General features: G+C 52.1%; 53 protein-coding genes (2 of these 53 cut by a window edge). 18 read left to right on the top strand and 35 right to left on the bottom strand.

Annotated elements, in window-relative coordinates:
- Both N7E60_RS01380 and fkpA read right to left on the bottom strand, forming a co-directional pair.
- Positions 1 to 438: the 5' portion of a helix-turn-helix transcriptional regulator gene (locus N7E60_RS01380; protein ID WP_077455137.1), read on the bottom strand. It extends 285 nt beyond the left edge of the window; the window shows 438 of its 723 coding nt (coding positions 1–438); its start codon is at positions 436 to 438; its stop codon lies beyond the left edge, outside the window.
- A gap of 125 nt (positions 439 to 563) precedes the next feature.
- Positions 564 to 1352, bottom strand: a complete 789-nt coding sequence (fkpA, locus tag N7E60_RS01375) for an FKBP-type peptidyl-prolyl cis-trans isomerase (protein ID WP_069589552.1) — start codon at positions 1350 to 1352, stop codon at positions 564 to 566.
- Between the two features lie 126 nt (positions 1353 to 1478).
- Between fkpA and N7E60_RS01370 the strand changes: the two genes are divergently transcribed.
- On the top strand, positions 1479 to 2462 hold the full coding sequence (locus tag N7E60_RS01370) for a WD40 repeat domain-containing protein (protein WP_096630660.1): 984 nt from the start codon (positions 1479 to 1481) through the stop codon (positions 2460 to 2462).
- A 17-nt stretch (positions 2463 to 2479) separates the two neighbouring features.
- Complete coding sequence (locus tag N7E60_RS01365) at positions 2480 to 2701, top strand: SlyX family protein (protein ID WP_069589556.1); 222 nt, start codon at positions 2480 to 2482, stop codon at positions 2699 to 2701.
- Between the two features lie 95 nt (positions 2702 to 2796).
- On the opposite strand, the gene slyD is transcribed toward N7E60_RS01365, so the two are convergent.
- The 4 genes from slyD to kefG are packed head-to-tail and all read right to left on the bottom strand — an operon-like array spanning position 2797 to position 5922.
- Positions 2797 to 3285 carry a peptidylprolyl isomerase gene (gene slyD / locus N7E60_RS01360; RefSeq protein ID WP_077455135.1) on the bottom strand — a complete coding sequence of 163 codons (489 nt, stop codon included), beginning with the start codon at positions 3283 to 3285 and terminating at the stop codon, positions 2797 to 2799.
- A 50-nt stretch (positions 3286 to 3335) separates the two neighbouring features.
- The gene (locus N7E60_RS01355; RefSeq protein ID WP_077455134.1) at positions 3336 to 3539 is read right to left on the bottom strand and encodes a YheV family putative zinc ribbon protein; all 204 of its coding nucleotides are present in this window, start codon (positions 3537 to 3539) and stop codon (positions 3336 to 3338) included.
- A gap of 9 nt (positions 3540 to 3548) precedes the next feature.
- Positions 3549 to 5348, bottom strand: coding sequence for a glutathione-regulated potassium-efflux system protein KefB (kefB, locus tag N7E60_RS01350; protein WP_269597940.1), 1800 nt, complete (start codon positions 5346 to 5348; stop codon positions 3549 to 3551).
- Complete coding sequence (gene kefG / locus N7E60_RS01345; RefSeq protein WP_269597939.1) at positions 5338 to 5922, bottom strand: glutathione-regulated potassium-efflux system ancillary protein KefG; 585 nt, start codon at positions 5920 to 5922, stop codon at positions 5338 to 5340. Before kefG ends, kefB begins: the two co-directional genes overlap by 11 nt.
- A 176-nt stretch (positions 5923 to 6098) precedes the next feature.
- On the opposite strand from kefG, the gene N7E60_RS01340 reads away from it, so the two are divergent.
- The 7 genes from N7E60_RS01340 (at position 6099) to N7E60_RS01310 (ending at position 12639) form a co-directional block, all read left to right on the top strand.
- A complete protein-coding gene (locus tag N7E60_RS01340) occupies positions 6099 to 8027 on the top strand; it encodes an ABC transporter ATP-binding protein (protein WP_269597938.1) in 1929 nt (642 codons plus the stop codon).
- Positions 7970 to 8515, top strand: a complete 546-nt coding sequence (locus tag N7E60_RS01335) for a TIGR02444 family protein (RefSeq protein WP_096630649.1) — start codon at positions 7970 to 7972, stop codon at positions 8513 to 8515. The genes N7E60_RS01340 and N7E60_RS01335 overlap by 58 nt, the downstream gene beginning before the upstream one ends.
- Entirely contained in the window at positions 8502 to 9464 is a 963-nt protein-coding gene (locus N7E60_RS01330) for a hydrolase (protein ID WP_269597935.1), read from the top strand. The genes N7E60_RS01335 and N7E60_RS01330 overlap by 14 nt, the downstream gene beginning before the upstream one ends.
- A gap of 147 nt (positions 9465 to 9611) precedes the next feature.
- On the top strand, positions 9612 to 9830 hold the full coding sequence (locus tag N7E60_RS01325; RefSeq protein ID WP_069589565.1) for a YheU family protein: 219 nt from the start codon (positions 9612 to 9614) through the stop codon (positions 9828 to 9830).
- A 59-nt stretch (positions 9831 to 9889) separates the two neighbouring features.
- The gene (locus tag N7E60_RS01320) at positions 9890 to 10759 is read left to right on the top strand and encodes a phosphoribulokinase (protein ID WP_069589567.1); all 870 of its coding nucleotides are present in this window, start codon (positions 9890 to 9892) and stop codon (positions 10757 to 10759) included.
- Positions 10760 to 11010: 251 nt separating this feature from the next.
- Positions 11011 to 11643 carry a cAMP-activated global transcriptional regulator CRP gene (gene crp / locus N7E60_RS01315; RefSeq protein ID WP_002535199.1) on the top strand — a complete coding sequence of 211 codons (633 nt, stop codon included), beginning with the start codon at positions 11011 to 11013 and terminating at the stop codon, positions 11641 to 11643.
- A gap of 129 nt (positions 11644 to 11772) precedes the next feature.
- The gene (locus N7E60_RS01310; protein WP_269597934.1) at positions 11773 to 12639 is read left to right on the top strand and encodes a type 2 periplasmic-binding domain-containing protein; all 867 of its coding nucleotides are present in this window, start codon (positions 11773 to 11775) and stop codon (positions 12637 to 12639) included.
- Between the two features lie 51 nt (positions 12640 to 12690).
- Here the strand turns inward: N7E60_RS01310 and N7E60_RS01305 are convergent, their stop codons facing one another.
- From N7E60_RS01305 to rpe, 9 genes are all read right to left on the bottom strand, one after another.
- A complete protein-coding gene (locus tag N7E60_RS01305) occupies positions 12691 to 13485 on the bottom strand; it encodes a DUF1338 domain-containing protein (protein ID WP_069590940.1) in 795 nt (264 codons plus the stop codon).
- Between the two features lie 10 nt (positions 13486 to 13495).
- Entirely contained in the window at positions 13496 to 14974 is a 1479-nt protein-coding gene (gene astD / locus N7E60_RS01300) for a succinylglutamate-semialdehyde dehydrogenase (RefSeq protein WP_077640977.1), read from the bottom strand.
- Between the two features lie 2 nt (positions 14975 to 14976).
- Complete coding sequence (gene astA, locus N7E60_RS01295; protein WP_069590937.1) at positions 14977 to 15999, bottom strand: arginine N-succinyltransferase; 1023 nt, start codon at positions 15997 to 15999, stop codon at positions 14977 to 14979.
- 29 nt (positions 16000 to 16028) lie between these two features.
- Positions 16029 to 17246 (bottom strand): aspartate aminotransferase family protein, encoded by a 1218-nt coding sequence (locus N7E60_RS01290; protein WP_069590935.1) that lies wholly within the window; start codon positions 17244 to 17246, stop codon positions 16029 to 16031.
- A gap of 292 nt (positions 17247 to 17538) precedes the next feature.
- Complete coding sequence (locus tag N7E60_RS01285; protein WP_077640976.1) at positions 17539 to 18114, bottom strand: anthranilate synthase component II; 576 nt, start codon at positions 18112 to 18114, stop codon at positions 17539 to 17541.
- 97 nt (positions 18115 to 18211) lie between these two features.
- A complete protein-coding gene (locus N7E60_RS01280; protein WP_269597933.1) occupies positions 18212 to 20551 on the bottom strand; it encodes an ExeM/NucH family extracellular endonuclease in 2340 nt (779 codons plus the stop codon).
- Between the two features lie 199 nt (positions 20552 to 20750).
- Complete coding sequence (gene trpS / locus N7E60_RS01275) at positions 20751 to 21764, bottom strand: tryptophan--tRNA ligase (protein WP_269597932.1); 1014 nt, start codon at positions 21762 to 21764, stop codon at positions 20751 to 20753.
- A gap of 60 nt (positions 21765 to 21824) precedes the next feature.
- The gene (locus N7E60_RS01270; RefSeq protein WP_269597931.1) at positions 21825 to 22505 is read right to left on the bottom strand and encodes a phosphoglycolate phosphatase; all 681 of its coding nucleotides are present in this window, start codon (positions 22503 to 22505) and stop codon (positions 21825 to 21827) included.
- Positions 22506 to 22510: 5 nt separating this feature from the next.
- The gene (rpe, locus tag N7E60_RS01265) at positions 22511 to 23185 is read right to left on the bottom strand and encodes a ribulose-phosphate 3-epimerase (RefSeq protein ID WP_269597930.1); all 675 of its coding nucleotides are present in this window, start codon (positions 23183 to 23185) and stop codon (positions 22511 to 22513) included.
- A 148-nt stretch (positions 23186 to 23333) separates the two neighbouring features.
- Here rpe and N7E60_RS01260 point away from each other — a divergent pair, with 148 nt between their 5' ends.
- Positions 23334 to 23522 (top strand): DUF2970 domain-containing protein, encoded by a 189-nt coding sequence (locus tag N7E60_RS01260; RefSeq protein WP_069589884.1) that lies wholly within the window; start codon positions 23334 to 23336, stop codon positions 23520 to 23522.
- A 13-nt stretch (positions 23523 to 23535) separates the two neighbouring features.
- Here N7E60_RS01260 and dam read toward each other — a convergent pair whose 3' ends face one another.
- The 9 genes from dam to pilM form a co-directional block, all read right to left on the bottom strand.
- Positions 23536 to 24357, bottom strand: coding sequence for an adenine-specific DNA-methyltransferase (dam, locus tag N7E60_RS01255; RefSeq protein ID WP_069589882.1), 822 nt, complete (start codon positions 24355 to 24357; stop codon positions 23536 to 23538).
- 72 nt (positions 24358 to 24429) lie between these two features.
- Positions 24430 to 25995: an AAA family ATPase gene (locus tag N7E60_RS01250; protein ID WP_269597928.1), complete on the bottom strand. Its 1566-nt coding sequence runs from the start codon at positions 25993 to 25995 to the stop codon at positions 24430 to 24432.
- An 11-nt stretch (positions 25996 to 26006) separates the two neighbouring features.
- On the bottom strand, positions 26007 to 27086 hold the full coding sequence (gene aroB, locus N7E60_RS01245; RefSeq protein ID WP_269597927.1) for a 3-dehydroquinate synthase: 1080 nt from the start codon (positions 27084 to 27086) through the stop codon (positions 26007 to 26009).
- A 21-nt stretch (positions 27087 to 27107) separates the two neighbouring features.
- Positions 27108 to 27626: a shikimate kinase AroK gene (gene aroK / locus N7E60_RS01240; RefSeq protein ID WP_069589875.1), complete on the bottom strand. Its 519-nt coding sequence runs from the start codon at positions 27624 to 27626 to the stop codon at positions 27108 to 27110.
- A 145-nt stretch (positions 27627 to 27771) separates the two neighbouring features.
- A complete protein-coding gene (locus tag N7E60_RS01235) occupies positions 27772 to 29517 on the bottom strand; it encodes a type IV pilus secretin PilQ (RefSeq protein WP_108743819.1) in 1746 nt (581 codons plus the stop codon).
- A gap of 16 nt (positions 29518 to 29533) precedes the next feature.
- On the bottom strand, positions 29534 to 30046 hold the full coding sequence (locus N7E60_RS01230) for a pilus assembly protein PilP (protein ID WP_077455115.1): 513 nt from the start codon (positions 30044 to 30046) through the stop codon (positions 29534 to 29536).
- Positions 30043 to 30654 (bottom strand): type IV pilus inner membrane component PilO, encoded by a 612-nt coding sequence (locus N7E60_RS01225; protein ID WP_269597926.1) that lies wholly within the window; start codon positions 30652 to 30654, stop codon positions 30043 to 30045. Before N7E60_RS01225 ends, N7E60_RS01230 begins: the two co-directional genes overlap by 4 nt.
- The gene (locus N7E60_RS01220) at positions 30651 to 31229 is read right to left on the bottom strand and encodes a PilN domain-containing protein (RefSeq protein ID WP_269597925.1); all 579 of its coding nucleotides are present in this window, start codon (positions 31227 to 31229) and stop codon (positions 30651 to 30653) included. The genes N7E60_RS01225 and N7E60_RS01220 overlap by 4 nt, the downstream gene beginning before the upstream one ends.
- Positions 31220 to 32134, bottom strand: coding sequence for a pilus assembly protein PilM (gene pilM, locus N7E60_RS01215; RefSeq protein ID WP_269597924.1), 915 nt, complete (start codon positions 32132 to 32134; stop codon positions 31220 to 31222). The genes N7E60_RS01220 and pilM overlap by 10 nt, the downstream gene beginning before the upstream one ends.
- A 143-nt stretch (positions 32135 to 32277) precedes the next feature.
- Between pilM and N7E60_RS01210 the strand changes: the two genes are divergently transcribed.
- Complete coding sequence (locus N7E60_RS01210; RefSeq protein WP_269597923.1) at positions 32278 to 34770, top strand: penicillin-binding protein 1A; 2493 nt, start codon at positions 32278 to 32280, stop codon at positions 34768 to 34770.
- Positions 34771 to 34834: 64 nt separating this feature from the next.
- Here the strand turns inward: N7E60_RS01210 and oxyR are convergent, their stop codons facing one another.
- Entirely contained in the window at positions 34835 to 35767 is a 933-nt protein-coding gene (gene oxyR / locus N7E60_RS01205; RefSeq protein WP_269597922.1) for a DNA-binding transcriptional regulator OxyR, read from the bottom strand.
- 149 nt (positions 35768 to 35916) lie between these two features.
- Between oxyR and N7E60_RS01200 the strand changes: the two genes are divergently transcribed.
- The 3 genes from N7E60_RS01200 (at position 35917) to N7E60_RS01190 (ending at position 38586) form a co-directional block, all read left to right on the top strand.
- On the top strand, positions 35917 to 36648 hold the full coding sequence (locus tag N7E60_RS01200) for a glutathione peroxidase (protein WP_077455110.1): 732 nt from the start codon (positions 35917 to 35919) through the stop codon (positions 36646 to 36648).
- A 52-nt stretch (positions 36649 to 36700) separates the two neighbouring features.
- On the top strand, positions 36701 to 38152 hold the full coding sequence (locus tag N7E60_RS01195) for a dihydrolipoyl dehydrogenase (protein ID WP_269597921.1): 1452 nt from the start codon (positions 36701 to 36703) through the stop codon (positions 38150 to 38152).
- Positions 38153 to 38313: 161 nt separating this feature from the next.
- Positions 38314 to 38586 carry a DUF3624 domain-containing protein gene (locus N7E60_RS01190; protein WP_077640964.1) on the top strand — a complete coding sequence of 91 codons (273 nt, stop codon included), beginning with the start codon at positions 38314 to 38316 and terminating at the stop codon, positions 38584 to 38586.
- Here the strand turns inward: N7E60_RS01190 and N7E60_RS01185 are convergent.
- The 5 genes from N7E60_RS01185 to argC all read right to left on the bottom strand — a co-directional run bounded on the left by N7E60_RS01185 (position 38583) and on the right by argC (position 45255).
- A complete protein-coding gene (locus N7E60_RS01185; protein WP_269597920.1) occupies positions 38583 to 40052 on the bottom strand; it encodes an alkaline phosphatase in 1470 nt (489 codons plus the stop codon). The two genes, N7E60_RS01190 and N7E60_RS01185, sit on opposite strands and share 4 nt — an antisense overlap.
- Positions 40053 to 40265: 213 nt before the next feature.
- Positions 40266 to 42146, bottom strand: coding sequence for an argininosuccinate lyase (gene argH / locus N7E60_RS01180; protein WP_269597919.1), 1881 nt, complete (start codon positions 42144 to 42146; stop codon positions 40266 to 40268).
- A 35-nt stretch (positions 42147 to 42181) separates the two neighbouring features.
- The gene (locus tag N7E60_RS01175; RefSeq protein ID WP_069589858.1) at positions 42182 to 43393 is read right to left on the bottom strand and encodes an argininosuccinate synthase; all 1212 of its coding nucleotides are present in this window, start codon (positions 43391 to 43393) and stop codon (positions 42182 to 42184) included.
- A 62-nt stretch (positions 43394 to 43455) separates the two neighbouring features.
- Positions 43456 to 44235 carry an acetylglutamate kinase gene (argB, locus tag N7E60_RS01170; RefSeq protein WP_269597918.1) on the bottom strand — a complete coding sequence of 260 codons (780 nt, stop codon included), beginning with the start codon at positions 44233 to 44235 and terminating at the stop codon, positions 43456 to 43458.
- A 9-nt stretch (positions 44236 to 44244) separates the two neighbouring features.
- Positions 44245 to 45255 (bottom strand): N-acetyl-gamma-glutamyl-phosphate reductase, encoded by a 1011-nt coding sequence (argC, locus tag N7E60_RS01165; protein ID WP_269597917.1) that lies wholly within the window; start codon positions 45253 to 45255, stop codon positions 44245 to 44247.
- Between the two features lie 530 nt (positions 45256 to 45785).
- On the opposite strand from argC, the gene ppc reads away from it, so the two are divergent.
- The 3 genes from ppc to N7E60_RS01150 all read left to right on the top strand — a co-directional run bounded on the left by ppc (position 45786) and on the right by N7E60_RS01150 (position 50505).
- Entirely contained in the window at positions 45786 to 48419 is a 2634-nt protein-coding gene (ppc, locus tag N7E60_RS01160) for a phosphoenolpyruvate carboxylase (protein WP_269597916.1), read from the top strand.
- 183 nt (positions 48420 to 48602) lie between these two features.
- Positions 48603 to 49880, top strand: coding sequence for an O-acetylhomoserine aminocarboxypropyltransferase/cysteine synthase family protein (locus N7E60_RS01155; protein WP_269597915.1), 1278 nt, complete (start codon positions 48603 to 48605; stop codon positions 49878 to 49880).
- A 64-nt stretch (positions 49881 to 49944) separates the two neighbouring features.
- Positions 49945 to 50505: a PadR family transcriptional regulator gene (locus tag N7E60_RS01150; RefSeq protein WP_269597913.1), complete on the top strand. Its 561-nt coding sequence runs from the start codon at positions 49945 to 49947 to the stop codon at positions 50503 to 50505.
- 52 nt (positions 50506 to 50557) lie between these two features.
- On the opposite strand, the gene metF is transcribed toward N7E60_RS01150, so the two are convergent.
- The 3 genes from metF to metB all read right to left on the bottom strand — a co-directional run bounded on the left by metF (position 50558) and on the right by metB (position 55377).
- Positions 50558 to 51457 carry a methylenetetrahydrofolate reductase gene (gene metF, locus N7E60_RS01145; protein WP_069589847.1) on the bottom strand — a complete coding sequence of 300 codons (900 nt, stop codon included), beginning with the start codon at positions 51455 to 51457 and terminating at the stop codon, positions 50558 to 50560.
- 251 nt (positions 51458 to 51708) lie between these two features.
- Positions 51709 to 54150: a bifunctional aspartate kinase/homoserine dehydrogenase II gene (locus N7E60_RS01140; protein WP_269597911.1), complete on the bottom strand. Its 2442-nt coding sequence runs from the start codon at positions 54148 to 54150 to the stop codon at positions 51709 to 51711.
- Between the two features lie 69 nt (positions 54151 to 54219).
- On the bottom strand, positions 54220 to 55377 hold the full coding sequence (gene metB / locus N7E60_RS01135) for a cystathionine gamma-synthase (protein WP_269597910.1): 1158 nt from the start codon (positions 55375 to 55377) through the stop codon (positions 54220 to 54222).
- Between the two features lie 172 nt (positions 55378 to 55549).
- On the opposite strand from metB, the gene metJ reads away from it, so the two are divergent.
- A complete protein-coding gene (gene metJ, locus N7E60_RS01130; protein ID WP_069589843.1) occupies positions 55550 to 55867 on the top strand; it encodes a met regulon transcriptional regulator MetJ in 318 nt (105 codons plus the stop codon).
- 114 nt (positions 55868 to 55981) lie between these two features.
- Here the strand turns inward: metJ and N7E60_RS01125 are convergent, their stop codons facing one another.
- Both N7E60_RS01125 and rpmE read right to left on the bottom strand, forming a co-directional pair.
- Positions 55982 to 57235 carry a malic enzyme-like NAD(P)-binding protein gene (locus N7E60_RS01125; protein ID WP_069590824.1) on the bottom strand — a complete coding sequence of 418 codons (1254 nt, stop codon included), beginning with the start codon at positions 57233 to 57235 and terminating at the stop codon, positions 55982 to 55984.
- 252 nt (positions 57236 to 57487) lie between these two features.
- On the bottom strand, positions 57488 to 57671 hold the 3' portion of the coding sequence (gene rpmE, locus N7E60_RS01120) for a 50S ribosomal protein L31 (RefSeq protein ID WP_069590826.1). The gene runs 32 nt beyond the window's last position; 184 of the gene's 216 nt are visible here — the last part of the coding sequence; the start codon falls outside the window, past its right edge; its stop codon occupies positions 57488 to 57490.

Here is a 57671-nt window from a genome sequence, read left to right as displayed (position 1 = left end):
CGCTTGCAGCACCTGAGAGAAAGGGGCATCCAAGTTTATATTGATACATAACAGCCCGATAATGCGGCTTTCACCATTGCGGATGGCAACCGTGATCGATTTCATTAAGGTGCCGCTTTTCGCGCGCGTAAAGTAGGCGTGAGAAAAATTACGCTCAGACCCCTCAATGTCCCGCAACATCCGTAAGGCCAAATCCGTGATGGGAGACCCCACTTGGCGACCGGTGTTTTCACCATTGGCAATTTTGATTGCTGACTTGTTCAAGTCTTCTAGCGAGTGCAATACGATTTCACAATGCTCGCCAATCAGCGCAGCCAAGCCGTCTACGACCGCGGCATAAGAGTGTAAAATCACACTGTCTTGCGCAGTAAATGGATTCGGCTCAATGAGCTCGCTTTCTGTCATGATTTCTGCGCCAAAATGCTCTGTCGGTACCACGTACGCCTATCCTTATTCGACAGTGAATCTGTGTTTATCTCAGCCAAGTTTAACAGAATCCGGCCCTAAAAAAGCAAAAGCCCCGGCAAAGCCGAGGCATTTTGGCGCGAAAACAAGCGTCAGGTTTACCCTTCACTCGCCTTCTCTTTGTTGGCATCGTCTTTGATTTCCAGTAGCTCAACATCAAACACAAGCGTTGAGTTCGCAGGAATGGACGCCGTATCTTGGTCACCGTAAGCCAGCTCTGGCGGGATCACGAAGGTAAATTTAGATCCAACTGGCATCAGCTGCACCCCTTCGGTCCAACCTGGGATCACACGATTAAGCGGGAAGGTTGCTGGCTCGCCACGATCGTAAGAGCTATCAAATTGGGTACCATCTGTTAGCGTGCCTTTGTAGTGCACCACCACAGTGTCTTCCGCCGCGGGTTTTTTACCGTCACCTAAGCTATCCACTTTGTATAACAAGCCAGATTCGGTTTCTTTCACGCCCTCTTGGCTCGCAAATTCAGTGCGATACTTTTCACCGTCAGCCAGCGCAGCTTCTGCTTTCTCTTTGGCTTGTTGCTGGGCCAGCTCAGTCACGCGTTGATCGAGTGACTGCAGTGCCGCTTGCGCTTGCTCGTCGGTCAGCTTGGATTCGCCATTAAAGACGTCCTGCACCCCTTGCAATACCAACTCTTTATCTAAATCCAAACCGATGTCGGCTTGTTGCTCTAGGTTGGCGTTGAGGTATTGCGCTAAAGACGCACCAATCGCGTAGGCTGCCTTGTCGTCATCATTAGCAAACGACGCTTCCGCTTGCGCCTGCTCAGCGGCTTGGTTCGTCTGCTCGACGTTGGCGTCGTCTTGTTGACAGCCGACGGCAAGGGCAACGGTTGCCGCGAGTAGCGACATCTTCATTACTGATTTCATTGGGTACTCCGTTGATGGTAAGGATAAATCCTCGTATGGTTGTCACTGACGCATCAACAATGCGAAAGCCTGATTCTATCAATATACTCGTGGTTATATGGCTGCACGTTTCGGAACTCAAGCATCATGCCCAAAATTCGCCACATTGTTTGCATTTTTCTCATCGCCATCACGCTAACTGGCTGTTGGCAGTCTGGCAAAGAAGCCCAGCGTTGGTCAATCCATCCTGAAGGCGCCACCAGCTTTAGCCTGAGTAGAGACGGGCGATTTGCGCTGCTCGCCTCCGAAGAAACCGACATTGTGCTGTGGGATCTGGTCACCAACCAAAAGCTGGCGGATCTTGGGCCCCAAGATCCCAATGCGAACCCTGTGGTGGTCAGCCATATCTCCGACAATAAACGCTATGCCATCACCGCGACCGCGCAAAATTTTGCTGTCTGGGATCTTGCCTGGAGCCAAGCCGAGGGCTTGTGGTCGGTCTCTGAAGGCATTATCCGTGATGCGGCTATCAGCAACAACGGCCAAAAAGTGGTCCTCGCGATGTCGGACGGCAAAGCGCTATTCATCGACTTAGGCACAGGAAGACGCTTAGAGTTCCTTGCCCATCGCGATAAAGTCAATGCAGTCGCCATTTCCCCGAACGGCGCTTACGTCCTCTCAGGGGGCAATGACCATCATGCCTATTTTTGGGACACTAATTCCGGGCAAATTATCAACGACTTTCCTTATGACCAACGGGTGAAGCAAGTGGCGCTGCAACGGGAAGGAAAGTATGCCTTTGTCTCAGATGGCAGCAATCAAGCGATTATCTGGGCCTTACCCAGCGGTGAAAAAGTCAGTCAACTAGATATCTTTGCGCGCCAAGCGATTTATGCCAGTGCACGCTTTTCCGATGACGGCCGCCGACTCGCCACAGGCACCCCCTCACAGCGGGTCGAGCTTTGGAATGTTCAGACCGGTGAGAATCTAGGACGTTGGGAGGCATTGGCACAACCCAATACTCGCCCTCCCAGCGCGGTCGTGTATGATGTCGCCATCGACCCAACCGGCCGTGTGATATCCGGTACCTCGGCGGGTATCGCCCAGGCTTGGTTAACCGACACCCCTTAATGCAGTGAGAAACAAAAATGAGTGAGATTGGCAAATTACAGCAACAAATTGACGATCTGGAGTGCAAGGTCGCGTTTCAAGAAGACACAATAGAACAGCTCAATGACGCTCTCACCCAACAGCAAGGCGATATTGAGCGTATGACAGTGCAAATTCAGTATTTGGTCGGCAAACTGAAGGACGTTGCGCCGGCCAACATCGCCAGCCAATCGGAAGAAACCCCACCGCCGCATTATTAATGGCCAAGCGCTGGTGTCGATACACGCCTAAAGACGGCGGATATGAAATAAAAAAAGGCGCCAAACCGGCGCCTTTTCTCGTTGCTAATCACTGATTAGTGATCGTGACCGCAGCCACCTTCTTGGTGAATATGGCCATGAGCAATTTCGTCTTCGGTTGCTGCACGTAGATCAACCACTTCCACAGAGAATGACAGAGTTTGGCCTGCCAGCATGTGGTTGGCATCAACAACAACTTCGTCACCGTCAACTTCGGTGACTTCAACCGGGATCTGACCTTGGTCAGTTTCCGCCATAAAGCGCATGCCGACTTCCACTTGGTCTACGCCTTGGAATACGTTCGCCGGTACGCGTTGTACCATGGCTTCTTGATACTCACCGTATGCATCGTCAGGACCTACGGTCACTTCAAACGCGTCGCCTTTCTCACGACCTTCCAGTGCCTTTTCCAGACCAACGATCAGGTTACGGTGACCGTGTAGGTACTGGAGGGGTTCTTGCGCTGTTGATTCATCAACTAACGCACCGTCTTCATTTTTTACTTGGTAGGCCAGGCTGACCACCACATCATTTGCAATTTTCATGCTCGCTCCGAGACCGGAAGGTTAATGGACTGCCGATGATAACGGATTCCCTACTCCGGTTTAAAGATCCCAATGACATTCTCTGCCGGCGGGGTTTCAGACTGTGACTGCTGTGCCGAATCCGGAAGCCGACTCTCATGGTAATCGCAGCTGACACATTCCACTTTGTCAATATTGTTTTCGCGCCAGACTCGCAAGGTGTCTTGACGCTGACATTTGGGGCACGCCGCCCCGGCAATAAAGCGCTTTTTCACAATTCCATCCTATTCATCTCGGTTCCAACTCTGGTGGCGCTCAATATCACCACGCATTTCCCGATCAAAGATCTCTTCCAATTCTTTACGCGCCTCTTTCACGCGTGAAGCGGCAACCATATCTTCATTGTGCTGGGGTAAGAGGTCTTGCAATACCCGCATATCTAGCTTGCGGAACAACACCTCGGCACGTTTTGCTTTGTAAGGGTGCATTCCCAAAGACTCTAGCGTCTGTCGACCTAAATCAAGCGCGCCAAGAAATGTCTCCCGCGACAAGGTTTCGACGCCTAAGCCCATGAGCTGATAAGCCTCCACCCGACTTCGTGCTCGCGCTAATATCTTTAAGTTAGGGAAATGCCGCTGACAAAGATCAACAATCTCCATCACTTCATCCGGCGAGTCGGTGCAAATCACAATCGCCTCTGCGCTTTGCGCCCCTGCCGCCCGAAGTAAATCAAGCTGCGTCGCATCACCGTAATACACATCATACCCGAACTTGCGTAACAGTTTGATTTGGGTGGGATCACGTTCCAAGATGGTGACACCAATTTTGTTGGCAAACATCAACCGACCGACCACCTGACCAAACCGACCAAAGCCCGCGATGATGACGCGCGCGTCATGTTGATCAAATTGCGTCTGTGGCGGTAACTCTTCCGGTTCATTAAAGGTGCGTTCAAACCAGCGTTGCTGCAAGGTAAGCATCAAGGGGGTGGTCATCATCGACAGACTCACCACCACCAGCAAGAAGGCATTCAATTCTTGGCTGAGTAACCCTTCTGCGCGTGCCGCCGTAAAGATCACGAAAGCAAATTCACCGCCTTGGCTAAGCAACACCGCCATTTGACTGCGCGCTTTAGGTGCCACACCAAATAGACGCGCAAGCAGATAGATAAGTAACGCCTTACCGCACACCAGTGCAAGTACCGCACCGAGCAAAGTCAGCGGATATTCAAGCAGTAGACCTAAATCCACCGCCATCCCGACCGCAATAAAAAACAGCCCTAACAGCAACCCTTTAAAGGGGTCGATGGCGGTTTCGAGTTCGTGGCGATACTCACTCTCCGCAAGCAGCACACCTGCTAGGAACGAACCTAACGCCATCGAAAGACCCAACTGCTGCATCGCAAGCGCAATGCCAATCACCAAGGCCAGTGCTGCCACGTTAAACAGCTCGCTGACCCCGCTCATGACCACCAAACGGAATAGAGGCCGAAGCAAGAAATGCCCGCCAACCAACAGCGCGCCAATGCCCATAAACATCCATAGCACATCTAACCAGCTGCCGAGGCTGCCTCCTGCCAGTGCGGGCATCACCGCTAACATGGGGATGACCGCGATATCTTGAAACAACAGAATCGCAAACCCTGCTTGACCGGATTCACTGCGCATAAGGCGCTGATCTTCCATAATTTTCATCGCAATGGCGGTGGAGGAAAGCGCCATGGCCATACCCACAATAAAGCCCTGCCGTTCCGTCAGTCCAAACATCACCCCGACGGCACCTATCACCAAGGTAGTCACCACCACTTGGCTGCCGCCCAGGCCCAGTATCGGCCGACGCATCTGCAGCAGTTTTTTAGGATTCAGCTCCAAGCCAATCAGAAACAGCAGCAATACCACCCCGAATTCAGAAAAATGGAGAATAGACTCCACATCGCTGATAAGCCCGAGCCCCCATGGTCCAATCACGATGCCGGCCATCAGATAGCCTAATACCGAGCCCATCCCTAACCGCTGCGCGAGTGGGACGGCAATCACCGCCGCTAACAGAAAAATAAAGGCCGCGGACAGCAAGTTATGCTCCATGCTCACCTCCCGCATGGGCGAGCGGATCACGAATCCAATCGGCATACAGTTCCGCAAACGCATCCCGGTCGGCATCACTCACACGGCGTGCCCAGTGCAAGACCAGCGGCGGGAGCCACGTCATGCGGCACAGGGCGGCGGTCAGCTCAAACGGTTGGAGAAGCTCTTGCATCGAATACTTGTTGTATCCGCTTTTGGTGAACGCCTCAGCCGCCCCTCCGGTGGTGACGACAAAACGGCAGGTTTTTCCTGCTAGCGCATCGCCTCCCTCGCCATGCGCAAAGCCTTTGCCTAGCACCACATCAATCCATTCTTTCAATAACGCCGGACAGGAATACATTTGTAGCGGGTGTTGAAAAACGATCACATCAGCTTGTTGCACCCGTCGGCGCTCATCGTGCACATCAACCACAAAGTCGGGATAAGTTGCGTAAATATCGTGAACAGTCACATGCGAAAACGAAGAGATAGCGGCAAGCAGACGTCGGTTCGCCACCGACTGATCGGGGTCGGGATGGGCAAAGATCACCAACACCGACGCGGGGTCTTGATGTGCATCCTTGTCATTGGGCATAGGCATCCTTGTTATCACGGCAAGAGTCAGTTTTCATGCTTGTTTTTAACCTTAACACACAAAACACACAACACAGATCGCGCCAGTTAGGCCGACTGGCGGGGAAATTTGGCAATCCCCGCACCAAGCTGGTATAACGACGACGCACCCAAACCACACTAGCGCACTGAATAATCATGATTAGCTTTTCTGACATCCAATTACTGCGCGGTGGCAAGCCACTGCTCGATCATACTTCTGCCACCATCCATCCCGGCGACAAAGTCGGATTGGTCGGCAAAAACGGCTGTGGCAAATCCAGCTTGTTTGCACTGCTTCGCCACCAGCTGACGTTAGATGCAGGCAGCTATCATTATCCTAGCCAATGGCAAGTAGCATGGGTGGCGCAAGAAACGCCCGCACTGGAAAAAAGTGCGCTCGAGTATGTCATTGATGGCGATGCTGAATACCGTGAACTGCAGATGGCCTTAGCGGATGCGGAACAACGCGATGACGGTCATGCCGTGGCGACCTTACACGATAAACTGGATGCCATTGGTGGCTATAGTATTGAGGCGCGCGCTGCCAGTTTGCTCGATGGTTTGGGCTTTAGTCAGGCGCAGATGCAATGGTCCCTCACGCAATTTTCGGGCGGCTGGCGGATGCGCTTAAACCTTGCCCAAGCACTGCTGTGCCGTTCCGACCTCTTGCTGCTTGATGAGCCAACCAACCACCTCGATTTAGATGCCGTGATGTGGCTAGAAAAATGGCTGCAGCAATACCCCGGTACCTTGGTACTGATTTCTCACGACCGTGACTTTCTTGACCCTGTGGTCAACCGCATTATTCACATTGAGCATCAACAGCTAAATGAATACACGGGCAATTATTCCCACTTCGAGCAGATGCGGGCGCAGAAGCTGGCGCAACAACAAGCGCAGTTTGAAAAGCAAAAAAAGCAGATTGCCCACATGCAATCTTACATCGACCGCTTTCGGTATAAAGCCTCAAAGGCGCGCCAAGCGCAAAGCCGGATTAAGGCACTGGAGCGGATGGAAAAGGTGTTACCGGCGCAATACGATAATCCATTTAGCTTTACCTTTTTCACCCCAGATGCGCTCCCAAATCCTATCTTGATGATGGATAAGGTCGCTGCGGGGTACGACAAGACCCCGATTGTGGAAAATATCCGCCTCAACCTGGTCCCTGGCGCGCGTATTGGTTTGTTGGGCCGCAATGGTGCGGGTAAGTCTACGCTGATCAAACTCCTTGCTGGCACCTTGCCAGCCATGGCCGGTGAGCTCAGTTACTCCCAAGGGGTAAAAATTGGCTATTTTGCGCAGCATCAACTCGACACGTTGCGCATTGACGAAACCCCACTGCAACATATGAATCGCCTTGCGCCCACCACAGCCGAGCAAACGCTACGTGACTTCTTAGGGCGCTTTGGCTTTCAGGGTGATAAAGCGCTTGAGACCATTGGTCCCTTTTCGGGAGGCGAGAAGGCTCGCTTGGTATTAGCGTTATTGGTGTGGCAAAAGCCAAACCTGCTGCTGCTTGACGAACCGACTAACCACCTTGATTTAGATATGCGCCAAGCCTTGACGCTTGCCCTACAATCGTTTGAAGGGGCGATGGTGATCGTAAGCCATGATCGCTTTTTGCTGCGCGCGACCACCGACGATCTTTATCTTGTCGACAACGGCGCGGTGCAACCCTTTGACGGTGACTTACACGACTACCATCGCTGGCTTGGCGAGCAACAGCGTGCCGACCGCGCGGAAAGTAAAAAACAAAACGCCGATGACAAAGCCGCCCCCCAGCAACGTCAGGTCGATCGTAAGGCACAAAAGCGTCGCGAGGCCGAACTTCGCCAAAAAACCGCGCCACTTCGTAAAAAAATTGACAGCCTAGACACAAAAATCGAACAGCTCTCTGCCATTATTGCCGATGCAGAGACCAAACTGGCCGACCCAACAATTTATGGCGCAGACCAAAAAGCCCAACTCGCGGAACAATTACAACGCCAGGCTGATGCCAAATCAGCGCTGGAAGAGGTAGAGCAAGAATGGATGGAGCGACAGGAAGAACTGGAAGCCATGGAGGCGGCATTCAATCAAGCCTAATTCCCGGCCAAGCGAATGCAGCCGACCTGTGGCAGTTTTGTTTGCAACACTATGGCAAGCAAGACGTCAAACAGGCGTGTCTTAAATTGCAAGATCAGCATCAGGGCAACGTCAACCTTGCCCTGTTGCTGGCTTGGCTGGAAAGCCATGGCTATGGCCTTGCCCCAGAGAGCCTCAGCCAACTTAAACAATCGCTCAGCCGCTCTGAGCATTTGCTGATTGCCTACCGCAACCTACGTCGCGATATCAAACCGCGCGTTGGCGCGGGACAATATAAAAAAATGCTGAATTTCGAGCTCAGCCTCGAGAAGTTCCAACAACAAGACCTCATCCACGCCTTGAATCAACAAACATGGCTGACCGAGTCGCCCTCGCCGTTGGCGTATTATTGCCGTCAGCTCTCGCCCTCGGCCAAATCGCTCTATCCCGCTCTGCGCGCCAGTGTGATCAAAGACGATGAGCAAGGAGACGCTGATGACGCCCTTTGAACCGATTCCCAGCGCCCGTAATCCTCATCTACAAACCATCATGCCACGGCTGATGCGGCGGCAACCCGTGATCTCTCCTTTATGGCAGCAGCTGGATTTACCGGATGGTGATTTCGTCGATCTCGCTTGGACGCAGACGCCTCAGCCCGGCCAACCGATAGTGACCCTTTTTCATGGCCTCGCTGGCAGTTTTCATAACCCGTACGCGAATGGATTACTGGCTGCTTTTCAGCGCCAAGGCTGGTGCGGTGTGGTGATGCACTTTCGTAGTTGCAGTGGCCGCTTAAACCGCGTCCCGCGCACTTATCACTCAGGCGAGACACAGGATGCGCGCTATTTTTTGACCACATTACGCATGCGTTATCCTCAGCATCCCATTCATGCCGTGGGCGTATCGCTAGGCGGCAACATGCTGGTGCGCTATTTGGCAGAGTATGCGGATGATCCGATTGTCTCCAGCGGCTGCGCAGTGTCACCCCCCTTAGACCTTGCCGCCTGCTCGTTACGCATTCAGCAAGGATTCTCACGTGTCTACCAAGCGTACCTGCTTCGCTCAATGCGACAAACCCTGTCAGATAAGCTTACGCGACACGCCCAAGTGGGTCGTTGGCAAGCTGGCGAGCAGCCCCGTATTTCGACCTTATTCGAGTTTGATCAAACCGTCACCGCACCACTGCATGGGTTTGAGGACGCACATCATTACTACCAGCAATGCAGTGGCTTATCCGTATTGCCTGCGATCCGCGCCCCTTTGACCATCATTCATGCCAAAGACGATCCTTTTATGACTGATGCGGTGATCCCAACCACGCCATTACCGGCCAATATACGCTATCAACTCACTGACCATGGCGGACATGTTGGGTTTGTCACTGGCCATTGGCGTGCACCGCGTTTATGGTTGGAAGAGGCAGTGCCCGCGTGGATAGCTGAGCAACTCGACACCTGATGCCCCAATCGTCACGATAAATTGTGACTAAATCGACATAGACACACTGCACCTACACGCATAATTCGGTAAAATGGGAGCTAATTCACAACCTAAGCATGGAGATGGCGTCCGTGCCATCCCGATGTCAGCAAAAGGTGATGTAGTATGATGGTTCCATGGCAATCTGTGCCAGCCGAGACCTTGACCAATTTAATTGAACACTTTGTGTTGCGGGAAGGGACAGATTACGGTGAGCAGGAAGTCAGCTTTGCTGAGAAAGTTGAACAAGTGCGTGAACAATTAAAATCCGGCGACGCCGTGATTGTATACTCTGAGCTGCATGAGACAGTGGATATTCGTCGTCAGCGCGATCTCAGACCGTAACACCGCCTCCCCTTGTGGGCTGCGGTGTAAATTCAGACTGATCAATGACAGGGCTCGTCATGTCGGCTAAACACCCAATCATCGCTGTGACCGGTTCATCCGGCGCAGGCACAACCACGACCTCCGAAGCGTTTCGTAAGATGTTCAATATGATGAACATCAAAGCCTCTTGGTTAGAGGGCGATAGCTTTCACCGCTTCACGCGGCCAGAAATGGATGTTGAGATCCGTAAAGCCCGTGAACAAGGTCGTCATATTAGCTACTTTGGTCCCACGGCCAACGATTTCCCACGCCTTGAGCAATTTTTTAAAGAATATGGCGAACAAGGCACAGGTAAATACCGTCGTTATCTACACACCTTTGATGAAGCCGTGCCTTATAACCAAATGCCGGGCACTTTCACCCCCTGGCAAGATCTGCCTGAAAATACCGACGTATTATTTTATGAAGGCTTGCATGGCGGGGTGGTGGATGGTGACGTCAATGTCGCCCAACATGTTGATTTACTGATCGGCATGGTGCCTATCGTTAACTTGGAGTGGATTCAAAAGTTTGTCCGCGATACGCGCGACCGAGGCCATTCCCGCGAGGCTGTCACGGACTCGATCGTGCGCTCCATGGATGATTATTTACACTACATTACGCCGCAGTTTTCTCGCACACATATTAACTTCCAACGTGTCCCGACCGTAGACACATCCAACCCGCTGAATGCAAAAGGGATCCCTTCACTCGACGAAAGCTTTGTTGTGATCCGCTTTCGTGGCATGAAGAACGTCGATTTTCCTTATTTACTGCAAATGATCAGTGGCGCCTTTATGTCTCGGCACAACACGCTGGTCGTGCCCGGCGGTAAAATGGGATTTGCGATGGAGCTGATTATTCGCCCCTTGATCCAACAGTTGATTGAGAAAGGCAAGATAGGTTAACCGCCGTAGCGCACTTAACGTGTATTACTTCTCAGGTCGTGATCTTAGCCACATTTTTGCCGATTTTTTAGGCGGTTGGCTTAGATCAAAATCAAGAAATCCAGATAGAAAAAAGATACACTCTTGTTAACATACAGTGAGCTTGTAGCCTGCGCCAAGACCTCGTATTCTGTGCATTGGACTGATGGGTTTCCATTCAGACAAAGACAGGACGTCGTTGCCGGGCAACACATGCAGAGGAAATAAGTTATATGGTTCCAGGAAAACCTCAAACAGACCCTACACTCGAGTGGTTCCTTTCACATTGTCATATTCACAAGTACCCGTCCAAAAGTACTCTGATCCATGCAGGGGAAAAGGCGGAGACCTTGTACTACATCGTGAAAGGTTCTGTGGCCGTACTAATCAAAGATGAAGAAGGCAAGGAGATGATCCTGTCTTACCTTAACCAAGGTGACTTCATCGGCGAACTTGGTCTGTTCGAAGAGGACCAAGAGCGCACCGCATGGGTACGTGCGAAATCACCTTGCGAAGTGGCAGAAATTTCATTCAAGAAATTCCGCCAGCTGATCCAAGTTAACCCAGACATTTTGATGCGTCTATCCTCTCAGATGGCGCGTCGCCTGCAAGTGACCAGCCAGAAAGTGGGAGACCTTGCCTTCCTGGACGTGACCGGCCGCATTGCGCAAACCCTACTGAACTTGGCGAAGCAACCTGACGCCATGACTCACCCTGACGGCATGCAAATCAAGATCACGCGTCAAGAGATTGGTCAGATTGTTGGCTGTTCGCGTGAGACGGTTGGGCGTATCCTTAAAATGCTGGAAGAGCAGAACCTTATCTCAGCTCACGGTAAAACCATTGTGGTTTACGGCACACGCTAATCCTCGCGTGTTGCGACAAAACCGGCGCTTTTGCGTCGGTTTTTTTATTTTTATTGACTGGAAACTCATTACCTAAGTTCTACACTTCAGAAACGACCCATCTAACAACTGATTAACAGGATGTCGTTTATGAGAAGCTTACGTCAAACCCTTGCTGCATTGCTACTCGCGGCGGTTTCTTCAACTGCTGCGGCGAATATCACCATTGTCCATCCAGAACCACGGGCTGGCTCTGCCCTCGATTTATACGCTATCGACTTGATTGAGTTTTTAGCGGAAAAATCGGGTGAGTCTGTCACTTTACAGGCCTTTCAAGGCCAAATTGGCTCTCAGTCTCGTAAAGTGGAAATGCTAAAACAAGGACGACTGACGGTAGATTGGCTCGGGGCCGACCGTACCCTTGAGTCAGAGTTACTTCCCATCCGTTATCCAGTCTTTCGGGGTCTATTAGGCCATCGCTTGTTCATTACCAATCAAGCCACCGAACCCAAGCTTGCACAAATCAGTGACCAAGCAGGGCTCAATAGTCTGACCATGATCCAAGGGCAAGGCTGGGCGGATGTGAAGGTCTTGCAGTCGGCGGGATTTCGGGTTCGAGAAATCTCAAGCTTTGAGAATATCTTTAAAGGCGTCGATACCGGACGGGCCGACCTCTTCCCGCGTGCGCTTATCGAACCTTTTAGCGAGCTGGCAGAGCGACCTCAATATACAAATCTGTTGGTTGATCCGCACTTAATGCTGATCTATCGCTTCCCAATGTTCTTGTTTGTATCGCCCCAAAACCCAGAGGTAGCGACCATGCTCAACGATGCCTTTGCGGCCGCCTATCAAGACGGATCCTTCATCGAATTTTTTGAGAATGCCCCTCTGGTAAAAGAGACCTTTGAGAAAGCCAATATTGGTGAGCGCACCTTTATTCGGGTCGACAACCCACATCTGAGTAATGAGACTCAGGCAATTGACGATACATTCTGGCTCGATATTGAAAGTCGCTAAACACCGCCAACTAAAAAAGGAGAGCATCGCTCTCCTTTTCGTCTCTCGCCACTATTGATGCGTACTTTCAAAGATTTTATCAGCCGAGGCGGCGACAAAACCTTGATAAAGTTCACCGTCCGGAAGCGGATACCGTTTCGCAAACTCGTAGAAACCACCCGGAATATCATGGCGTGCATCGCTAAATTGCACCGGCACGCGATCAGCCATCGTCGAGGATTGCTCCAAAAAGACTGACGCATCCCCTTTGACCTCCCCGCCAGATTCGTTAATGGTAAACCCATTTTGGCGCAAGGTATCGTTGACCGCTTGACAGCTATCATGGTTATTCAGCTGATTCACGCTGACGGTAAAGTGGTTCGCCCCATAGCCATGCGCTGCCACCCAAGCTGCATATTCACTTTCATCCGCTAACGTCTTGTAGGTTTGCCAATCCAACTCCCACAAACGTCCTTGATGAAGAAAATCGCTCCCTTTCAGCGCATCATCATCCACATTCGCCACTAAGTCGCGCACGATAGATTGCAATGTTGTCGAGCATTGGCCCACCATCAATTCACTAATAAACACTTTCGGCATCAAGGGATCGGGATGCTCGTAGTGACGTGCGTTGAGCTTCTTCGCTTCAAAGGTATACTCACCTTTCGGCTCATAGCCCAACGCAATAAAAGGACGGGCAAGCTTGTCCAGCCCCACATTAGGCAGTGCAAAGGTGCGCAGTGCAATATGATCATTGATCAGGGGTTGGCCTTCTTCGAGCAACCCATGCACTTTCTGCGCAGAAGGGCAAAGACGCTGGGTGTAGTCTTGCCACAATCTGTCAAATAACGCTTGGCAACTATCCATGTTGTTCTCCTTAATCAAGAGGCGTGATCCCCGGCGCAAAGCTCTCGGGCAAGGTGACCTGCTCGCCTTCCATCGATGCCATGGGGTAGGCACAATAATCGGCGGCATAATAAGCACTTGGACGCAGGTTACCCGACGCGCCCGGACCACCAAATGGTGCATCCCCACTAGCACCGGTCAATTGACGGTTACGGTTTACAATACCGGCGCGAATATGGTCAAGGAAGTATTGCCATTCACCATCGTCGTCACTGATAAGGCCTGCCGATAAGCCATAGCGGGTATCATTCGCTTTCGTCAATGCATCAGCCATATCGGTGTAACGCTGCACCTGCAATAAAGGACCGAAGTATTCTTCATCGGGTAACTCGGCGATCCCGCTAACATCAATGATCCCCGGCGAGATCACGGCATCATGGCGATGTTCACACGCCACGACTGGCTTGCCACCGAGATCGATCAGTTTTTGCTGAGTGGCTAAGATCCCTTCAGCCGCCGCCACAGAGATCTGTGCGCCCATAAAGGGCGCCGGATCATCGAACTGGCCGCCTACACGGATCGTTTTAGTCCACGCCGCTAAGCGCGCCAAGATCTTGTCACCCACCTCCCCTTCAGGAAGAAGTAGACGACGTGCACAGGTACAACGCTGACCGGCACTGAGGTAAGCCGATTGAATAATGGTATAAACCGTGGCATCCACACCACTGTGTTTATCACTGATAACCAGTGGGTTATTGCCCCCCATTTCCAATGCCAGCATTTTGTCCGGTTGGCCGGCAAACTGGCGATGGAGGATGTGTCCGGTGTTGGCGCTCCCGGTAAATAGAAGGCCATCAATACCTCGAGCTTGTGCTAGCGCTTCGCCGGTATCACGGCCCCCTTGCACCAAGTTAATCAGCCCAGCAGGTAGACCGGCTTCTAACCAGTAGCCAAGGGTTTGTTCAGCCACTTTAGGCGTCAGTTCAGACGGCTTGAAAACCACACTGTTTCCGGCCAATAGTGCCGGGACAATATGGCCATTAGGCAAGTGACCGGGGAAATTATACGGCCCAAACACTGCCATCACACCAAGGGGGCGATGACGCAGTACAGCTTGCGTGCCATTGACGTCTTTTTCCCGCGATCCTGTACGTTCATGGTAAGCGCGCAGCGAAATGGCAATTTTACCCACCATGGCGCCCACTTCGGTTTTGGTTTCCCAAAACGGCTTACCGGTTTCTTCAGCGATGGTACGCGCCAGATCGTCGGTATTGGCTTTCACAATTTCAGCGAAGCGTTCTACCAAGGCTTGGCGCTCGGCAAAATCGGTATTCCGCCAAGTAAGAAAGGCTTGTCGTGCCGCGCTTACCGCTTGTTCAACCTGCGGTTTCGTGGCTTCATTGCCTTGCCAAATACAACGGCTATCAAAAGGGTTTAGCGAAGTCATGACGTCGCCTTCACCCGGCGTCCATTCACCATTGATCAAATGGCCTGCGGTTTGATGTGTCATCCTTACTCCTCCATCGCGATCAAACGGAGTCGATCGCCGTCTTTAACTTGCAGCGCTTCGGCAACCTCTGGCGCAATCACAACGTGATTGGTTTCCGGATCAAGTGCCGCTTTCGCCGCAGTCGCGCGGAAGCCCGCAAAATCGGTATTCGAAATTAAGTAGTGCTGAGCACTGCTATGCTCACGCACGCTAGCAGTCGCATTAAATGAATGGCGGACCGATTCGATATTGTGGCGCAAACACTCGACCGTTGGACCGGCATCAAAGATGTCGACATATCCTCGACACGAAAAGCCTTCTTTCTCCAACAGACGCAGTGCCGGCCGTGTTTTCGGGTGCACTTGTCCAATCACGGCACGCGCTTCTTCACTCAACAGACTGACGTAAATCGGCAACTTAGGCATTAAATCGGCAATAAACCCTTTCGCACCGATACCGGTTAGGTAGTCGGCCAAAGTAAAGTCAATCGAAAAGAAGTTGTCCTTAAGCCACTGCCAGAACGGCGAGTTGCCATCATCATCAGACACGCCACGCATTTCGGCAAACACCACATCCGCAAAGCGCTCAGGAAACTCGGCGAGCATCAAGAAGCGACACTTGGAAAGCAGTTTACCGTTGAGGCCACCCCGAAACTCAGGACGCAAAAACAGGGTGCAAATTTCCGTTGCTCCGGTGTAGTTATTGCCAAACGTCAGCACTTCAACAATGTTATGGACATTGAGCTTGCGCGATGAATGCACCACTTTGGTTAAGTGATAACTATAAAAGGGATTATCGAGGCCGATTGCCGCCTCGATCCCTGTGGTGCCTGCAACCTCGCCCGTTTCGGTATCTTCGGCCACCATCAGGTAGCCTTCCATGCCCGGGCTAGTGACATGTTTGGCAAAGCTTTCTAGCGAATTGTTGATACGTCCTTGTAGCAAATCGGCATCAACCGGCAATGAGGTAAATCCATGACCGGACTCTTCCGCACACAACATCAGTGCATCAAAATCTGACGCACGGATAGGCCGAATAACTAACATCTCAAATCCCTCCGAGTGTAAAGGCCGCCTTATGCAGCAACGACCTTCGCAATAGCACGATCAAGGCGCGCCATGCCTTCTTCAATATCCGCTTTGGTAATCACCAATGATGGGGTGAAACGCACCACATTCGGGCCCGCGACCAGCACCAGCAAGCCTTCCTCACCTGCCGCCACTAAGATGTCACGCGCACGCCCTTCCCATGCTTTGTTGAGTGCCGCGCCAAGCAACAAACCTTTACCGCGCACTTCACTGAAGATGCCGTATTTATCGTTGATCGCTTCTAGGCCATCGCGGAACCACTGTTCGCGCTCAATAACACCGTCAAGGACCTCGGGTTTGGTCACTTCTTCCACCACCGCTTCTGCGACCGCACATGCCAAGGGGTTACCGCCATAGGTTGAGCCATGCGTCCCCGGTTTCATGTGTGCCGCCAGGGCTTCGGTGGTCAACATGGCACCGATCGGGATCCCCCCACCCAGTGATTTAGCGGTGGCTAAGATATCGGGAGCGACGCCCGATTGTTGATACGCATAGAAGGTGCCCGTACGGCCGTTACCGGTTTGCACTTCATCGAAGATCAGCAAGGCATTGTGTTTGTCACACAGTTCACGTACACCTTCCAAGAAACCCGGCTCTGGAGGAATAATGCCGCCTTCACCTTGCAGTGGCTCCATCATCACCGCACAAGTGCGATCAGAGATATGATCAGCCAGCGCGGCTAAGTCATTGTATGGCAGGTGGGTAATATCTCCCGGCTTAGGACCAAAACCGTCAGAATAAGCCGGTTGACCGCCCACGGTGACCGTGAAGAAGGTGCGACCATGGAAACCTTTGCTAAACGCAATGATTTCGCTTTTATGCTCTCCGTGTTCTTCTTTTGCCCAGCGGCGTGCCAACTTTAGTGCTGCTTCGTTCGCTTCGGCGCCAGAGTTTGCGTAGAAAACACGATCCGCAAATGACAACTCAGTGAGGCGCTTTGCGAGACGCAATGCAGGTGCATTCGTCATGACGTTGCTTAAGTGCCAAAGCTTTTGAGCTTGCTCAGTCAACGCATCCACCATGACGGGATGACAATGGCCCAAACAGCTCACCGCAATCCCACCCGCAAAGTCGACGTACTCTTGCCCTTCTTGGTCCCAAATGCGGGAGCCTTTGCCGTGATCTGGGATCATGGGCATCGGGTTGTAGCAAGGTACCATCACTTCATCAAAGAGTTTACGTTCTACTTTTTTGTCCATCGTCATCACTCAATCCTTCTGTGTTTTTTCCATGACGCATAGTATTTACATTCTTTTAACCGCGGCAATAGCAGATTATTTTTTCTTTTCAGCAGAATAACAAATACCATGCAGATTAGAGATATAGTTATGCACAAAGTGTGAGGCGAGAGAAGCGCCTAATCAGCAAGGCTGAGATGCCTGTAAGGCATGAGTGGTGCGGGATAACGGTGATGGCTGCATAAGGTTGCAGCCACTGATAATCAAATCAGAAAAAACGAAATGTGAAAATAGTGATAAAGATCGCTATTTTTTGTAACTATTGCTGTAAGAAATTCGCCAGTAAGTCATGGCCATGTTCAGTCAAAATGCTCTCCGGATGGAATTGTACCCCCTCAATTGGCAAGGTTCGGTGCTTCAATCCCATAATGATTTGGCGACCATCGGGCTCAGTGGTGGTCGCTGTCACGGTCAAACAATCAGGCAGGGTTTGCGGGTCAACCACCAACGAGTGATACCGAGTGACGGTAAACGGACTGGGTAAGCGGTTAAATACCCCTTGATGATCATGTTCGACCAAAGACGTCTTACCGTGCATCACCGCATTGGCGCGGATCACCGACGCACCAAAGACCTGTGCAATGGACTGATGGCCAAGACATACGCCTAAAATCGGTATCTGTCCGGCAAAATGGCGAATGACCTCGAGAGAAATCCCCGCCTCATTCGGCGTACAAGGACCAGGAGAGATCACTAAATGGGAGGGCTCCATCGCCTCAATGTCTGCGATAGCCAACTCGTCATTGCGTTTGACACACACGTCCACGCCCAGTTGGCAAAAGTACTGATAGAGGTTATAGGTAAAGGAGTCGTAATTATCGATGATAAGAAGCACTGTGCTGCGCCATCCGATTGAAAACCGGAATGATGCTAACACAGTGCCTGACAAGCGTCATCCGCGGGCGGTGTTGCCACTGCCCGCAGTGATTAGATTAACGTAGTTGGCAACGGAAGCCGGTGTAACGGACCGACATAGGCTGACTCGCCGGCGCACTGCCACAATGGACGGGGATCAAACCCAGCGCTTTCACAGTGACCTCGATACGATCATCTTTATCAAGCTTCAGCCCTTGTACCAATGGGCTTTGCGTATCAAAGGTGCGTTGTGAGCGCCATTTCATCCAAGCGTGATCAGGACTTTTTTGTCCATTCAGCATCGGAATAATCGGCAAAATACTGCGGTTATTGATGGTAACCGATACAGGCACAACCGGATCCGGATACGCCAAAGACACAATCACAGGGTCGTGATCTGACGAAGAGAACGGATTGGTCGATTTCACCAAATCCCCAGTGTACTGACGACTGTATTCAAACAAGGTACTTTCAACCGAGTTAATGTGCCAGTCTTCCACACCGACGACTTTTTCCGCCAAGCTAGCGCTGGCGATGGCATGGTCGAGACTCCCCAATTCACCCGAGTACGAGTAGGAATAGGCTTTATCACCCAATCGCGCCGTGGCGAGGTTGATATAGCCCAGGCCTTTCTCTACCGCTTGTGCGGTCGGATGCATAGGTACACCGCGAATTTCCGTTCCTGCGGCTGTCATGATATCGCGCTGGTTAGGCTGACGTTGGTAGTCGGTTAATACACGGACCGGATCTTCTTTCGCGTACGCATTGAGATCGCCAAGGATCAATACGTCTCCATCCAGCTGCTGCAGACGATCGCGTAATGTCACTGCCGCGGAGACACGGAAAGCATTACAATGTCCTTGTAAATCTGCTGTATCCGTCTCGAATTCACCCGCGATCCAATCTTCATAACAGCCTGATCCTTTCGACTTAAAGTGGTTAACCACAATGTGTAACGGCTCGCCATTAATGCTAAACGCTTGCAGCAAGCTGTCGCGTTGATACTTGTTAAGCTCACGCGTTTCGCCCTCAGGGTTTTCACCACTTATATGCTGCTCGGGCATAGCAACCGCTTGTGCGTCACCGGCTAACGAGACTTTTGCAGGGCGGTAAATCATGCCCACCATGATCGCATCAGAGCCAAAAAACGCGCCCTGATTTTTCACCGCATCGCTGGGTTCAACAAACTGATAATGGTCTGCAGGATCCGCAAACTCTGCGTTGAGGTGGGTCACCAAATCGGCAATGGCGCTTCCAGCTTCAAACCCATTGTTTTCAAGCTCCATCAAGCCAACGATATCAGCATCCATCGCGCGGAGGGCATTGACAATCTTGGTACGTTGGAGCTCAAACTCAGCGGCGGTTTTAGCACCTCGGTTGCAACCACGCTTGGCGTCCGCATGGTCGCGATCTTTACAGGTGACATTTAAGGGGCCACCAATGGCGCTGGCACTGGTGAAATAGTTGAGTACGTTAAAGCTAGCCACTTTAATGTCGGTATTCGGTACCGTCGCGGGTGCATCTTGACGATCGTGACGGTGCACAATGTCACCAGCGGTAATGGTGTTGGTCGCCACTAAACGGTACTGATCGTAGCTAAAGCCCATCACGCCAGACAAATGCTCAATACGATCGCCAATACGCAGATAGCCTTGCTCAGCGTCGAGTCCCGGGAAATAGGGAATTTGTCCATCTTTGGCTTTTTGATCACTTTCGATATAAAGCTGATTCGCGGCATTGTTCGCCGCAAGCGCTTTCGCTTCGTCGGTTAACGCTGGATAAAGTTGCGTGGGTTTAAATAAAGGAGTGCGGTGCGTTAACACCATATTGTTGCGAAACGCGTCGTAGTCAAAGCCAAAATTACGGGTGATCACCAGCTCACTGTCCGCGTCCATGGTCACATACATGCCTTCGTAACGCTCAAGTGCATCCTTTAACGACTCACCGTGATCCACACGAATGGCAGTCGGAGCCAACGGACCATAATACGGGCCCTTAGCGACTTGATTATCGGTCACACCCAATTGCGTATGACCATAATACTCTTTGACCTTACCACTGGCACATAAGGTGTCACCGGGCTGCAAATTGAGGGCATCAGCGTCCCGCAAGTACACAAACAAGCCATCGGACGTGGCGCGATTGCCATCCCCTTGAGGATCTTGAATCCAAACCCCTTTATAAAGGCCTTGGGTCACCGCAGTGACCACACCTTGTACCGCATAGGTTTTATCGGAGCTGTATTTGCCCGCTGGGACCAATGGGCTGCGATCACCGTCACCTTGGATCGCATAAATGGGCGTGGTGGGCGTCATGCCGCACTGGTAGGTTTGCTCGAGGGGGGCTTTGGCGGCCGCGGGCATGGCGAGTCCCGCCATCATCAATGCTAGCGGCGACCACATCAGTGGCTTTTTCATACCTGTTCCTTCACGTAGTTTGAGTGATTACTCGAATTTCGCGCGCATTATTAACGATGGATACACAGAATGGCGTGATTTGGCTCGCATCAGAAACAGTTACTATTGATGGACTTATAAGAAGTGAGAGTTGGGTTCCGGTCTGATCAAAAAAGCAGCGGTCTATGCCGCTGCTTTTTTATACCGTCATATTCGTGTGCTACGCGCGTGGAACAAAACCCACTGCGTCATACACTTTACGCAAGGTTTGCTGTGCGCGTGCCGATGCGTGCTCAGCACCTTTTTGCATCACACTGTCGAGCAGCGCGCGATCAGCGCGGTACTCATGATAACGCGCTTGGAGAGGTTCGAGCATCGCCACCACCGCTTCAGCAGTATCTTTTTTCAGATGGCCATACATTTTGCCTTCGTAGGCTTTTTCTAGTGCGGCAATTGACTCACCAGTCGCTCCGGATAGCAAACCAAGCAAGTTAGAGACACCCGGCTTTTGCTCGATATCAAAATGGACACGCGGTGGCTCTTCCGAGTCGGTAACCGCACGTTTGATTTTCTTGGCAATGGCTTTGGGATCTTCGAGCAAACCAATCACGTTATTACGGTTATCATCCGACTTCGACATTTTCTTGGTCGGATCTTGCAGGCTCATCACCCGTGCATTCACATCAGGAATGTAAGGCTCAGGCATGGTAAAGACATCGCCGTAACGATTGTTAAAGCGCGTGGCAATGTCACGGGCAAGCTCTAGGTGCTGCTTCTGATCATTACCTACAGGCACTTGATTGGTTTGATACAGCAAAATATCTGCCGCCATCAGCACTGGATACCCAAATAGACCGGCGTTGATATTCTCAGCATGACGCTGCGATTTGTCTTTAAACTGGGTCATGCGGTTCAGCTCACCCATTTGGGTGTAACAGTTCAATACCCAGCCCAATTGCGCATGCTCTGGCACGTGCGATTGTACAAACAAGTTACTTTTCTCAGGGCTCACGCCCACCGCCAAGCACAACGCCAACGCATCCAAGGTTGCTTCGCGTAACGCATCCGCATCTTGATGAACGGTAATCGCATGCAAATCCACCACACAGTATTGGCAGTCATAATCATCTTGCATCTGTTCCCACTGACGCAGCGCGCCTAGATAGTTACCGATACTTAGTTCACCCGAGGGCTGCACACCACTCAGTACAATGGGTTTTGAAGATTGACTCATGATGATTAGGTTCCTTTACGCGTTGCCCAACCGGGCGGTAGTTATGTTGCTATATAATCGTTATGCTTGGTGGCTGGCGACCACGGCTTGTAGCTCACTGAATGAATCCAGCACATAGTCAGGACGGCTATCGCTAATCGGTTCACCGTAGTTGTAGCCATAGGTTAACCCGACAGAAGCGATGCCCGCATTCTGGGCTGCCAAAATGTCATTTTTTGAATCACCGACCATCAACATTTGTGCATTGGTTAAGCCATGCTTGTCTCGCAAATGGTGCAACCCTTCTGGGTTTGGCTTATTGGTCGGTAGGCTATCGCCTCCCAACACATCGGTAAACAAGGTGGCTAATCCTAAATCTTCTAGGATGGCGGGCACAAATGCCACGGGTTTGTTTGTCACGACACCCAGTTGATAACCTTGCTGATGCAGCGCGGCCAAGGTGTCTTTCACGCCCGGATACAGCACGGTTTTTTCATGGCCGTTATTTTCGTAGTGGAAGTTAAAACGCTCACGGGCACGGGCGACCAAATCGGCATCCAAGTCAGTGGCAAAATCATGACGACGCGACAGCGCACGACGGATCATAATATCGGCACCGTTACCAATCCAACCTGTAACTTGTTCCACCGTCACGGTGGGCATGTCCAAGTCGGCCAGCATCATCTGTAACGCTTGAGTTAAGTCCGGTACGCTGTCGACCAAGGTACCATCGAGGTCGAAGGCAATATAACGAAGGCTCATACTACTTACCTATTTACAGTTGCAAGCGCGGTGCGCATCTCATCAATGGCCGCTTTATAGTCGGGTTGCCCAAAAATCGCAGAGCCGGCAACAAACATATCTGCCCCTGCTTGGGCAATCTCGGCGATATTGTCAGCTTTCACACCGCCATCAATTTCCAGTCGGATGTCTCGACCGCTGGCATCAATACGTGCGCGCACGTCGCGCAGTTTATCCAAGGTGCTTGGAATAAACGATTGGCCACCAAAACCGGGATTCACGGACATCAACAAAATCATGTCGAGTTTGTCCATCACGTAATCAAGATAATACAGTGGTGTGGCGGGATTAAATACCAGCCCGGCTTTCATGCCGTGATCTTTAATCAATTGTAAGGTGCGATCGATATGGTCACTGGCTTCGGCATGGAAGGTTATCATATCGGCGCCAGCTTTGGCGAAGTCGGGAATAATGCGGTCAACCGGCTTAACCATGAGGTGCACGTCAATCGGCGCGGTAATGCCGTAATCGCGCAGCGCCTGGCAAATCGGCGCGCCAAAGGTGAGATTAGGCACGTAATGGTTATCCATTACATCAAAGTGGATCACATCTGCACCCGCGGCGAGTACCTTTTCTACATCCTCGCCCAAGCGCGCAAAATCTGCTGATAAAATCGATGGCGCGATCAAAAAATCCGTCATAGTTGTCGCCTCACTTGCCAAAAAGTCGCCGCAATTCTACCCGATCTCGCTCGCGCTGTCTTATTCGATCCCGCTTTTCTACCTGAACAGCTGACAAAATACATACCGCCAACTAGGGTTGGATAAGAGCGACAAAAAAGGAGGCATCATGACAACAAAATTAGGCGTTTGGGACGTCATCAAAAGTGTGATTGCCGCGCTTTTTGGTGTGCAGTCCGAGCAAAACCGTCAACGCGATTTTGCTCAAGACTCGCCCGCTGCGTACATCGTGATAGGCGTGGTGATGATTGGTGTATTTGTCGCGACCTTGCTTGCCATTGTCGGCATGATTACCTAATGCCGCTTTCCAGTTAGGGTTGAGGCGCAAACAGTGCCAACAGCTCATCCACTTTATTACGCCCATTCCCATTACGGCTAATGGTACGTTTGACTCGTACCACGTTGAAGGTCGCACCACGATATAAACGGCGGGTATAAGGGGTGTCGTGGTTTGAAATAAGAACCGGGATCCCACCCGCCATCGCTGCCTGCTCTGCATGCTCTGCCAATAACGCTTGATCATCCAGCGTAAAGCCGTTGGTGGCATAAGTGGTAAAATTCGCTGTCGCGGTTAAAGGCGCATAAGGAGGATCGCAATACACCACGTCGCCCAGCTTCGCGCGGGCAAAACTTTCCGCATACCCTTCACACACAAACTCTGCCCGTTGTGCTTTTTCGGCAAAAAAGAACAGCTCTTTTTCAGGGAAGTACGGTTTCTTGTAAGACCCAAAGGGAACATTAAATCCACCTTTTTTGTTGTAACGGCACAGGCCATTGAAGCCGTGACGATTCATGTACAAGAAATAGAGCGAGCGAAGATACGGATCTTGCGTGGCATTAAAGTCTTCCCGCACTTGCAAATATTGCGCTTTTTGATTGTAGTCTTGACAGAAAAAGGCGCGTGCATCATCGACAAACCGTGCTGGGGTTTGTTTGATAATGTTATAGAGATTAATCAAGTCGGGATTAATATCAGCCAAGATATAGCGGTCGTAGTCGGTGTTTAAAAACACCGACCCTGCGCCGACAAAAGGCTCGATCAGCGTGTCCCCTTCGGGAAGATGACGGCGAATGTCATCGACCAGCGAATACTTCCCGCCAGCCCACTTTAGAAACGCGCGATGCTTTTTCATTGCCCCTTGTCATTCTCCGCGATATGAAAGGGGGCGGATTGTACCTTATTTTGTTTCATCAATCAGCGGATTTTACTGCCCATTTGCACGATTGATTTCACGGTGAATTTGGCTAAATGATTTCACGAATGGCTGCAGCGCACGGACATTGTCGGCCAGCGTGAGTTCTGCGCGACGCGCCGCGGTGACACTCTCATAATCGCCCAGTAATACCATGTACCAAGTTCCACCATTACGGCGAGTTTGATAAACCTGAACACGCCCCTCCAGTTGATAGTTCGCAATCAGATCAACCGCATCTTGGCGGGATTGTAAGGCGGCCAGCTGTAACGCATAGCGCTGTGCAGGCACCGCCAGTAGAGCTTGGGCATCTAACGGCAAGGTCTGGTTCGCGGACGCTGGCGGAGATGCAGCTTCCGGTTGCGCTGTTTGGCGAGGAGCAGCAGGCTCTGGACGGCTGTCTGGTGCCGCCGGTGTGGGCGGTGTTTGTGCCAGCTCAGGGATCAAGGGTTCGTCAACGGCCTCAGTACCATCACCACCTGCATCCTGCTCTTCAATCATGGCATCGACCACGTCATCAGGCACGACAACGCGTTTGCCTTCATCTCCGCGGCCAACCGTCAAGCCTTCGCCATTAACCTCTTCTGGCAATGAGACTGTATCTTCAGTCACCGAGCCTGACTGGCTGGTGCGGTTTGAAGTACTGGCTGGGTTTTGGTCCATGCCTTTCTCGGTGCTTTGGCCAGCAGTCACGGCGCTCTCTGGCTCGCCCTGCTGTTCGCGGAGTAAGTCATCAAGATTCTTTAACCCTTCTGGCAATACCATGCCCGAGGACTGATCATCACTTTGGCTCGGGAAGTACCACCAAATCACACCAGCACCCACGACCATGAGCACCACGGCCAATACCAGCATGGTAAAGGGTTTATTACGCGAGGGCTTTTTCTTCTCGTCACTCACTGTGCCTGTCTCCTGATTGTCCTTGCCCATGATCATGCCCGGATAGAGGGTTTGATTGGCCAACTTGGCCAGCCATTGTTTTTTCTTGGTCGCATCAATGCGTCGGGTCACCGCCAACACATCGATAAACATTTCTTCCTCCCCCTCATTTAAGGGCGAGACTTCTAACTCTAACGGCTTTTGGCCTTGGCCATATGACACCTGACGAAGCCACTTGTTCAACTTTCCGGGCAACGCAAAAAGCACCACATTGATGCGCCAATGATCTTGGTTTTGTGCCTGTAAAACCAGTGCCCAAAGTTCAGACAATAAATTCGGGCTAAGACGGTGGGCATCATCAATGACAATTAACGCATCACATCCACTGTCGCCTAGCATCATCGTCAGACTGTCGACTAGCGGATCGGCCTCATTAAATACGCCATCTTTGACAATTTGACGAAGCAAAATAGCACGGCGTTGTGCATCATTTTGTGCCGTGTGACACACCAGTAAGGAGTGGACCGACGCGTCGGCCCATTGCTCCATATAGCGCTCACTGAGCCAGGTTTTACCCGCGCCAGTCGGACCGGTGACCTGGATAAGGTTAGAGCTAAAGCGGGTAAGAAACTGCAGGCGTGATAAGAGCTGGGTTTGGCTTTCCAGCTCCAAGGCCAAGGTATCAAAGGTGTTTGTCATGCATTCAATGGTTAACCGGCATCAATCACATCTGCTAACAGCTGATGTGGAACATCTGCAACCACTTGCGCTTGGCCGATCGCTGTTGGCAGTACCAAACGCAACTGTCCTGAAAGCACTTTTTTATCACGCATCATGTGCTTAATAAAAGCATCGTAGTTCATCTGGACAGGGACGTGCACGGGAAGCTGCGCTTTTTCGAGCAAGGCAGTGATGCGGGACACACTTTGTTCGTCCAGCAAACCATGACGTTGTGCCGTGTGGGCAGCAAGCACGGTGCCCGTTGCAACCGCTTCACCATGTAACCAGTTGCCATAGCCCATCTCCGCTTCAATCGCATGACCAAAGGTGTGGCCCAGATTAAGCAGAGCACGTACACCGGCTTCGGTTTCATCTTGCGCGACCACATCAGCCTTGATTTGACAGCAGCGCCGAATCGCATAACTTAACGCGTCGGGTGACAAAGCGGTCAACGCCGCCATTTCGCTATCGAGCCAGTCAAAGAAAGGCGCGTCGGCGATAATGCCGTATTTGATTACCTCTGCCATTCCCGCCGCAAACTCTCGATCTGGGAGGGTGCTGAGTACTTGAGTGTCAATCACCACCGCTTTGGGCTGGTAAAACGCACCAATCATATTTTTACCCAAGGGATGATTGATGGCCGTTTTCCCGCCAACCGACGAGTCAACCTGCGCCAATAAGGTGGTAGGAACTTGAATAAAATCTACCCCGCGTTGATAACAAGCGCTGGCAAAGCCAACGATATCACCAATCACACCGCCACCCAGTGCCACCAGCACCACATCGCGATTGTAGTTATTCTCAAGTAGGAAGGTGTTGATAGTATTGAAGGTTTCTAGCGATTTGTACGCTTCACCGTCGGGTAAGCTAAGGCAGGCGACATCTTGTGCCCCTGCCTGCTTAAGCGTCGAGACCAGCTTCTCGCCATATAATGGCATCACTGTCTCGTTGCTTATCACAGCAACCCGACGCGAACGTACGTTTTCAAACAAGCTGGCATCTGCCAGCAGCCCTTCGCCGATAGAGATAGGGTAGCTACGCGCCCCTAACTGAACATCTATCCGTTCCATGGTCGGGTCCTGTGTCTGGGATTAGTGCTGCTCTAACAACTCGATGATTTGATTCGCGACCACTTTGGCGCTTTGATCATCAGTACGCACCACATAATCAGCAATTTCTTCATAAAGTGGGTTGCGCTCTTGCGCGAGTGATTCCAACACTTCACGGGGTTGATCGGTTTGAAGCAAAGGACGTTTTTTATCGCGTTGTGTACGCGCCAGCTGCTTCTCGATAGTGGTTTCTAAGTACACCACTACACCACGAGCAGAGAGACGGTTACGGCTTTCTTTACTCATGATAGAGCCGCCGCCGGTCGCTAGCACGATACCTTGCTTCTCAGTCAGGTCGTTAATCACGTTCTCTTCACGTTGACGAAAACCTTCTTCTCCCTCAACGTCGAACACCCATGCAATGTCTGCCCCAGTTCGATCTTCAATCACTGAGTCAGAATCATAAAATTCCATGTGAAGTTGTTGAGCGAGATGACGACCAATTGTGCTTTTACCAGCCCCCATAGGGCCTACCAAAAAGATATTTCGTTTTTCAGCCATTTTAAGCAATTTTACGCGCGGTTAAATAAAACAACACCGCCCGCAGGCTTGATGTAGAAAAGCCCGAGGCGCCAATTCCTCACAGATAATTCGTGATCAGACTAAAAATTATCTCAGGACAGTGGCCCCTTTGGCAACACCTAACCTACCCTGTGACGATTTTAGGGGTCACAAAGATCAGAAGCTCGCGTTTTGCATGATCTTTCAGACGGTGTTTGAACAGATTTCCAAACAGCGGAATATCCCCGAGTAATGGCACCTTGGTTTCTTTGTTAATCATGGTGTGTTGGAAGATCCCTCCCAGCACCACCGTTTCACCATTCCGCGCCAATACCTGCGTATTAATGCGCTTGGTACTGATCGACATGGCCTCCCCTTTACCTGCCACCACCGACTTCTCTGGCATATCTTGGGTGACTTTCAAATCCAGCACTAACTCATTCTCTGGGGTAATTTGGGGCGTCACGGTAAGGCTAAGTACTGCTTTTTTAAACGACACCGCCACAGCACCGCTGGAAGAGGCTTCGAGATAAGGTAACTCTGTCCCCTGCTCGATATATGCCGCTTTTTTATTGGTGGTGATTAAGCGCGGGCTCGATACAATTTCTGCTTTGTTTTCACTTTCCAGCGCCGATAACTCGAGATCCAGCAATAAATCACTGCCCAATTTAGCCACTTGTAGTGCCAGACTTGACGCGGCAGGGTTGGAGGCGGCCAAGTTCACATTCAAAAAATTGTCCACCGGCAGAGAATCATTGCCCGATCCGGTTAATGCCTCGTCATCGGAATTGTACATGTTACGGTCCCACATCAGGTTGCTTTCTATCGAAGAGCCGATACTGGTTGAACCGTTGCGATTTAAAATCCCCCAGCGCACTCCCAGCTCATCGACAGACCCCTCTTCAACCGTGACAATCCGCGCTTCAATTTCAACTTGCTTCACCGGCACATCCAAGTGGCGGACCAAGGTGCGAATACGGGCTAAATTCTTTTGATTATCTTTAATGATCAACGCATTGGTGCGCTCATCCAGCGACACCGCCCCGCGAGGAGACAGTAAGCTGACCCCTTCGCCTTGGCCTTTGATCAGGGCGGCGATATCACTGGCTTTGGCATAGTTCACCGTGAGTACTTCTGAGGTCAGAGGCAGTAAGGCATCGGCCTGCTGACGCATTTCGAGTGCTTGCTTTTCTTGTGCCATCAGCTCAGCGCTCGGAGCAACGAGCATCACTTGTCCCCGTTGGCGCTTATCCAGTCCCTTCACACGCAAAATCACATCCAATACATCTTGCCAAGGCACACCATCAATGCGCATGGTGATGTTGCCTTGTACCGAGTCCGAAGTCACAAGGTTAAAATCATTCTGTTCAGCAATCAGCTGCAACACGGTACGGACCGGAATGTCTTGGAAGTTAATCGAGATCGCCGCCCCTTTTTGCGCTAAGGCCGTCGCAGAAGGCGCTTTTTTTGCCGCAGAGACGCGGATGGTCAACACCTTTCCTTGCTGCTGATAATCAAAATCCACGGCCTGCTCAGCACGCAGTACAATGCGAGCACTCTCAGGGGCCTGAAAGGTCTCAATCTCAGTCACTGGGGTCTGACGGCTGCGAGTATCGAGAACCGCAAGTAATGCCTGTTTTAGCTGTACATTCGGCAAGCGTAGCGTAACTTGCTGAGGGATGGGTTGACGAAAGTCAGCCGTTACCGCGGCATCAGAAAACGTCAGCGAGACCTGAGCATCACCATTATCTAGACGCTTCACTGCGATATCAGTCAGCATACTCTTTGCGGCAACCTGCACTGAACCCAGGCTGAACATCAGTACCAGCAGTATGAGCCAGACTGGGCGAACGCTTTGCGAGAACGTGCGGGAAAGGTAAGGGCGTATCATCATATTGGTATCCTAACTACGGCAAAGTTGATTCCATCGACAAGGTAACAGTGCGAAGCTGCCAACACCCCAAGCCATCCGGCAGGGCTTCTTCAATGGCGACCTGGTGTGCATTCACGGCCACTACACGGCCACGGTTCTCGCCTAAATGCGCACCTTCACTGACTTGAGTGATGGTGCCATCAGGACGTGCAATTAAGGCTTGTTGCTGTGCGCCTTTGGTTAAGCTGCCTTTCATGGCAAGGCTTGCCAGTGGAAATTGCTCAAGCGGCTCTAAAGGCCGTTGTAAATTGGGCTGCCAACAGTCACCCGTTGAAGCCTGTCCACCTGTATTGATGGCTGGCAGCACAAAGGGATCCCGCTGATCAGCGACAAAGGCTATCGATTGGTAACTTGGCGGAGGGGGAATGCGGGTCGCCATGACTTGCGCACTGGCTTGGGTTTGTTGCATAAAACGTTCGATATCACTGTGGTATCTATCACAGCCGACCAAACTCAACCCAAATAACAACACCAAAAGACGCTTCACTGTAAGGCCTCCTTGTCGGTGGTAATGCGTTCACCGGTATAACGATATGTGGTCGCAGACACAGACAGCAGCAAGGGCGCATGAATGTCATCGGTTTCAGTACGGGTTAAAACAAAATCTTGCAGCGACACCAAGCGCGTCATGGCAGCAATATCCGCGCTGAATGCACCGATAGAGGCATAATCACCGCTCAGAACAACCGTCATCGGAATAGCATCGAGCCAGCTGCCATGCTTTCTTGGTTGCCATTTCAATGTTTTGAAGCGCAACTGATGACGGATCCCAACTTCATTGACCCCAGCGAGTAATCCCGAAAGCTCTTCTTCTTCCGGCAATTGGGCAATCAAAGTGGCATATTGCTGATTTAACGCGCGTATTTGTGCCTCCACATTGGGCAGAGCCGCCACGCGATTGGCCAACAATCGATACTCGGCTTTAAGTTGTACTTCGCGCTGTGTCGCTGCCTTCAACGCCTCTTGGTTGGGTAGCCAAATCAGCAAAGCTGCGAGAACGAGTAGCGCGAACGCGCCCACCGCCCAAACGATAGCGCGGGTGGCGAGTGGCGCACTGGGGAGTTTTTGCCAATCCCACTCAGAGGGTGCGATCATGACTGCACTCCTTTGGGCTTCGGTAGCTGCGGTGTGACGTAGTCGGTCAAGCGAAAGCTTAACGTGAAGCGTTTGTTGGCGCGTTGCGATCCGGATTCGGTGATCACAGTGTCAATATCAACCTCGGTGGCTAATGCACTTTGCTCTAACGCTGCCAACAAGCTTGCCATCTCCGCATTAGATGTTACCCAGCCTTCGACCGTGACACGTCCGTGTTGTTGCGCCAAACGACTCAAATACGCCCCTTCAGGCATCACGGTTGGAATGAAATTCAGTAATGCGGTGACATTATTGCGCTGTTGTTGTAATGCGTTGACCAGTTGTAAGCGCGATTGCAGCGCGGCACGCTTTTTATCTTCGCGCTCAAAAGCCTGTAAGGTGGCACGAAAATCGTTCACCCCGGCGGTTAAGCGTTGATTACGTGCCTGTTGCTCAGTCAGCCAGTGCTGCTGGACCGCGTTCACGGCACTAACCACCAGTACCACGCCCAGCACCACCAAACCAGTGTGAACCATAAAGGTGTAACGCTGAGCGCGGCGCGCTTTTTCCCGCCAAGGGAGTAGATTTATACGCATGAATACCCTCCACGCAGCGCTAATCCCAACGCAATACTGGCCTCGTCACTGATGGTGGGAGCAGTTTGATCCAACATCGCCACTGGATTTAAGCGTGTGATGGCCAGATGCTCAGACGTGAGTGTGGTAGGCCAGACGCCGCTTATCCAAACGGTGCTCAGGGGCAAGAGTCGATTGTGCTCACGCGCACGATGGCAAGCCTGATCAACATGCTGCTGTACTAAGGTGTTCGCGTGCTCTTCGCGGTGTTCGTAGCGCTCTCCTTCCCCCAAACGGCTGCGATGCTGGTAAACCTGACCATCCGGATAAAGACGAATCGCGGTGATCAAGCCACCGTGATAATGCAGCCACAGCGGCCAGTGATTAGCCTGCGCAACAGGCCGAATCGCTTGATAGACCCCGACTAACGCTTGGCTGTTAATGTCCGCCACCGAGGGCGATAAACCGACCCGCTTGAGCGCGTCTAGGGCTGGAGTGAGAGCATGACGCCGACACGCCACGACTTGATAACAGGCTTGTCCCGGCTGAACGGAAATACCGCTCATGACCTCAAAGTCGTAATACAAGGTAGCGGTATCCATGTTGAGGGCAGCACTCAGCTTTTGGCCAATCAAGGCTTCTTGCTCAATCTCATCGTCAATAAGCGGTGCCGTAATTTGCTTGGTAATCACCGCATCTTCATCCACGCCTACCACCACAGGAACGCGCAAGCGCTGATACCAAGGTAAACACGCGAGTAATCGCTTTTTTATCTCGGTCATCGGGGTCAAAAGATCGTCAGTCGCGCGATAGTGCACCTCATGATGCCCTGCGACCTGAATGCCTTGTCGATGTGCACGAACCGCAATGGCGTGAATGGTATCTCGGCCAATATCGATACCTAAAACTGCCGAATTTCGAACCATTTCGTGTTAGGCTCCCAACGTCAGCGTGAGGTCAGCATTTAGAAAACTGCCCTTCACGGCGGGTTATTTTTATTGCTGGTGCCTTTATACTACTGACGTATGGTTATTGAACGGCTCAATTGCAACAGAACGGGAAATCTCAGGTGAAGTTCATAAAGCGTCTGCTTATCTTTGCACTGGTTTGCACAGTGCTGGGAGTCACTACAATTTTCGGGTTTTACCTGTACGTAAAACCCGACCTCCCCGATGTGGCGACACTGAAAGATGTCGAGCTACAAACCCCAATGCAGGTTTACAGTGCTGACGGCAAGCTGATCTCCCAATTTGGTGAGAAGCGACGCATTCCCGTTAAACTGGAAGACATCCCTCCGCAAATGATTGATGCGCTGATCGCCACTGAAGACAGTCGCTTCTATCAACACCCGGGGATCGACCCGATTGGTATCGTTCGCGCCGCCGTGGTAGTAGCCATGTCAGGCAGTGCGAAGCAAGGGGCCAGTACTATCACCCAACAGTTAGCGCGAAATTTCTTCCTTTCCAACGAAAAGCGGATCATGCGCAAGATAAAAGAGATTTTTATCGCCGTGCATATCGAGCAATTGTTGAATAAAGACGAAATCCTTGAGCTGTACTTTAACAAGGTTTTTCTCGGCTACCGCGCCTATGGCGTTGGTGCCGCCGCACAAGTGTACTTTGGTAAGACACTAGACGAGCTGACCTTAAGTGAAATGGCGGTGATTGTCGGCCTCCCTAAAGCGCCATCCACCATGAATCCATTGTACTCCCTGTCTCGTGCTACTGAGCGCCGTAACGTGGTGCTGGCTCGCATGCTCAAAGAAGGCTACATTTCGCAGGCCGAGTATAGCCAAGCGAAAAATGAGCCGATTGTCGCGCGTTATCACGGTGCTGAAATTGAGCTCGATGCGCCTTATGTCGCAGAAATGGCGCGTGCATGGGCGGTAGAACACTTTGGCGACGATGCTTACACATCGGGCATTCGCATATACACCAGTGTGGACTCCGATATGCAACGCGCGGCCAATGATGCGGCGATGGATAACATCCTTGCTTACGATCGTCGCCACGGCTTCCGCGGTCCAGTCGCGACCTTATGGCAAGCCGCAAGCGACCGTTGGCAACACCAGCGTATTGTCGATTATCTTGCCAAGCAGCCTAGCTATGGCCCACTTGAACCTGCCATCGTGACCGAAGTGAGTGACCAATCCGCCTTAGTGGTTGGTCCTAATGGCCAAGAAATCACACTCGATTGGGCGGGGATGGACTGGGCGCGCCCTTACATTACCGATAATCGTCAAGGCCCCGCGCCCAAACACGCCAGTGATATTTTACAAAGCGGTGAGCAGGTGTGGATTCGTCGCGTTGACGATCAATGGCACTTGGCACAAGTGCCCAACGCCAATACCGCCTTAGTATCCATGTCCCCCACCACAGGGGCGATCAAAGCCTTAGTGGGTGGCTTTAACTTTGTGCATAGCAAATTTAATCGTGCCACCCAATCGGTGCGCCAAGTGGGTTCGAGCATCAAACCCTTTATCTATTCGGCGGCCATCCATGAAGGCATGACCCTTGCCACCTTGATTAATGACGCGCCCATCAACCGCTGGGATCGCAGTCAAGGCGTGGCATGGCGTCCGAAAAACTCGCCACCACGTTATGAAGGGCCACTGCGTGCTCGCCTTGGACTGGCACAATCGAAAAACGTGATGGCTGTGCGTGTCCTCCGTCGTGTTGGCTTGGACGATACCTTAGATTATCTGACTCGCTTTGGCTTTAAACGTGATGATCTCCCTCGCGCCGAAGCGATTGCACTCGGCGCAGGCAGCTTAACGCCGGTTGAAATGGCACAAGGGTTTAGCGTGTTTGCCAATGGTGGTTACTTTATGGAGCCTTTCATCATCGATCGGATAGAAACGCCCTTCGGTGAAGAAATTTATCGTGCTAACCCATCGGTGATTTGCGATGACTGCGAAAAGCCGATGGAGAAAGCAGACCCCTTCAACGAGCAGAATTTGCTGACCGATAACAGCGAAGAATCGCCACAGCCCGCCAAACAAGTTATTGACGAGCAAAATGCGTTCTTGGTGCGCGAAATGATGCAGAGCAATATTTGGGGCGGCGGCGACTGGCGCTATGGCACCGGTTGGAATGGCACCGGCTGGCGCGCACAAGCGCTGAAACGACGGGATATCGGCGGTAAAACCGGGACCACCAACGACTCTAAAGACACTTGGTACACAGGTTATGGCCCGGGTATCGTCACCACGGTATGGGTCGGCTTTGATGACCACTCACGTGAATTAGGGCGCACAACCCGCAACAGCAACTTGAATGACGAGCAGCAACCGATTCGTGGGGCCGAGTCTGGTGCCAAAACCGCTGGGCCCGCATGGATAGACTTTATGCAAAAAGCCCTTGCGGATGTGCCAGAACAAAGCAAGGTGGTGCCACCGGGTATCGTGAAGGTACGCATTGATCGTGAAACCGGTTTGCTCACCCGCAAAACCGACCACACCTCGATGTTCGAGTACTTTATTAAAGGGACAGAGCCAACCGAATATGTCTCATCCCAGCCTAGCGGCACCATTTATGAAACGGAGACCGAATCGTTGTTTTAAACGACAGTATCCGTGACGATTGAACTGACCCCCAATGTTGGATATCCAGTATTGGGGGTTCTTTTTATCCTGCGTTTAATGCGGTAGGTTCAGCACTTAACGGCGTGTCCATGACCGCGACCATATGCTCACGGATCACTTCAGCCAATTGTTCATAGCGCCCTCGCAATGGTGAACCGGGCCGATAATCTAAGGTGATCTGCCGTGTCGGGGTTGGCGACGTGGTGGGAATATAGGCCACGCCATCACGTCGCTGTGCAGGGACGGATAAGCGAGGGAGTAAGGTGATACCACTGCCCGCCGCGACCATATTGCGGAGTGTTTCTAAACTGGTGGCACGAAAACGCTGATCCTCGCGCGCGCCCACTTTAAAACAAAATCCCATCGCTTGGTCACGTAAGCAATGACCATCGCCCAGCATTAACAAGGTCTCTCCTTGCAGGACATCTAACGCCACCTCAGCACATCCTGCAAGCTTATGCTCCTCACTGACCGCCAATAACATTGGCTCTTCATACAATGGCAGCTCTTTCAAATGCTGGGTTTCTTCCACAGAAGCCAAGATGATGCAATCGAGTTTGCCTTCTTCCAATTGCTGTACCAACTGCTGGGTCTGACCCTCGTGAATAAACAGCTCCAATTCTGGAAAACGGTCGCGCAACATGGGAATGATCTTCGGCAACAGATAAGGGCCGACGGTCGGGATCAGGCCAATATGTAGGGGACCCGTCATACTTTCCCCTTGTTCACTGGCCAATTCGGTCAAAATTGTGACTTCTCGCAACACGTTACGTGCCTGCTGTACTAACCTCATACCCGCATCCGTGAACAACACACGACGACTGGTGCGTTCTAACAAACTCACGCCCAGCTCATCTTCCAGCTTACGAATCTGTCCGCTCAAGGTGGGTTGGCTAACAAAACACGCTTCGGCCGCTTTGCGAAAGTGGCGGTGTTCGGCCAGCGCCACCAAGTATTCCAAATCACGAATATTCATTGCTGTCTCTTCTATAGGAGAAAACTATCAAAACCATAGCATCAAGCGATTAGAGCTATCAATCTTCTTTCGCGATACTACATCCATCAAGACACGGCGAGTCAGACACATGCCGTTGACAGTTAACGACCAAATCAAAAGGGGAAACCATGTTTGCATCAAAAGAAGGCCAACCAGTACCACAAGTTACCTTCCGTACTCGCGAAGGCGACCAATGGAAAGACGTTACCACCGATGACATTTTTGCCAATAAAACCGTGATTGTATTCAGCCTGCCGGGTGCGTTTACACCGACCTGCTCATCCTCGCACCTGCCGCGCTATAACGAGCTATATCCGGTGTTCCAACAGTACGGCGTTGATGACATTGTCTGTGTGTCTGTCAACGACACCTTTGTGATGAACGCCTGGAAAGCCGACCAAGACGCTGACAACATTCATGTCCTGCCTGACGGCAACGGCGAGTTCACTGATGGTATGGGAATGCTGGTCGACAAAAACGATCTTGGCTTTGGCAAACGCTCATGGCGTTACAGCATGCTGGTGAAAAACGGCGTGGTCGAGAAAATGTTTATCGAACCCAACGAGCCGGGCGACCCGTTCAAAGTATCTGATGCCGACACCATGCTGGGCTACATCGCTCCTGAGCACAAACTGCAAGATTCGATCACCGTGTTTAGTAAGCCGGGCTGTCCATTCTGTGCCAAGGCCAAACAAGCCCTGATCGACGCAGGTCTTCAGTTTGAAGAAATTATTCTTGGCAAAGACGCCACCACAGTTTCTTTGCGTGCAGTGAGCGGTCGCGCCACCGTGCCACAAGTATTTATCGGTGGCCGTCATATCGGTGGCAGTGAAGAGCTCGACACCTATCTGAATCAGTAATCCGCTGTTTGGGCGGCCTCCTTGCCGCCCGTTATTTTCCCAGGAGAAAGCAATGAAAACATTAACGGTTGATGTGGCTGTGATTGGTGGCGGAACTGCCGGACTCGGTGCTTATCGCGCAGCCAAAGCACATACGGATAACGTGGTGATGATTGAAGGCGGTCCCTATGGCACCACGTGTGCGCGAGTTGGCTGCATGCCTTCCAAACTGTTAATTGCGGCGGCTGAAGCGGCGCATCATATCGACAAAGCGCCCGGCTTCGGTGTGTACCCCGGCGGCACCACGGAAATTAATGGCCGTGAGGTGATGGATCGGGTGAAACGCGAGCGTGACCGTTTTGTCGGCTTTGTACTGGAAAGTGTCGATGACATTCCCGCCCAAGACAAAATTGATGGCTATGCGCGCTTTGTAGATGATCACACCTTAATGGTCGACGATCGCACCACCATCCATGCTGATCGCATCGTGATCGCGACAGGCTCTCGTCCAAGCTGGCCGTCCGCTTGGGATCACCTTGGCGATCGTTTAGTGGTCAATGATGATATTTTTGAATGGGACGATCTGCCTGACTCGGTTGCGGTATTTGGCCCAGGTGTGATTGGCCTTGAGCTCGGACAAGCGCTGCATCGCCTCGGGGTCGAGATGACCATGTTTGGCGTCGGCGGCCAAGTGGGCCCGCTGACCGATCCGGACATCATGGCCTATGCGGATAAAACCTTTAGCGAAGAGTTTTATCTCGACGCCGATGCCAAGGTGGAAGAGATGGTGCGTGAAGGCGATAAGGTACAAATCCGTTATCGTGATAAAGAGGGCGAGAGCCAACTGCGCTGGGTCGACTATGTGGTTGCCGCCACCGGTCGTCGCCCCAATGTCGACAAGCTAAACCTCGATGCAACCAGCATCAAAGTGGATGCCCGCGGCGTGCCGGTTGCCGATAGTTACACCCTGCAAACCACGGCACCGCACATTTTTATTGCCGGTGATGCCAGTAACCAAATTCCGTTGCTGCACGAAGCGGCTGACCAAGCGCGCATTGCCGGTGACAACGCAGGCCGCGGTAAAGATATCCGTGCCGGATTGCGCCGCAGCAAACTCTCTGCGGTCTTCTCCGACCCGCAAATTGCGATGGTGGGCGAAAGCTACAAAGCAATTACCGACCGTCTCGGTCCCTGCGGCTGCTTTGAAACCGGCGTGGTGTCGTTTGAAAACCAAGGCCGCTCACGAGTAATGCTGCGTAACAAAGGCTTGTTACACGTTTATGCCGAACAAGGCACAGGCCGTTTCCTTGGCGCAGAAATGATAGGACCGAACGCCGAACACTTGGCCCACTTGTTGGCATGGGCACATCAAAACCAAATGACCATTTCGCAAATGCTAGATATGCCCTTCTATCACCCAGTGATTGAGGAGGGAGTACGTACCGCGCTGCGAGATGTGAATGCCAAGCTCAAACTCGGCCCTGAAATGATCAAACACTGCATGGACTGCGGCCCAGGCTGCTAATCCACTGCCTCTTTCGCCGACACTCGGCGCTTTACAGGCGCTGCCTGTTGCTTCCCCAAGCACTTGCTTACCTTTTGCCCTCCTCGTTGGAGGGCTTTTTTGTATCCGGCGGCCCACTGCGCCACAATAAGCTATCGCTACTACCGACCAAGAGACACCGCATGGCTTGCAAATACTGTCAGTCCGCGATTTGGCAACAAAAACTGGGACGCTGTACCCGTTGTATGAAACAACTGGCCGCCATGTGCGCGCTACTTTGGCCTCTTTGGTGGTGGGGCTATGCCGACACGCCACGGCAAGTGGAGTCGATTGCCTTGTTATTCGCCGCCGGCAGTGCCAGTGTGCTACTCACGCTGCATGTGGTGATTTACCCGTTTCGGCGCAATAAAAAACCCGCGCCAGAGCGCGGGTCGTCAGACATACCAGACGATTAATCGGCCAGATCCGTGGCTTCGTTAATCACATGGAAAATGTAGTTTTGCTCCACGGCACCTTGGAATAACCACGCCATCGGCCCACGCGCCATGATGGCCACATCTTCACCGGAGTGGGTTTCCGAACCGAGCTTAATCAAGGATTGCTGTTTGTAATCCAGCTCACGCACCTGACCTTCTTGCAAGTTTTCACGTTCACCTTTGACCGCACCCGGGCCGTTGCCATAGGTGATGGTGGTATAGGTTTTACCAAAATCATCCTGATTCAAGCGCCCTTTTTGACGTGACAAACCGAGAATCGGATTGCCCCGCTCCGCATAGCCGTTCATCACCATAGTGTGGGCATGGTCGGCGGTGACAATGATCAGGGTATCTTCTGGGTTGGTTTTCGCTAAGGCCACTTTAATGGCATCGTCGTAAGCCAACGTATCTTCTAACGCTCGCGCAGCGTTGCCCGCATGGTGAGCATGGTCGATACGTCCGGCTTCCACCATCATCACATAGCCGTCTTTGTTGCGGCTAAGCATATCGATCGCCTTGCTGGTCATGTCCGCCAATGATGGCTCATCTTGGCTTTCACGGCGATCCGCTTCGTATTTCATGTGGCTGCTTTCAAACAAACCAAACACGCGTGAGGTGGTCGCCGGATCGATGGCATCAAAACCGGATTTATCGAAAATATATTGACCATCAGGGTAACGGTTTTGCCATGCCTCAATCAGGTTGCGTCCATCTTTACGCTTGCCCTTTTTGCCCTCAGGATCGACGCTATCGGCAGGAATAAATTCACGCCGTCCGCCACCGAAAGCCACCTGAAATCCCTCACCAGCATCAAAGTCGACAAACTGGCTGGCGATATCGGTACAGCCTTGGTTTTTGGCAATGTTGGGTAACTTGCTATCGTTTTCCCAATTGCGATCCGCACTGTGCGCGTAGGTGGTGGCCGGGGTGGCGTGGGTTAAACGAGCGGTTGAGATTAAACCCAGCGCTTTGCCCTTCTCGCCCGCCATTTCAAATAAGGTTTTCGCTTCGTTACCCTTGGCGGTACTGCAAAAACCACGCTGGACATTATCGTCAACACTAATAACCCCGGCTTTGGTTTTCACCCCAGTGACCATCGCCGTCGCGGTCCCAGCCGAGTCAGGCGTTTGCATGTCAGTGTTATAGGTTTTTGCTAGTGCAACATGCGGCAGGCTTTCCATGCCAAGGCGGTTTTCCTCACCGGTTTGTCCTTGCTGCTGGCCCTGATAAATCCGCGCCGCTGTGATTGTCCCCACACTCATGCCATCACCGACAAAGAGGATCACGTTTTTGGCTTTGCCCGTAATTGGTGGGTTCGCTTTAGCGGCCGCCAAGGCGGCTTGTGCGTCTTGGTACCATACATCATTTTGTTGAGGCACTGCCGCCTGTGCAGTTGCCGCTAATAAGGCTGAGGCCACTGCGGCCGTCACGGTTGTTTTCACCACAAAATCTCCATCATTAACGAGAAAACGCGGGCATGATGGTCATTGCACGTGACGCTTCTGTGACAAACCGTACAATGTAACAATTTGTAAGCCACTCAATTTGATGAAGTTTTTATGACACCGATAGGTAAAAAGGCTGCGACTTAGTCAGCACACAGCCTTTAGGAGGGATAACGACGACGCTGATAGCGTCAGGCAATAGACGATGTCACCCTACTCCAGCGTAGAGAAGGTCGAAATCGTGGCTGGCCCAGCAATGTTATAGGTCAGAGCCACTTCGTCACAAGCGTGAAAGCGCGGACAGATATCACAATCTTTCATCACTTTCTCAGGCAGTTGCGATTTCGACACTGAGGTAAAGCCCAACTGGGTGAAAAACTCGGGCACCCGAGTGAGGACAAAGACTTGCTCAATCGCCATTTGCTTGGCTTTTTTAATCAAGTGCATCATCAACGCGGTACCGTGACCTTGGCGCTGCCAGCCTGCTTCGACCCCTAAGGAGCGAATTTCTGCCAGCCCTGAGTCGTAAATATACAGCGAGCCGCAGCCGGTCAAATCCCCTTGATGCTCGGAGACCGCAAACAGGCCAATATTGCGCACCAATTCATGGCGGTCTCGAGGTAAGTTCTCCCCCAACTTCGCCCAATACACCACCATGCCTTCGATGGTATCGAGGTCGGTGAGCCTTGCCGAGCGCACCGTGACTTTAGGGGTAAAGCGCTTATCCAAACGCTTTTGTGCTTCTTGAATAGCAAAGCTGACCTGCTCGGGCGCGACCCCACCGAGTGCCCGACGCTGAGCCAAGCAGGATTCAATCGTGAGCATGGCATACACATCATCTTCAATCACCGGTGAGAATTGCTGCAAGGTTTCTAGCGGCAGCGCTTCCAGCGCACACCCTTGCTCAATGGCTGACACCACCGCCACGCCAACAATATGGTGGGCTTCACGGAACGGGATCCCTTTGCTCACCAAATAATCGGCCAGCTCGGTCGCATTGGCATGACCTTGCTGCGCCGCTTGCAAGGTTTTGTCTTTGTGAATGGTGATACCTTCAAAACACAACGCGGCCATATCTAAGCAGTCATGCCACGTGTCCATCGCATCGAAGAGCCCTTCCTTGTCTTCTTGCATATCCTTGTTATAAGCCAGTGGCAAGGCTTTGACCGTCATCATCATCGCCGACAAGGTGCCATACACGCGGCCGGTTTTGCCGCGGATAAGCTCTAGCGCATCGGGATTTTTCTTTTGTGGCATCAGCGAGGAGCCTGATGTCACCGTATCGGCCAGCTCGATAAACCCAGACTCGCCCGAGTTATAGAAGATCATATCTTCAGCCATCCGTGATAAATGCAGCATCGAAATTGACGCTGCAGACAGCATTTCCATCACATGATCACGGTCCGAGACTGAGTCAAGGCTATTACGGGTGGCCCGCTCGAAGCCCAGTTGTTGTGCCAAGGCATCGCGGTCAATCGGGTACGCGGTACCCGCCAGCGCACCGGAGCCTAACGGGCAGGTATCCAGACGATTAAGCGCGTCTTGTAAGCGGGTAGTGTCGCGCTCAAACATCTCCAGATAGGCCAAACACCAATGGGCAAAGGTCACTGGCTGAGCACGCTGCAAGTGGGTGTAGCCGGGCAGCACGGTATCATGGTGTTGGCTGGCCACATCCACCAGCTGCTGCTGAAGCTTGTCGAGAGACAGCAAGATTTGCTGGCCTTGCTGACGACACCAGAGTTTGAGATCCGTGGCAACCTGATCGTTGCGTGAGCGTCCGGTGTGAAGCTTTTTGCCCAAATCCCCGACTTTATCGATCAGTTGCTGCTCAACCCAGCTGTGAATATCCTCGGCCTCTGAGCGTAAGATTTGCTTCGGGTTTTCCATCACCGACAGCTTGAGCTCATTGAGCGCAAGCTCCAATTGCTGTTGCTCGTCATCACTCAGCACGCCCACTGAACGCAGGGCTTTCGACCAAGCAATGGAGCCCACAATATCTTGCTCTGCTAGGCGATAGTCAAAGCGCAGTGAATCATTAAACGCTTGAAACCGTTTGTCTGCTGCTTGACTAAAGCGTCCGCCCCATAATGCCATGCTGTCTCTCCTTACTGCTCACGATGCTTTTTTAATTAGGATTGTTTTTGTTTGTTCAGCGTCCGAATCCGGCTCGACAGCGAATACAAACGGATAAAGCCTTCGGCATGGCTGTGATCGTAGACATCGTCATCACCAAAGGTGGCAAAGTCTTCCGAGTACAGGCTATTGGTTGAACGCTTTTGTACCACTGTCGCTTGGCCTTTATAGAGTTTGATCACCACCTCGCCCGTTACCGGCGCGGCAAGGGAATTGGCAGCGGCAAGAATAGACTGGCAAAGCGGGGTAAACCAACGCCCATCATAAATCAGGTGAGAGGCTTTTAAACCGAGCTCCTCACGGAACTGATAACTCTCTTTATCTAGCACCAATTGTTCAACACCGCGCAGCGCTTCCATGATGATGGTGCCACCCGGGGTTTCGTAGCAGCCGCGGGATTTCATCCCCACCAAACGGTTCTCAACGATATCAATCCGTCCTACCCCGTGGGCGGCACCTTTGTCGTTCAGCAGCGTTAGCACGTCATAAGGCGACATGGATTCACCATCGACCGAGACCACTTCCCCGCTTTGTACTCCCAAGGTGACAAACTCGGGCGTATTGGGCGCCTCTTCCGGCGCGACAGTCCATACCCAGCAATCTTGGTTAGCCGCAGTCCAAGTGTCTTCCAGTACACCGCCTTCGGTTGAGACGTGCCAAGCATTGGCATCACGTGAATAAATTTTCTCAAGGCTCGCCGTGCAGGGAATATCACGGGCGGCCAAGTAATCGAGCAAGGCTTCACGACTGGTGAGATCCCACTCCCGCCACGGCGCAATCACTTTCAGTTGCGGCGCCAGCGCAGAGAAGGTGCTCTCAAAACGAACCTGATCGTTCCCCTTACCGGTACAGCCGTGGCAAAGTGCATCCGCTCCAACCTCTAGGGCGCACTCGACCTGCGCTTTGGCAATGATCGGACGCGCCATCGAGGTACCTAGAAGGTATTTGCCCTCATACACCGCACCGGTTTTCAGGCTGGGGTAAATATACTCCGCCACCATTTCGTGTTTCAGATCGGCGATAAAACACTGTGATGCCCCGGAAGCGAGCGCTTTTTGCTCAATGCCTTCGAGCTCTTGTTCGCCTTGACCGACGTCGGCAACAAAGGCCACCACCTCACAGTCATAATTTTCTTTTAGCCATGGAATGATGGCCGAGGTATCCAATCCACCCGAATAGGCCAGTACAACTTTATTTACCTTGCTCATCTTGCTCTCCTTAAATCCTGATGTGACGGGTCGACGGTTTCGTCGCGTCGTTATACGTCTTATTAACTGGCGCTAAACCGAGTGCCGATTTGCTGGCCATCGAATAATTGAGTGAGTTTTTCTGGGTAACGCCAGGTGGCAATCTCCACCGGTTTACCCAGTTCGCGGGCGGCGGCAAACGCCGCGTTGACCTTGACCACCATGCCATCGGTGATCACGCCTTTTTCCATCAAGTGCTGCGCATCTAACTCGGTCAGGCAAGGCAGCAAGTGCCCTTTGCCGTCTAATACGCCGCTGACATCCGACAGCAACACCAGCTCCGCCCCGAGAGTGGTTGCCACCGCTACCGCCGCTTGGTCGGCATTGACGTTCATCAGCTCACCTTGGTCACTGATGCCAATCGAGCTAATAATGGGGACACAATCCGCGGCCAATACCGCCTGCAACAGGCTAGGATCACCGGCACTGGCTTCCCCCACTGCACCTAGCTCGGAGTCCAGTTGGCTGACCTGACACAAGCCGCCATCGGCCAAGCTCAAACCACAGCTTTTAATCTTCGCCTTACGCGCTTCGGCGAGTAGCAGCTTATTCGCCGTCCCGGCTAAGGCACCGGTGACATAATCAATCTGGTCGACTGGCGTGACCCGTAAGCCTTGTTTTTTCACACTGGTGAGGGCGAGTTTTTTCAGCAGTTCATCAACCAAGTAGCCGCCACCGTGCACCAGCACTAGCGGACGCTCTGCCTCACTGCGATAGGTGTTCATCGCGCCGAAAACCTTGGCGAGGGTCTCGCTGCAGCTCAGTGCCGCGCCGCCTAACTTAATCACTAATGGCGTTTTCATCCGTTTCTCCTAGACAATCGCTGTGGTTTCGGCAAAGCCAAACTTAAGGTTTAAACACTGCACGGCTTGGCTGGCCGCGCCTTTGAGTAAGTTATCAATCGCACTGGTGAGGATCAGATGCCCATGCGCGGCCTGATAGCCTATGTCGCAAAAGCCGGTGTATTGCACCGCTTGTAGCTTGGCCACCTCGCCGGCTGGGAGCACCCGTACCAGCGGCGCCTCTTGGTAGGCGTGAGTGAGTGCCTGCCCCACCTCCGCCTCACTAATACCTGGTGCTAATTTGGCGGTAATGGTGGCAAGAATGCCGCGTTTGTAGCTGCCAAGGTGCGGGGTGAAAATCACCGGCGTATCTAGGTGTGCGGCAATCTCTGGCTGATGACGATGAGAAAACACTCCGTAGGCATGCAAGCTCACTTCGCAAAAACTGTTGGTCAGGCTCGCTTTGCGCCCCGCGCCCGTCACGCCGCTGGTGGCATTGATCACCGGCCACATTTGTTTATCCAACAAGCCTGCATCCAGCACAGGTTTGAGCGCTAATTGACTGGCGGTGGGGTAACACCCAGGTACGGCGACCAGCTGCGCTGCAGATAATGCTTCCTGTTGCCACTCCGCCAAGCCATACACGGCTTGCTCAAGCCATGTCGGTGACTGATGCAAAAAGCCGTAATTGGTAGGATAAAAATCAGCTTGATTGACCCGATACGCCCCCGACAAATCAAACACCACGCAACCTTGAGCCAGAAAAACCGGCGCCAATGCATGACTGACCGCGTGCGCGGTGGCTAAAAACACCACATCGGCTTGCTTGGCGACATCCTGTGGCGAGGACAGCGGCATCAGTGGCATATCCACCACGCCACGCAGTTGACCGTGCAACGCGCTCACAGGACGATTAGCGTCTTCACTACCTGCCGAGACATATAAACCGGCCAAGTGCAATTGCGGATGGCGATGGACAAGGGCGACAAGCTCGGCTCCTGTGTAGCCACTGGCACCGACAATAATGGTGTTAAGTGTCATGGGTGTCTCTCTTTATAGGTGTTTAAGGCGTGCTGCGGGGCAGCAGAGTATCGAGGGCGTAGCCGATAGCCACGCAAAGCAGGCTAGCGTCGTCGAGCAGAAAGGGCGTTGTGTTTGGCAGCGAGTGGCATCATGGTCAACTCTCAAAAAAATATTTTTATTCATAAATAGTGAATGATTATTTTTTATCGCATTCCCGTTTAGCCGTCAACCCCAAAAAGCGTAAAAAATCACTTTTAATGTCTATTCATTCATATTAGAGCAATAATTCCATCTAACCATGCAAATAATACTGCTGCTATTCACGAGAAAGTCGCGATACGGCGGGCGCGGAGAAGCCCTCGGGAGGATGGCAAACCTGAAAGCTGAAACTTTTTTTCAGCTTTTGGGGTAGCTCTATGATAAGCATCAAATCCGGCGGCCAGTTTTCGCGCTAATTTGCGGTTAAGTTGACCCGATCGCGCAATATTCGCTAGATTGGTTCTTTACAGTCACAGTAGGATGTAACTTTGTTACAGAATGGATACGCTATGAACGAAAAGTACTCTGCCTTAAAAAGCAATGTCAGTATGCTTGGCCGTCTGCTGGGTAACACCATCCAAGATGCCCATGGTCCAGCACTCCTAGAAAAAGTTGAGGAAATTCGTCAGCTCTCAAAATCGGCTGCCGCTGGCAATCAGGATGATCATGCTAAGCTGAAAACCGTGCTGCAAAACTTGCCGGCTGACCAACTGCTTCCGGTCGCCCGCGCCTTTAGCCAATTTTTGAATCTGACTAATATCGCCGAGCAATATCACACCGTCTCGCGTCAATGCGACGCGCTGGAGTGCAGCCCGGATGCTATCGACGATTTACTCCGCCGTGTCAGCCAAGGTGAGATTAATGCCAATGACGCGCAACAAGCGATCGCCGATTTAAAAATTGAGTTAGTCCTGACCGCTCACCCAACCGAAATCGCACGCCGTACCACCATTCATAACTTGGTGCAGATTAATAAGTGCTTATCGAAATTAGAGCTCAGTGAACATTTGGGGGCGGCAGAGCGTGCCAAAACGGAGAAACGTCTTGAGCAGTTGATTGCACAAGCATGGCACACCGATGTGATTCGCCAAGAGCGACCAACTCCGCTTGACGAAGCCAAGTGGGGCTTCGCGGTGATTGAAAATTCATTATGGCAAGCAGTGCCCGCATTTTTACGCCAATTCGATCAGCAGCTTGAGAGCCACTTAAACATCAACTTGCCCATTGATGCCAAGCCAGTACAAATTTCCTCTTGGATGGGCGGCGATCGCGACGGCAACCCGTATGTCACCAGCGAGGTCACCCGTGAAGTGATGCTGCTTTCACGCTGGAAAGCCGCCGACCTGTATTTGCGTGATGTGCAAGATCTGATCAGCGAACTGTCGATGACTCAGTGTGATGACACCGTGCGCGAGATGGCCGGCGAGGCGCACGAACCGTATCGCGCGATCTTGAAAACGCTGCGCAGTCAGCTCAATCACACATTAAGTTATTTAGATGCCAAGCTGAAAGGCGAACGCACGTCATCACAGGGCATTCTGACCGACACCCAGCAGCTGTGGCAGCCATTACTGGCGTGTTATCAGTCACTCCACCAATGCGGCATGGGCATTATTGCCGACGGCAAGTTGCTTGATTTGCTTCGCTGCGTGCAATGTTTTGGCGTTCACTTAATCAAGCTCGATATTCGCCAAGAAAGCACTCGTCATGCCGATGTGCTCTCAGAAGTGACCCGCTATTTGGGGATGGGCGATTACGCGCAATGGAGCGAGCAAGACAAACAAGCCTTCTTGATCCGTGAATTGTCCTCGAAACGGCCGCTATTACCCCGTGATTGGACCCCGTCGGATGACGTCAAAGAAGTGATCGACACCTGCCGGGTGATTGCCCAGCAGCCGCGTGAAGCGCTGGGTGCCTATGTGATTTCAATGGCGAGGACCGCCTCGGACGTGCTGGCGGTACATTTGATACTCCAAGAAGCCGGCTGCCCATTCCGCATGGATGTGTGCCCGTTATTCGAAACCTTGGACGACCTGAACAACGCGGAATCAGTCATTGGCGAGCTCATGGCGATTGATTGGTACCGTGGCTTTACTCAGAACTTCCAAATGGTGATGATAGGCTATTCGGACTCAGCTAAAGATGCCGGGGTGATGGCAGCCGGTTGGGCGCAATATCGCGCCATGGAAGCGCTGGTCAACTTATGCGATGACCAAGGGGTTGATTTAACTCTCTTCCATGGCCGTGGCGGCACCGTAGGCCGTGGCGGTGCGCCCGCCCATGCCGCCTTGTTGTCACAGCCCCCTCGTAGTTTAAAAGGTGGCCTCCGTGTCACCGAACAAGGCGAGATGATCCGCTTTAAACTGGGGCTGCCCGATGTCGCGGTCAACAGTTTGAACCTCTACACCAGCGCCATTTTGGAAGCTAACCTGCTACCACCACCAGAGCCCAAACAAGAGTGGCGTGCGCTGATGGATACCTTGAGTGACATTTCTTGCCAAGCCTATCGCGATGTGGTTCGCGGCCATGAGCAATTTGTGCCTTACTTCCGCTCCACCACACCAGAGCTTGAGCTCGGTAAGTTACCACTGGGCTCACGCCCTTCTAAGCGCAACCCGCAAGGCGGGGTGGAAAGCTTACGGGCAATTCCTTGGATTTTCGCCTGGAGTCAAAATCGCCTCTTACTTCCGGCTTGGCTAGGGGCTGGACAAGCGATCGATCATGCCATTTCCAAAGGCCATAAAGCCCAGCTAGAAGAAATGTGTCGTGAGTGGCCATTCTTCTCCACCCGGCTTGGCATGCTGGAGATGGTGTTTACCAAAACCAACCTCGATATTGCCAAGTACTATGATCAGCGCTTGGTCGATGAGAGCCTCTGGCCGTTAGGTGAATCCTTGCGTGAGCAATTACGCCAAGATATTCAGGTTGTGCTGGCAGTGGAAAATAGCGACAACCTGATGGAGCAAAACCCATGGGGCGCTGAAGCGATTCGCTTACGTAATATTTATGTTGAGCCGCTCAATATGCTGCAAGCCGAGCTGTTATACCGTACACGGCAATCGGAACAAGGCGATCAGTCACTCGACGATGCCTTGATGATTTCCATTGCGGGGATTGCCGCGGGGCTGCGCAATACCGGTTAATCCTTGATAGTAGAGCCGTACCCTAGGGTGCGGCTTTTTTGTCTTGGCACATGAACGACGCTGAGGAAATTCTGACCACAGACTTTTTTATGCAAAGCCGCAGCTAATGCTTGCTGTTGCATTGATAATATTATTACTATTGAAGGTCGCACTGACGCGACCCAACAACGCAAAGGAATTGCCATGAAAGACGAAACCCTCTCGATTCATCACGGCTACCAGACCGACCCCACCACCAAATCGGTGGCAACGCCCATCTATCAAACCGTCGCTTACGAGTTTGACAATGCGCAACATGGTGCTGACCTGTTTAATCTTGATGTGCCGGGCAATATCTACTCACGGATAATGAACCCGACCAACGACGTGTTGGAGCAACGGGTGGCGGCATTAGAAGGCGGTATTGCGGGACTGTGTGTCAGTGCCGGTGCGGCGGCCATCACCTATGCGATTCAAACCCTCGCCAAAGCCGGTGATAACATCGTCGCCACACCACAGCTTTATGGTGGCACCTATACCTTGTTTGCCCACATGCTCCCCGAGCAAGGCATCGAGGTGCGTTTTGCCGCGAGTGACGACGCCAGTGCGATTGAGGCGCTGATTGATGACAACACCAAAGCAGTCTATTGCGAGTCGATTGGTAACCCGGCCGGCAATATCGCCGATATTGAAGGCTTAGCCAAGGTTGCCCATGCGCATGGGGTCCCTTTGGTGGTCGATAATACCGTGGCCACACCGGTTTTGTGTAAACCGATTGAGCATGGGGCCGATATCGTGGTGCACTCACTCACCAAGTACATTGGCGGTCATGGCACCACCCTTGGCGGTATGATTGTCGATGGCGGCACCTTTGACTGGGTAGCACATCAAGCCCGATTCCCGCAATTCTCACAACCGGAGCCTGCCTATCACGGCGTGGTTTATAGTGAGACGTTTGGCCCAGCCGCATTTATTGCCCGCGCACGTACGGTGCCGCTACGTAACAGTGGCGCGGCACTCTCGCCGATGAACGCTTTTATGTTGATGCAAGGGTTAGAAACCTTGAGCCTGCGTATGGAGCGCCATTGCGAGAACGCCAAAGCCGTGGCCGATTACCTAGCCAATCACCCCGCCGTGGCGTGGGTGAACTATGCCGGCCTTGAAACGCATCCGCATTATTCGCGTGCCCAAACGCTGATCCGCGGTGGATTGCCCGCGTCACTGTGGTCGTTTGGCTTAAAAGGTGGCTTTGATGAGGGTGTGCGCTTTTACGATGCACTGAATTTATTTAAACGTCTGGTGAACATTGGCGATGCCAAGTCGCTCGCGTGTCATCCTGCTTCGACCACTCATCGTCAGTTAAACGAGCAGGAGCAGGCCGCAGCCGGCGTCACACCAGAAATGATCCGTCTTTGTGTCGGCATTGAGCATATTGATGACATCATTGCCGACCTTGAGCAGGCCTTGAGTTTGGCGAAATAACCCAAAGAAGGTTATCGCATTCCGGGCCGACCTATTGTTGTACGACTAATTGTGGATAGAAGAGATGTCACTACCCCATGTAATACTGACGGTGCTAAGCAACTGCGAGTCCACGGGTTACGATATTACCAAGGCGTTTTCCACTAGCATTAGCTATGTATGGAAAGCCAGCCATCAGCAAGTGTATCGCGAGCTTACCAAGCTCGCAGAAAAAGGGGCGGTGAGCTGCCGCTTGGAGCCACAGATGGGTAAGCCCGATCGCAAGGTCTATGCCATTACGCCGATCGGCACTGACATGTTGCAAACTTGGCTACTCAGTGAGCCAAAACTTGCCCCCGAACGGGATGAGTATGTCGCACGTCTGTTGAGCTGTGAAGTGCTCGACCCATCCCCCATGCTAGGTCATGTTAATCAGTTAATTGCCGAATCGCAGCAACTCCTCAACCATTACGCCATGATTGAGCAACGCGAATTTGGTCAAGCCAGCCCGCTTACCAATCAGCAGCGCCTGCTGCGTTTAGCCTTGCGTCGTACCATTCATCAACGCCGCGCTTGGCTGGCTTGGGCACAAGAGGTACGCGACGAATTGACTATGCTGGCGCCTCGCGAACCCTGTTCGGCATAAATTGCAAACCACACAACACGCAACCTCAAAACGCCCCATTGTGGGCGTTTTTTTATGAGACAGCGGCAAGCGGACGCACGCCCAAGGTATGACATAAGGCATAGGTGAGCTCGGCACGATTCAAGGTGTAGAAATGGAAATCTTTCACCCCTTCCCGACTGAGGACACGCACCATGTCGATCGCAATCGAGGCCCCAACCATCTGACGCGTAACAGGATCATCCTCTAGGCCTTGGTATTGTTTGTGCATCCATTGCGGCACGCGCACATTGGTCATCTTGGCAAAGCGCGACGCCTGCTTAAAGTTGGAGACCGGCAAAATCCCCGGCACAATTTCGACATCAATGCCCGTCGCCACACAGCGATCACGAAAGCGCAAATAGCTTTCGACATCGAAGAAAAACTGAGTAATCGCCCGGCTGGCTCCCGCATCCACTTTGCGCTTGAGGTTAATTAAATCCGCTTGGGCGCTTTTCGCTTCTGGGTGCACTTCGGGATAAGCGGCGACCGAAATATCAAAATCATGCTCTTCTTTGAGCAAGCGCACCAAATCAACCGCATACATATCGGGCTTTTTCTCTGGCGAGGGCAAGTCACCACGCAACGCCACAATGTCACGAATGCCGTTTTGCCAATAGTCGCGGGCAATATGACGCAGCTCGTCTTCACTGGCGTCAATGCAGGTCAAATGTGGCGCCGCGGCGATACCCGTTTGTTCATGAATACTTTTCACAATGTCGTGGGTGCGATCGCGCTCGCCTGAATTGGCGCCGTAGGTCACTGACATAAATTTAGGTTTGAGCGCTTTTAAGCGATGCACGGAGTTCCAAAGTGTCTCCTCCATGGTTGGGGTACTCGGCGGAAAAAACTCAAATGAGACGTTAATGTCGCCATTTAGGTCAGCAATGTTCTGATTCAGTGCATCAATGTGGCCCGCGTGCGTGTAGCTCATACCCTCTCCCTGCAACCAATATGGTGTGTGCGATGATGTGTGTTTTGATTTATACTTTTAGACGTCCATATGTCTAAAGATTGGCGTTATCCGGCGAGAATGTCAACGATACATTAATGAAAAAAACTCATAATGTTATGAATCAGGCCGTCGGGATAAGTATGGTGGAAAAGCCGTCGATGCGTGGCAGAAAAAAGGCTGCTCAACGCATCATTGAGCAGCCTAGTCAACGTGGAATACAAATGCGCTAGCTAGTGGAGACGTCCAATCAAACGGTTAAGATCGGATTGAATCGCGCCTGCGGTGACATCACGCCCCGCGCCGGGGCCACGAATGACTAATGGATTTTCGCGATACCATTGGCTCTCAATCGCAAAGACATTGTCACACGGCAGTAGATGCGCCAACGGGTGCTCAATCGGCAGGGTTTCTAAGCTGACTTGCGCTTTACCTTGGCCGTCTAAACGCGCCACATAACGTAGCACCGAGCGGTCGCGTTGTGCTTTCATTAAGCGTTCATGCAGCACCTCATCCATTTGGCTGGCGTTATCTAAAAAACCGTCCAAAGAAAGCGCTTGCAGCGCCTCTGGCACTAACGATTCCACTTTCACTTGTTCAGGCTCTAACGCCATACCGGCCTCACGCGCTAATATCACCAGCTTGCGCACCACATCCGCGCCGGAGAGATCTTCACGCGGATCAGGCTCGGTTAACCCTTGCTGCCAAGCCTGCTCAAGCAACACACTAAACGGAACCTCGCCGCTGAATTGTAAAAATAGCCACGAGAGTGTGCCGGAGAAAATGCCAGATAAGGCTAGGATCTGATCGCCACTTTCCTGTAAATCTTGTACCGCGTAGTTAATGGGTAATCCCGCTCCGACGGTCGCGTTGTAGAGCCAATGTCGTCCAGTTTTGGCAAAGGCCTGCTGAATAGCATGATATTGCTCTGCCGGTGCCGCCCCCGCTTCTTTATTCGCCGAGATCAAATGAAAGCCATGTTCGGCAAGGCGCGGATACAAGTATGCGAGTGATGCACTGGCAGTGACGTCCAGCACAATCACATCGTCATAGGGATGATTGAGCAGACGGGTAAGCCACTCGTCATCAAAATACGGCTCGCTTTTGTCATCGAATCCGTCTAACACACGGCTAGGATCGATACCGGCAAAATCCAACCATTGGTTGCGACTATCCACCACAGAGATCAATGAGACCCCTTTACCATGGCGCTTCTCCAACGCTGTTTTTTGCTCGGCAAAGAGGCTGAGCCAGCGGGTACCAATGTTACCTTTTCCCACTAACACCAAACCGATGCGGCGCTGAGCCTGAAACAGCGCATCGTGCATCCCCGCCACCAAGGCTTGGGTCTGCATTTGACGCAAAATCGCAACCAAGCTAAGCCCAGACGCCGACTCACTCATAAACTCGACAGGGTGTGCTTTCAGCTGTTGGTAAAAGCCGTGGCAATGGACGGGGTTATTGACGACACCGGCCCCCACTGCCGCCACCATGCTAAAGCCCTCACGCAAACGCAATTCCGCAGACAGGCCCGCATCCTGAATCTGTGCCATCACGGTATCGATCACTTCTGCACTGAATGCCAATTGAATGCGATGCTGGTCATCACGGTAATCGACAGCCAGAGGTTGCAGCTTGAGCTGAGTCAGGGTGCGGCTTAGCTCCTGCTTAAACGCCTGAAAGTCGAGGCCGCGTGCGACATCAAACTGCAACAGACAGACATCATCTAGCGCCGTAATGATCTTTGCGCCACGCCCAGAGGCGAGCACACGTTCGATACGGGTTGAGCCACTGTCAGGTGCATGCGTACAGCGTAAGGTAAGATCGGTGGCACTTTGCGCCACCGGCTGTAAGGTGCGGCTATGGAGCACAGGGGCAGCAAGACGTGCCAGCTCAGCCGCCTCATCCAATCGAATCAAAGGTAACAAACAGGCATTATCGACATGACGCGGGTCGGCACTGTACACCCCAGCCACGTCACTCCAAATCGTCACCCGACTCACCCCGGCCAAGGCACCTAAAATGGTTGCCGAGTAGTCGGAGCCATTGCGGCCAAGCAGCACGGTTTCTCCCGCTTGGTTTTGTGCCATAAAGCCCGTGATCACCACTTGGGTGTGGGCATATTGGGATAACTGGTTGTTCAGCAATGGCCAAGACGCTCCCCGATCAACTTCTGGCTGCGCTGCTCGCTCTGCACGTAGACACAGACGTGAGTCCAACATCACAGCGAGTTGCTGGTGCTGGCTGAGCAAGCTCGCCAGTAAGCGGGCCGACCATACCTCGCCAAACCCTTGAATACGCGCCTTATCTGCGTCAGTCAGCGAGCCCTCACCCAAGGTCGCAATCGTGGCGATGTCAGCATACAAGGCATCGACAAGGCGCTGCTTGTCTTCACCATCAATAAGATTTTCAATTAAATCTTGCTGAAAGCCGCGCAAGGTCTGTAGCGTTTCATGGGCGAGGCGACCGTCTTTGTTGAGCTGAGCCAGATAAGCAATTAATTGGTTGGTGGTTTTGCCTGCCGCGGAGACCACAATCAAATCTTGGCGGCCCGCGTGGGCGGTCAATACATCGACAACCCGACGATAGCAGGCGGGTGACGCTAAGCTGCTGCCGCCAAATTTATGAAGTTGTCGTTGTGCTTCAGGGGACGTCTCCGTCGATTGCGCATGCATGACAAGGTCTCTCTTTGTCTAACCAAATATCAGGGTAAAGCAATGAACAGCGCCGTAACGTTGTTCAGGTTACGCGGCCAATGCCGCAAAAGCGTTGGCCAAATCAGCGATGAGATCATCCGCATCTTCCAATCCGATTGAAAAGCGCAGCAAGGTCGGTGCGATACCCGCTTCCGCTTGCGCTGCATCACTCATCGCCCGATGTGTCATGGAGCCTGGGTGTGTGACCAAGCTTTCTACACCGCCTAACGACTCTGCTAAAGCAAATAGCGAAAGGCCTGCGATAAAACGCGCCACCCCGTCACTGTCGGTATCCAATTCCAAGCTCAGCATACTACCAAAGCCTGATTGCTGACGGGCAGCAATTTCGTGACCCGGATGGGTCGTGAGTCCCGGATAATAGAGTTGGCGCACAGCAGGAACCGTTTGCAAATAGGCGAGTACCGCTTGCGTGTTTTGCTGGTGTTGTTTAACCCGTGCGCCTAAGGTACGCAACCCTCGCAATGTCATATAACTGTCAAACGCGTTGCCCGTGGCTCCTATACAGTTGCCCCACCACGCTAAAGTTTCAGCAAGCTCACTGGTTGCTGCAATAACCGCGCCACCGACAATATCAGAATGCCCATTAATAAATTTGGTGGTCGAATGCACCACCATGTCGGCCCCTAGCGCAAGTGGTTGCTGTAAAGCAGGAGATAAAAAAGTGTTGTCGACCACCACCCAAGCACCGACTTGATGCGCTTGTTGGCAAATATCGGCAATATCGACCACGCGCAGCAGGGGGTTAGATGGAGTTTCCACCAGCACCAACGTCGGTGATTCTGCCAAGGCGCTCGCCAAGGCGTCTGGATCGGATTGGTCGACAAATTTAACCTGCCAAATTCCCTGCTTGGATCGGGACTCAAGCAAGCGATACGTGCCACCATAACAGTCATGCGGGGCCACAATTTTGTCACCCGTCTTCAATAGCGATAACACCAAATTAATCGCGGCCATCCCGCAGTTGGTTACCACGGCTCCCGCGCCGCCTTCTAAGTCAGTCAATGCTTGCTCTAGCTGGGCGCGGGTCGGATTACCTCCGCGTGCATAGTCATAGGTGGGCACATCCCCCAACGCGGGAAAGCGATAATTGGTCGAGAGATATAAAGGGGGAACCACCGCATGATGTTGCGTGTCGGTGCCAATGCCAGTTCTTACAGCGATGGTGTCAGTTTTTTTTCGGGTCATGGTTCATCCTTGCGATGTGGTGCGCGAGCCAGCGTTGTTATCCTCACCTTACCCTGCACTTTTTGAGACGTCAACACTTCTAGACGTCTATACAGCTTTGCATGTGGCGGTTAATATAGCTAGAATCTCCGCAGCATCATTCTGGGTATTCAATAATCAAGATAGGTGAGACATGGCGCAGTGGAACGGCGATTACATTAATCCGTATGCCGAGCATGGTAAGAAAAAGGAGCAGGTGAAAAAAATCACCGTTTCTATCCCACTTAAAGTTTTAAAAATTCTCACTGACGAGCGGACACGCCGTCAGGTTAATAACCTGCGTCACGCGACCAACAGTGAGCTGCTGTGTGAAGCATTTTTGCATGCTTATACCGGCCAGCCATTGCCAACCGATGACGATATTCGCAAAGACAAGCCTGACAGCATTCCTGCTGAAGCGCGTCAGATCATGAAAGAACTAGGTATCGAGTTCGACGATAGCGAATACTAAAAAAACCCGCCGATTGGCGGGTTTTTTGTCATCATCGATGCTCGGCACAACCTTTTCAGGTTTTATGAGAGCACGTTTTTCCTAACGCTCACGCATTATGCCTTGTCGAGCATGTTACGCCTTGTCGAGCATATAGTTGTCTGGCATCTCGATACGGGCGACGCCAGTTTCAACCGCTGCAAGTGCCACCGCGCGAGCCACGCGTGGCAATAAGCGTGCATCCATTGGCTTAGGAATAATGTAATCCGGGCCAAAATGCAGCGCATCAACACCTGCCGCGTCCAATACCGATTGTGGGACAGGCTCTTTCGCCAAACCACGGATCGCCTCAACGGCCGCCAGTTTCATTGCATCATTAATTTCACTGGCACGCACATCCAACGCTCCACGGAAAATAAACGGGAAGCAGAGTACGTTGTTGACTTGGTTTGGATAATCCGAGCGCCCTGTTCCCATGATCAAATCATCACGGACTTGATGCGCGACCTCTGGATTAATTTCAGGGTCTGGGTTCGAGCAGGCAAAAACAACCGGCTTATCGGCCATCAGTTTTAGTGCCTCTGGCGAGAGCAAGTCTGGCCCTGACACACCCACAAACAAATCAGCGCCCTCAATCACATCTTCGAGGGTACGTTTGTCGGTATTGTTGGCAAACAATTGCTTGTACTTATTGATGTCGTCACGACGGGTGTGGATCACGCCTTTGCGATCCAGCATGTAGATTTTTTCGCGTTGCGCGCCACATTTGATCAATAGCTCCATGCAGGCAACAGCCGCTGCACCAGCACCAAGGCACACAATGGTGGCTTCACGAATATCTTTACCTTGCAGCTCAAGGGCATTCAGCATACCCGCCGCGGTAACAATCGCGGTACCGTGCTGATCATCGTGAAAAACAGGCACTTCACAACGTTCAATCAGCTGTTTTTCAATTTCAAAGCAATCCGGCGCTTTGATGTCTTCAAGGTTGATGCCCCCAAAGGTATCCGCGATATTCGCAACGGTATCCACGAATTCATCGATAGTACGGTGTTTGACTTCAATGTCGATCGAGTCCAAGCCAGCAAAACGCTTGAACAATAAAGCTTTACCTTCCATGACGGGCTTTGAGGCCATTGGCCCTAAGTTACCCAATCCCAAAATGGCGGTACCGTTTGAGATCACCGCAACCATGTTGCCCTTTGCGGTGTATTGATACACAGCGTCTGGGTTTTGAGCGATTTCACGGACCGGCTCTGCAACGCCTGGGCTGTATGCCAACGCCAGATCCGCCGCCGAGTCAGCAGGCTTGCTCAATTCAACAGAGATTTTTCCGGGAGTAGGGTATGCATGATAATCCAGCGCTTGCTGGCGTTTATCGTCCGACATGTAGTGTTCCTAGTTATTATCGTGAAGGGATGCACCAATATCAGCTGGGAAGACTGCTGATATCAGCAACGCTATACTCAAACCACAGGGTAGATTCGAGCAAGATAAACGATGTTAACGCAGTGGCTAAAGGTCCACCAGTCTAAAACGGCCCCGAACGTTAACCTCCGACCTCTAGACGTTAAAAAGGTGACGACGGGATCAAAAAAGGGGCGCTTTCGCACCCCTTTTTCGCATTCGGCTGTTAGCGGCTTATTTTTTGCTGCTAAGGGCACCGAAACGCTTCTTAAAGCGGTCAACACGACCACCGGTGTCAACGATACGTTGCTTACCAGTGTAGAATGGGTGACATTTGTCACACACGTCTAGGTTGATGTCTTTACCAAGAGTGGTGTTGAACGCGAATTCGTTACCGCAAGAACACTTAGCAGTGACA

This window comes from Salinivibrio proteolyticus (assembly GCF_027286365.1).
In the GTDB taxonomy this organism is placed as follows: domain Bacteria; phylum Pseudomonadota; class Gammaproteobacteria; order Enterobacterales; family Vibrionaceae; genus Salinivibrio; species Salinivibrio proteolyticus.
This window is presented reverse-complemented; position numbering and strand designations above follow the sequence as displayed.

Excerpts from the sequence above, each read along its gene's own strand:
- pilM (WP_269597924.1), bottom strand. The coding sequence starts at position 32,134 with ATGGTTCGAAATTCGGCAGTTTTAGGTATCGATATTGGCCGAGATACC.
- N7E60_RS01140 (WP_269597911.1), bottom strand. The coding sequence starts at position 54,150 with ATGCATGCGCAATCGACGGAGACGTCCCCTGAAGCACAACGACAACTT.
- N7E60_RS01330 (WP_269597935.1), top strand. The coding sequence starts at position 8,502 with ATGACGCCCTTTGAACCGATTCCCAGCGCCCGTAATCCTCATCTACAA.
- N7E60_RS01220 (WP_269597925.1), bottom strand. The coding sequence starts at position 31,229 with ATGCGTATAAATCTACTCCCTTGGCGGGAAAAAGCGCGCCGCGCTCAG.
- argC (WP_269597917.1), bottom strand. The coding sequence starts at position 45,255 with ATGACACTTAACACCATTATTGTCGGTGCCAGTGGCTACACAGGAGCC.
- N7E60_RS01320 (WP_069589567.1), top strand. The coding sequence starts at position 9,890 with ATGTCGGCTAAACACCCAATCATCGCTGTGACCGGTTCATCCGGCGCA.
- N7E60_RS01325 (WP_069589565.1), top strand. The coding sequence starts at position 9,612 with ATGATGGTTCCATGGCAATCTGTGCCAGCCGAGACCTTGACCAATTTA.
- N7E60_RS01305 (WP_069590940.1), bottom strand. The coding sequence starts at position 13,485 with ATGGATAGTTGCCAAGCGTTATTTGACAGATTGTGGCAAGACTACACC.
- N7E60_RS01235 (WP_108743819.1), bottom strand. The coding sequence starts at position 29,517 with ATGATACGCCCTTACCTTTCCCGCACGTTCTCGCAAAGCGTTCGCCCA.
- astD (WP_077640977.1), bottom strand. The coding sequence starts at position 14,974 with ATGACACATCAAACCGCAGGCCATTTGATCAATGGTGAATGGACGCCG.
- N7E60_RS01190 (WP_077640964.1), top strand. The coding sequence starts at position 38,314 with ATGGCTTGCAAATACTGTCAGTCCGCGATTTGGCAACAAAAACTGGGA.
- kefG (WP_269597939.1), bottom strand. The coding sequence starts at position 5,922 with ATGCCCAATGACAAGGATGCACATCAAGACCCCGCGTCGGTGTTGGTG.
- metJ (WP_069589843.1), top strand. The coding sequence starts at position 55,550 with ATGGCGCAGTGGAACGGCGATTACATTAATCCGTATGCCGAGCATGGT.
- N7E60_RS01175 (WP_069589858.1), bottom strand. The coding sequence starts at position 43,393 with ATGAGCAAGGTAAATAAAGTTGTACTGGCCTATTCGGGTGGATTGGAT.
- N7E60_RS01370 (WP_096630660.1), top strand. The coding sequence starts at position 1,479 with ATGCCCAAAATTCGCCACATTGTTTGCATTTTTCTCATCGCCATCACG.
- aroK (WP_069589875.1), bottom strand. The coding sequence starts at position 27,626 with ATGGCTGAAAAACGAAATATCTTTTTGGTAGGCCCTATGGGGGCTGGT.
- fkpA (WP_069589552.1), bottom strand. The coding sequence starts at position 1,352 with ATGAAATCAGTAATGAAGATGTCGCTACTCGCGGCAACCGTTGCCCTT.
- N7E60_RS01225 (WP_269597926.1), bottom strand. The coding sequence starts at position 30,654 with ATGATCGCACCCTCTGAGTGGGATTGGCAAAAACTCCCCAGTGCGCCA.
- metB (WP_269597910.1), bottom strand. The coding sequence starts at position 55,377 with ATGACCCGAAAAAAAACTGACACCATCGCTGTAAGAACTGGCATTGGC.
- metF (WP_069589847.1), bottom strand. The coding sequence starts at position 51,457 with ATGAGCTACACGCACGCGGGCCACATTGATGCACTGAATCAGAACATT.
- argB (WP_269597918.1), bottom strand. The coding sequence starts at position 44,235 with ATGAAAACGCCATTAGTGATTAAGTTAGGCGGCGCGGCACTGAGCTGC.
- aroB (WP_269597927.1), bottom strand. The coding sequence starts at position 27,086 with ATGGAACGGATAGATGTTCAGTTAGGGGCGCGTAGCTACCCTATCTCT.
- oxyR (WP_269597922.1), bottom strand. The coding sequence starts at position 35,767 with ATGAATATTCGTGATTTGGAATACTTGGTGGCGCTGGCCGAACACCGC.
- crp (WP_002535199.1), top strand. The coding sequence starts at position 11,011 with ATGGTTCCAGGAAAACCTCAAACAGACCCTACACTCGAGTGGTTCCTT.
- N7E60_RS01125 (WP_069590824.1), bottom strand. The coding sequence starts at position 57,235 with ATGTCGGACGATAAACGCCAGCAAGCGCTGGATTATCATGCATACCCT.
- N7E60_RS01280 (WP_269597933.1), bottom strand. The coding sequence starts at position 20,551 with ATGAAAAAGCCACTGATGTGGTCGCCGCTAGCATTGATGATGGCGGGA.
- N7E60_RS01340 (WP_269597938.1), top strand. The coding sequence starts at position 6,099 with ATGATTAGCTTTTCTGACATCCAATTACTGCGCGGTGGCAAGCCACTG.
- N7E60_RS01195 (WP_269597921.1), top strand. The coding sequence starts at position 36,701 with ATGAAAACATTAACGGTTGATGTGGCTGTGATTGGTGGCGGAACTGCC.
- N7E60_RS01270 (WP_269597931.1), bottom strand. The coding sequence starts at position 22,505 with ATGAGCCTTCGTTATATTGCCTTCGACCTCGATGGTACCTTGGTCGAC.
- kefB (WP_269597940.1), bottom strand. The coding sequence starts at position 5,348 with ATGGAGCATAACTTGCTGTCCGCGGCCTTTATTTTTCTGTTAGCGGCG.
- N7E60_RS01250 (WP_269597928.1), bottom strand. The coding sequence starts at position 25,995 with ATGACAAACACCTTTGATACCTTGGCCTTGGAGCTGGAAAGCCAAACC.
- N7E60_RS01150 (WP_269597913.1), top strand. The coding sequence starts at position 49,945 with ATGTCACTACCCCATGTAATACTGACGGTGCTAAGCAACTGCGAGTCC.
- slyD (WP_077455135.1), bottom strand. The coding sequence starts at position 3,285 with ATGAAAATTGCAAATGATGTGGTGGTCAGCCTGGCCTACCAAGTAAAA.
- dam (WP_069589882.1), bottom strand. The coding sequence starts at position 24,357 with ATGAAAAAGCATCGCGCGTTTCTAAAGTGGGCTGGCGGGAAGTATTCG.
- N7E60_RS01310 (WP_269597934.1), top strand. The coding sequence starts at position 11,773 with ATGAGAAGCTTACGTCAAACCCTTGCTGCATTGCTACTCGCGGCGGTT.
- trpS (WP_269597932.1), bottom strand. The coding sequence starts at position 21,764 with ATGAGTCAATCTTCAAAACCCATTGTACTGAGTGGTGTGCAGCCCTCG.
- argH (WP_269597919.1), bottom strand. The coding sequence starts at position 42,146 with ATGGCATTATGGGGCGGACGCTTTAGTCAAGCAGCAGACAAACGGTTT.
- N7E60_RS01260 (WP_069589884.1), top strand. The coding sequence starts at position 23,334 with ATGACAACAAAATTAGGCGTTTGGGACGTCATCAAAAGTGTGATTGCC.
- N7E60_RS01365 (WP_069589556.1), top strand. The coding sequence starts at position 2,480 with ATGAGTGAGATTGGCAAATTACAGCAACAAATTGACGATCTGGAGTGC.
- rpe (WP_269597930.1), bottom strand. The coding sequence starts at position 23,185 with ATGACGGATTTTTTGATCGCGCCATCGATTTTATCAGCAGATTTTGCG.
- N7E60_RS01290 (WP_069590935.1), bottom strand. The coding sequence starts at position 17,246 with ATGACGATGGACAAAAAAGTAGAACGTAAACTCTTTGATGAAGTGATG.
- N7E60_RS01200 (WP_077455110.1), top strand. The coding sequence starts at position 35,917 with ATGTTTGCATCAAAAGAAGGCCAACCAGTACCACAAGTTACCTTCCGT.
- astA (WP_069590937.1), bottom strand. The coding sequence starts at position 15,999 with ATGTTAGTTATTCGGCCTATCCGTGCGTCAGATTTTGATGCACTGATG.
- ppc (WP_269597916.1), top strand. The coding sequence starts at position 45,786 with ATGAACGAAAAGTACTCTGCCTTAAAAAGCAATGTCAGTATGCTTGGC.
- N7E60_RS01335 (WP_096630649.1), top strand. The coding sequence starts at position 7,970 with ATGGATGGAGCGACAGGAAGAACTGGAAGCCATGGAGGCGGCATTCAA.
- N7E60_RS01155 (WP_269597915.1), top strand. The coding sequence starts at position 48,603 with ATGAAAGACGAAACCCTCTCGATTCATCACGGCTACCAGACCGACCCC.